This is a genomic window from Flagellimonas sp. ABD4_174 (assembly GCF_056160185.1).
The window spans coordinates 2,707,501-2,764,739 of record NZ_JBSWWP010000001.1 but is presented as its reverse complement, the minus strand read 5'-3'; the positions used below and the strand labels follow the sequence as shown (position 1 = coordinate 2,764,739).

Here is a 57,239-nt window from a genome sequence, read left to right as displayed (position 1 = left end):
GATTTACCGGTTTCGGCAAAGGCTTTAAAGTCTTGCATATATTTGAACGATTGTTTTTTGAACGCTCCGGGCATTAGAAAACCCATTAACTTCATTCCAAATCCAGAAAACTGAAACTCGGTTTCGGAAACCCAACGGGTTTTGTCTCCTTCATCCTTAAAGTAGTTTTTTTGGATGTTGTGCACTCCCTTGGTGTCGTAGGTCATGTGCATTTCTTCGGGCAGTTTTCTTTTGATGATGGTCTCTACCATGTCCATTTCCCTTTTCCCCATTTTATAGCTGAGGCTCATTTGAGCACCTTCTTGTCCTGGGGTCTTGGACAGTTGTTCATACTTGATCAATCCTCGTTGCCAATGTTTCATATTTTCGGGGTCGTCCATTTTTTTAATGAACTCGTCCCGTGGAATATCCACAACAATTTCGGTAGTGTACTTCATTTTTAGTTTGGTTTTGCACTAAAGTAGCAATTTCTGTACATCTATCCCGATTAAAAAATCTGTTAATGATATGAGAACCTTCTTGTAAGGGATTTAGTAATTGTTATTTTTGCGAAATGCTTAAGCACCAAAAAAATACGCTTTTCCTTTTTTGTGCATTGTTGGTCATACTTTTTTCTTCGTGCGAAGGTATGTTCAATAAAGATGAAGAAAAGGAACCTTTGGCACGTGTGGGGGATGCCTATCTGTACAAAGAGGATGTTGCAGCGTTGGTAGATGATGACATGACAGCCGAGGATAGTACAATTTTCGTTACCAACTATATTAATACTTGGGCATCCAAACAATTATTGTTGACCAAGTCAAAAATCAACTTGCCTGGAGAAAAGTTGGCAGAATTCGATCGTTTGGTGTCCGATTATCGTGCTGATCTCTACACAAGGGCCTATATAGAAGCCTTGGTGAACCAGTCCCAGGACACTGCTGTTACCCAAGGCCAATTGTTGGAATTTTACGAACAGGAAAAAGAAAACTTTAAACTTAACGAAAAGTTGGTGCAGTTAAGGTTTGTGGGCATGTCCAGTCAGTTTTTGGATAGGAAAGGTGTGGAGGACAAATTAAAAAAATGGGACAAGGCCGATAAGCGATATCTGGATTCTATCGCGGTACAGTTTAAAAAAATACATTTTAACGACTCCATTTGGGTAAGCGCTTCGAGGGTAATTGCAGAAATCCCGCCGTTGAACCGTGCCAATGAAGAGACGCACTTAAAAAAATCACAATTTTTTGAGTTACAAGATTCGTTAGAAGTATATTTGGGCTTGGTGACCAATGTATTGGAAGTCAATGAAACAGCTCCTTTTGATTATGTTGAGCCCGATATTAAACAACTGATCTTGAACAGAAGACGATTGAGCTACGTAAAAAAACTTGAAACCGATATTATTGATGAAGCCATTAAGAAGAAAGAATTTGAGGTTTATGACAATGAGAATTAAAGGACTTTCCATCGCATTTTTTGCCATGGTAGGATTGGTGCAAGCACAGGAAATGGACCAAGCACTTGGAACAGACTCCACGGCTAGTGGAAACAAAATAAAACTGGATGGAATTGCCGCAGTGGTAGGAGATTACGTAATCTTGGAATCCGACATAGACAAAACACTTATCGATTTAAAGAACCAAGGCGCCTCCACCGAAGATATTACACGCTGTAGCCTCTTGGGAAAATTAATGGAGGATAGACTTTATGCGCACCAAGCCGTACAGGATAGCTTGTTGGTATCGGACGATATGGTAAATGCACAAAGTGACCGGCAGATACAACAGCTTACCCAACAGATCGGTAGTGTGGAAAAAATGCTCAGCTATTATAAAAAGCCGGATATGGAAAGTTTTCGTGAAGAGCTTTTTGAAATAAACAAACTTCGAATGCTTTCCGAAAAAATGCAAAGCAAGATCGTAGAGGAAATCGAAGTTACTCCCGAGGAAGTACGTCAGTTTTTTTACAAGATACCCGAAGATGAACGCCCGGTATTTGGTGCGGAACTGGAAATAGGACAAATTGTAAAACAGCCCGAAGCACCAGAAGAAGAAAAACAAAAGGTGATCAATGAGCTGAACAAGATCAGGCAAGATGTTCTGGAAAACGACGGAAATTTTAGGGTAAAAGCCATTCTACATTCAGAGGATCCCGGTTCTAGACCAAATGGCGGTTTTTACAGCATTACCAAAGAAACGCAATTTGTTAGGGAATTTAAGGATGTGGCCTTTAGTCTAAATGAAGGCGAAGTTTCCGAACCATTTGAGACTATTTTTGGCTACCATATCATTTTCGTGGAGAAAGTAAGAGGGCAAGAGCGGGATATTCGTCACATTCTCATGATTCCGGATATACCACAAAGCGCAATAGATAAAGCAGTAAGCGAATTGGACACGATTCGTCGGCATATATTGGATGGCAAATACACTTTTGCAGAAGCAGCATTGAACTTTTCCGATGAAAAAGAAACCAAGTTCGATGGCGGATTGTTGCGTAACCCTATCAATTTTGATTCTCGTTTTGAGCTTACCAAAATGGATCCAACACTTTACAATCAAGTTAGGGACCTAAAGGATGGGGAAATATCAAGGCCCATCCGTGAAGATGATCCAAGAGGAGGACCTCCAAAATTCAAGATCATGAAAATCTCTAACCGTTACGATGAACATGAAGCGGATTTTGCCAAGGATTATCTAAAAATCCAAGAGCTCGCCCTAAGGGAAAAACAGTTTAAGGCCATAAAAGAATGGATGGACGAGCATATCGAAGACACTTATATCCATGTGGACGATGAGAGTAAAAGCTGCAATTTTGCGAACAACTGGGTAAAGCAATAATTGTATGTCGGATGTAACAGCGGTTGAAAACCTGGTAAAAAAGCACCAAGATTTAAAAAAAGAGATCGCCAAGGTCATTGTTGGCCAAGAAGAGGTTATCGAGCAAATACTGCTATCCATATACACAGGGGGGCATTCACTGTTGATCGGTGTTCCCGGTCTGGCAAAAACCTTGATGGTCAACACCATTGCCCAGACATTGGGGCTGGACTTTAAAAGAATACAATTTACACCAGATCTAATGCCGAGCGATATCTTAGGTAGCGAGGTGCTTGATCAAAACCGCAATTTTAAATTTATAATGGGGCCGGTTTTCGGTAACATTATTTTGGCGGACGAAATTAACCGTACCCCGCCCAAGACCCAGGCAGCTCTGCTGGAAGCAATGCAAGAAAGAGCCGTTACCATTGCGGGCAAACAATACAAATTAAATCGGCCTTATTTTGTTTTGGCCACACAAAACCCGATAGAACAGGAGGGAACCTATCCGTTGCCCGAAGCCCAATTGGACCGTTTTATGTTTGCCATAGAACTAAAATACCCCTCCATTGAAGAAGAAATACAAGTGGTGAAATCTACCACTTCGGATAATGAAATCCAGATAAATACCCTGTTTAATGCCGACGAAATCATTGAGGTTCAGCACTTGATCAGGCGAATACCCGTTCCGGACAATGTGGTGGATTATGCCGTAAGACTGGTTAACAGAACCCGGCCAAATCAAAACGATGCATCGGACTATGTAAATAATTATATCGATTGGGGGGCAGGCCCACGGGCATCACAAAATCTGGTACTCGCAGCTAAGGCACATGCGGCAATCCATGGAAAATTCTCTCCGGACATTGAAGATGTAAAAGCAGTGGCCCTGGGAATATTGCGCCACAGGATACTTAAAAACTACAAAGCGGAAGCAGAAGGTATCACAGAAGATAAAATTATTGGGGAATTATTATAAAATGATTTTCCTCGTACTTATTTAGTACGATTCTAATTCCAAATTACTTTACGATTTAGTAAATTTACCGAATTACGAAAATCTAAAAACTCAATTGTATAATGGCATTTGATATAGACATGATTAAGGGCGTTTACGCTTCCATGGGGGAACGCGTGGAAAAAGCCCGAGAACTGGTTGGTAAGCCCCTAACGCTTTCGGAAAAGATTTTATACTCCCACTTGTGGGACGGCGATCCAGAAAAGGCATATGTAAGAGGAAAGGATTACGTTGATTTCGCTCCCGATAGAATAGCTTGTCAGGATGCAACAGCCCAAATGGCCTTGCTACAGTTTATGCAGGCAGGAAAAGATAAAGTAGCGGTGCCGACCACAGTTCACTGTGATCACTTGATTCAAGCCAAAGATGGTGCTGCGGCAGATTTAAAGCATGCCAACGAGACCAGTAGCGAGGTATTTGATTTCTTGGGTTCTGTATCAAATAAGTATGGAATAGGATTTTGGAAACCGGGAGCAGGTATCATCCACCAAGTAGTATTGGAAAATTATGCATTCCCGGGCGGAATGATGATCGGAACAGATTCCCACACCGTAAATGCAGGTGGTCTGGGTATGGTAGCTATCGGAGTTGGTGGAGCCGACGCGGTAGATGTAATGGCCGGTATGGCATGGGAACTTAAATTCCCAAAGTTGATCGGTGTAAAACTTACCGGTAAACTTTCTGGTTGGACAGCACCCAAGGACGTAATTCTAAAAGTGGCCGAAATCTTGACCGTAAAAGGGGGAACGGGAGCCATTGTTGAATATTTTGGCCCTGGCGCAACCGCAATGTCCTGCACAGGAAAAGGAACTATTTGTAATATGGGGGCCGAGATAGGTGCAACCACTTCTACCTTTGGATACGACGAATCCATGGAGCGTTACCTAAGGGCGACCGATAGATCTGATGTAGCCGACGAGGCCAATAAGGTAAAAGAGCACTTAACAGCAGATCCAGAAGTATATGCCGACCCAGAGCAATATTTTGATCAAGTGATCGAAATTAACCTATCCGAGTTGAAGCCCTTGTTGAACGGTCCTTTTACCCCGGACTTGGCAACGGAAGTTGGAACTATGAAAGAAAAAGCCGAAGCCAATGATTGGCCGTTGGCAGTGGAATGGGGATTAATAGGCTCTTGTACCAATTCTTCTTATGAAGACCTTTCAAGAGCATCGTCCATTGCGCAACAAGCATTGGACAAAAAACTAAAAACAAAAGCGGAATTTGGAATTAACCCAGGTTCTGAGCAAGTTAGATATACCACGGAACGTGACGGTATCTTGGAGATATTCGAAAAATTGGATGCCAAGATATTTACCAATGCCTGTGGACCTTGTATTGGTCAATGGGCACGTTACAAGGACCCAAAAAATGCACCAAAGAACAGTATTGTACACTCCTTTAACCGAAACTTTGCAAAACGTGCGGATGGTAACCCAAATACCCACGCCTTCGTAGCTTCACCGGAAATGACCGCTGCAATAGCCATTGCAGGCCGTTTGGATTTTAACCCGTTAACGGACAAGTTGATCAACGAAGATGGAGAAGAAGTAATGTTGGACGAACCAACAGGATGGGAGTTGCCACCAAAAGGATTCGAAGTAAAGGAAAACGGATACGAAGAGCCCCAAAAAGATGGAAGTGGTGTGGTTGTAAAAGTTTCTCCGGATTCTGAGCGTCTACAACTTTTGGAACCATTTACACCTATTACCGTGGATAACCTACAGGGTATGAAGCTATTGATCAAAGCCTTCGGAAAATGTACCACGGACCACATTTCCATGGCAGGACCTTGGTTGCGTTTTAGAGGTCATTTGGACAATATTGCCAACAATACGCTAATTGGTGCAGTAAATGCATTTAACCAAAAAACCAATTTTGTCAAGAATCAATTGACTGGAGAGTACGGCGGTGTGCCAGATACGCAACGTGAGTACAAAAAGAATGGAATTATGACGATAGTTGTGGGTGATCATAACTATGGAGAGGGATCTTCCAGAGAGCATGCTGCCATGCAGCCACGTCATTTGGGCGTTGCGGTCGTTTTGGTAAAATCCTTTGCAAGGATCCATGAAACAAACCTTAAAAAACAAGGGATGTTGGCCTTGACCTTTGCCAATGAGAGTGATTACGATTTGATTCAAGAAGACGATACATTCAATATTGTGGATGCTGCAGAATTTGCGCCGGACAAACCATTGACCATTGAGGTTGTCCATGCGGATGGAAGCAAGGATACCATCATTGCCAACCATTCGTATAACGACGCCCAGATAAAGTGGTTCAACGAAGGTTCGGCCTTGAACTTGATCAAAAAACAGAATGCTTAATTGTATCTAAATAATTTGTCAAAACTCCTGACGTTATACTGATGTCAGGAGTTTTTATTTTTTGAGAAACACATTTTAATGAAGATCAGTAGAAAGACCATCCTCAATGTTATATTGATTCTTTTCATCCTATCTTTTTTTGTTACTCCGATTGGGTATTATGGGAAAATTTGGTTGAACCGTGCTTTTTCATTTTCACCATCGGTAATAGAAAAGTCGGAACGTCAACAGATAACCGATTACGATTGGCAGCTAAAAGATGAAGATTGGAACTTTTTTAACTTTAAAAGATCTAAAGGAAACGTAATCCTTATCAATCTATGGGCATCCTGGCGATTGCCCTGCGAGGCTGAACTTGCTAGTATTCAAGAGTTATACGACAAATATAAAGGGAAAGTGGATTTTTACATCATTACCAACGAAGAGCAAGAGCCTGTTAAGGCTTTCATGGAAGAAAACAATTTTACATTCCCTGTTACCTATTTGATCATTGGGGAAAAAACCGCAGTGGATACTAGTAAAGTGCCATCCTCTTATGTAATCGATAAAGCGGGAAATATTGTAATCCATAACGAAGGAATCGCTGACTGGAGCACTACAAAGGTGTACAATTTACTGGATGAATTAATTGCGGAATGAAAATTACCAAAGAACAGATCAGTAATGGTATATGGATATTGGCCATCTTGCTCATACTTTTTACACCAATTGGTTTTCATGTAAGGGTTTGGGTCAATAAAGTGGTTGCTGTTGTAGTTAGTCCGGGCACGGTAAACAAAAACGAGCAGGCGGTACTGGAAGATTACCATTGGGAACTTGTGGATAGGGAGGGGAATAAAATGAACCTTATTTCTCACAAAGGCAAAGTTGTATTGATCAATGTTTGGGCTACATGGTGCCCGCCTTGTGTGGCAGAATTACCAGGTTTCGCCGCTTTGTACAAGGATTATGGCGATAAAGTTGTTTTTGCTTTTGTCGCAAATGATGAGGAGGACAAAGTTTCGGCCTTTTTAGAGAAAAAGGAGTATGATCTTCCCGTTTATTTTCAAGCTTCCTATACGCCCAAAGTTTTGGCAAGCAACTCAATTCCTGTTACTTATATTTTAGATAAAGAAGGCAACATTGTGGTCAATAAAACAGGTGCTGCCAATTGGAACTCGGACAAGACCAGAGCACTTTTGGATAATCTACTTGCCGAATAAATCAGTTTTTCTTAAAATATTTAAAGGGAACCAGCAACATGCCAAAACACTCGCCATCTTCTTTTCCCAGATGCTTGTGGTGAATTTTGTGCGCTCGGCGAACACCTCGCGCATACCAATTATTGGCGTTTCTAAATATTTTGAAGCGTTGGTGTATAAAAATATCGTGGACCATAAAATAAGCGATCCCATAGGCAAGTATTCCAAAACCCAATGGCCAGCCGTACCAGAAAGACGTATAGCTGCCCAGATAAAATAGTACCATGCTCACCACGGCATAAAAAATAAAGAAGGCATCGTTCCGCTCAAACCACGAGTCGTGGTCCTTTTTATGATGGTCTTTATGAAGGCTCCACAAAAAGCCGTGCATGACATATTTATGGGTGAACCACGCCATAAATTCCATAAAGCAGAAGGTCGATAAAAATATTAGTATCCAAAGTGCTACTTTCATTGTACCAGTTGCAATTTATAGTTTACATAGGATTGGGCCAAGAGCCCAAATTTTTGATAATTGGGTACTCGAATCCGGGTATTTTTGATTTCCAACGGGGGGGTGCTCTGTAATTTTTGAAGCAATTTTTTGTAGTAGCGATACGCAGTGTAGACTCCAAATTTAGCTTGTTCCGGTAATTGAACAATACCCGAATACCCTAATGCAAAATCAGCTTTAATTTCGTCCACGATACGTTTTTTGGAAGCTTCGTCGAGTTCCATTAAATCTGTATTTGGGAAATAAGTTCTGTTAAGTTCTTCATAATCGGCTTTTAGGTCCCGGAGAAAATTTACTTTTTGGAAGGCAGAACCCAGTGCCATCGCAGATTCTTTTAATTTTTCGTATTTCTCTTTATCTCCTTGAACAAAAACGCATAGGCACATCAATCCCACAACATCGGCAGAACCATAAATGTATTCGCGATATTCATCAAATGTTTCGTACCTCTTTTTGGTAAGGTCCATTCGCATACTTTTCATAAAAGAGGCAACCAAATGGTAAGGTATATCGTACTTGTGATAGGTGTGCTGAAAAGAGTTCAATATTGGGTTGAGGCTAATTTTTTGCTCGATAGCACGATCCATCTCATTCTCAAAAGCATCAAAAAGCTGCTTTTTGTCGTACTCATGAAAGGTGTCCACAATTTCATCCGCAAATCGAACAAAACCATAAATGTTGTAAATGTCCGCTCGGATGGAGGGAGCCAACATTTTGGTCGCCATGGAAAATGAAGTACTGTAGGACTGGGTTACAATCTTACTGCAACTATACGAAACGTCGTCAAAAATAGTTTTCATCTCTTTTCTTCTTTAATGATTAAATCGGCCACCAGTTTACCGGATATCAGGGAAGGTGGGACCCCTGGTCCGGGAACGGTCAACTGACCGGTAAAGAACAAGTTTTGGACCTTGCTACTTTTAAGGTTAGGTCGCAAAAAAGCGGTCTGGCGCAGAGTGTTGGCCAAACCATAGGCGTTTCCTTTGTATGAATTGTATTGTTCCACAAAATCGTTTACACAAAAACTATCTCTAAAAATTACGGAATTTTTTACAGATTCTTGGGTCAGATTTTCGAATCTGTCCATAATTATATCAAAATATTGGTCTCGCAGTTCGGGCGTATCCTCAAGGTCTGGAGCAATCGGTATCAAGAAAAATCCGTTTTCTTTGCCATTGGGAGCCATGGAGGCATCCGTTACGGACGGAAAATTAGCATAGAACAAAGGTTTGCTCGGCCATTGTGGGCGATCATAAATTTCCTCGGCATGCTGTTCAAAATCAGTGTCAAAAAAAAGATTGTGATGCTCAATGTTGTCCAACTTTTTATCGAATCCTACATAAAAAAGAAGAGATGAAGGGGCGTATGTTTTTTTATCCCAATACTCCTCGGAGTACTGTCTATATTTTTTGTCCAACAGGGTTTCGGAATGGTGGTAATCCGCTCCACTTACCACAAAATCGGCTATCTGGTTTGTGCCCTTGCTTCGGATACCGAGCACTTTGCCCTCGGATACCAAAATATGGCTGGCTGGACTGTTGGTGTGTATGGTTACGCCCAAGGATTCAGCCAAGCTCTTCATAGCCTTTATAATTTCGTACATTCCTCCCTTTGGATGCCAAGTGCCCAGTCCAAAATCGGCAAAATTCATAAAATTGTAGAAAGAAGGCGTATTACTGGGTTTTGCGCCCAAAAACAAAACGGGAAACTCTAGCGTGGATACCAATTTGGGGTTTTTGAATCGCTTTCTAACCTGCTGGCTTATGGTTTTAAAAAATTGGTCGACTTTTAGAACGGTTTCTTTGGTTACCAATTCCAACGGTGAAAGACCAGGTCTGAGAACAACTTTGTTAATGGCAATGTTATAGTTTTCCTGGGCTTGGCCTATAAACTGTTTTAGGTGCTGACTGCTACCGGACTCAATACGTTCAAATTCATCACAAATGGCATCCATACAGTCCCCAATGGTCATGGTATCGTCTTGGAAGAAGATCTTGTAGGCGGGGTTGAGTTTGTCCAATTGATAGTAATCGGAAGTTTTTTTACCGAAATCGGCAAAGAATTTATCAAAAATATCGGGCATCCAATACCAACTTGGACCTATGTCAAAAGTAAATCCTTCCTTGGTCAGCTGCCTTGCCCTTCCGCCCACAGTGTCGTTTTTTTCAAAAATTTCAACGGAATAACCGGCCTTTGCCAAATAACACGAGGCAGAGAGCGAGGAAAAACCAGAACCGATTACTATTACCTTTTTCATTCGTCTTTAAAGTGATTCAATAAGTTGGTTTATGGACTTGAAAATTTTTATGGGCTCCTTAGGTTTTAATTCTCCTATTTCTTGGATTTGATGTCCGAGGACAAACAATTGCGAGGTTGGGGATTTTTTCAGGACCTTGAGGAATTTATTAAAATAATCCCCCATATCATCTTTTGTAGGAGCAACGGTAAAATAAGAAACAAAGCGTATGTTGGTATAATATTTTAACAGATCTTCCAAGCTTTCGATGGGCATGGTCTGTCCCAAGTATATGGTTTTGTACCCTTTTAAAGCCAATTGATAGTTAATGTACAAAAGACCTAATTCATGAATTTCGTTTTCTGGCAAAAACAAGACATACACTTCGTCTTTTCTGGAAGGTGTCTCAAACTGAAGCATCTCGGTGTGGATGTATATTTTCTGTTTAATCAAGTTCGAGATAAAATGTTCGTGGGCCGGACTGATCGTATTGGTCTGCCATAACAACCCGAGCTCGTTGAGCAGTGGTATAAAAACCTCGTTGAAAATTTGGGTAAAAGACTTTTCTTCCATTAGACCGTTGTAGGTTTTTAGGAAGAGTGACTGATCAAAATTGAGCATAGCCAACTTAAAAGAATTTATGGAGTGGCTTTTCTCGCTATTTTTAGCTATGATTTCGTTGACCAAAGATGGTATGTTTTGGTCCCCTAACTTGGCGATTTTGGAAATTTTGTACCCATTATTGTACAGTAAGGTTACGTTCAAGAGCTTTTGTAAGCTTTCCAAGTTGTAGGTGCGAATATTTGTATCTGTTCTTTCCGGACTGAACAAATTGTATCTTTTTTCCCAAATCCTTATAGTGTGGGCCTTGATTCCGGATAGGTTTTCCATATCCCGAATGCTGAAAGATGTTTTTACATTGTTCATTGTTTGAGTTTAAACGTTAAACAAATTTACAATTAAAAAAATGTTGTCCTAGTTTTTTATCATAAATTTTAGAATCCACTTCGGTAATATCAGGCTTTTGGGAAAAAGTTTGAGGATTTTTCAGGAAAGGTTGATGAACAAAAAAACCGCAATTACTTGCGGTTTTTTTCTGTGCCCACGACTGGAGTCGAACCAGCACGTCCTTTCGAACACTACCCCCTCAAGGTAGCGTGTCTACCAATTCCACCACGTGGGCCTTTGGAATTTTAAGTGTGCAAATATAATTTTTTTGTGCAAAAGGAAGGGGGTTTAATGTTTTTTTATAAGGGTGGTGCCAAGGGGTCACCATACATGGACTTTGCACAAAATTTACAAAATCGTAATAGTTGTCCTTGGGTGTGTCCCCTATTTTTGTCCGTACTTGCCAAGTGTCCCATGTAAGGGAGACCACAGCAACATTTATTGAACAATACCAAAACAGTAATGAGACCGGCTTCGCAATGCTTCAGTATTATATGGTTGTTTATCGCATCGGGCACCATCCTTTATGGCCAAACAACTTATCACGTGCACTCCCACAACGATTATCTCCAAGAATTGCCCTTTTGGTTTGCATACAGTAACGGCGCATCATCCATTGAAGCAGATGTGTTCTTGAAAAATGATTCGCTCTACGTTGCCCACGCTGAGGATGAAATAGTTGCTGGCCACACTTTGGGGAAATTGTATTTGGATAGGCTCGCCGATGTTGAAAAATCGGGGGAACTGAGACAGCTACAATTGCTCATTGACTTAAAATCGGAGGCTTATTCCACGCTGGAGAAGCTGGTGCCGGTTTTGAAAGGTTATCCCGGACTCATCGATGGGGGCAAGGTCAAATTCGTGGTGTCCGGCAATCGGCCCAAACCGGAAGATTATACAAACTATCCTGATTTTGTTTGGTTCGACCATCAAAACCTGGAAGGGCTCGACCAAATCGATCTGGATAAGGTGGCACTGGTAAGTGTCAGTTTTAAAAACTATGCCGCTTGGAACGGTTACGGTAGGATGACGTCCACAGACCTAAAAAACGTAAAGATGGCCATTGCCAGGGCCAAGGTCTCGGGAAAACCTTTCCGGTTTTGGGCGACGCCCGATACCAAGACTGCTTGGGCCCGAATGGCCAAACTGGGTGTGGATTATATCCATACGGACAAGCCGGCATTGGCAAAGCAGTATTTGGGGAAACTGGATATGAAGACTTTTAGGTTGGAAGCTCCCATAGGGGTGTACAAGCCCGAATATGGATACGATCCCGACCTACGCCCCCGGAATATTGTTTTGATGATAGGGGACGGAAATGGACTGGCCCAAATTACTTCGGCCATGATCGCAAACAGGGGGGACCTGACCTTGACCGGAGTCAAAAACATTGGCTTGGTGAAAACGGACTCCCGCGATGACCTGATCACGGATTCCGCCGCGGGTGCCACTGCCATGGCAACAGGTACAAAAACAAATAACAGGGCCATTGGCACTGGGCCGGAAGGCAAACATTTGCCCAATTTGGTGGAGGTGGTCAGCCGTATGGGCTTTCATACGGCCATAGTTTCCACGGACGCAATCTATGGGGCCACGCCATCTGCGTTCTATGCCCACAGAAGGGAACGTGACGATACCAAGGGATTGGTCCAGGACCTGAAAAACAGTCCGTTGGATTTCTTCATTGCGGGTGGCGAAAAGGAGAGGGCTTCCATCGAAGCGGTGTTTGCTACACAGCAATTGGATTCGTTTGGGCGTTTTAAAGAGCCGACCGGAGTATATCTAGGCGGGGGCAAAGCTCCCTCAATGGCGAATGGCAGGGAAGGGGCCTTGCCCAAAAGCGTGGCAAGGGCCCTTGGTGTTTTGGAATCAAGGAACGCCCCTTTTTTCCTTATGGTCGAAGCTGCACAAATCGATAATGGCGGTCATTCCAACAGTATGGGTGATATCGTAAGGGAGATGCTGGACTTTGACCAGGCCATTGCGGAGGTCTTGAAATTTGCCGATGCCGACAAGAACACCCTGGTGATCATTACGGCCGATCACGAGACGTCCGGTTTTGGCATTGTCGGGGGCCACATGGAAAAAGGGGAGGTACAGGGTGATTTTCTGACCGTGGACCATACGGGCATTATGGTGCCCTTGTTCGCTTATGGGCCCAAGGCCGAAGTCTTTAATGGGGTCTATGGGAACACAGAGGTCTTTCACAAGATTTTGGGCATCTTAAAAAGTAATTAGGGGTGTGCTGTCCCGGTGTTCGAGTGGTCTTGGTAACCGGCGGGCATTGTACTATCCCATGTTCCTTGCCTTCATGAAGGTGCTCTTCAAGCTTTTCCGATCGATTTTTCCCGTATCCCCTTTGGGAATTGAATCTATAAAATGTATTTCTGTGGGCACTTTGAATTTGGCAAGGTTTTTCATGCAATAGTCACGAATTTCTTCTGAACTGATTTCTTTTTCCTTTATGATCAATGCGGCACCACATTCTCCCCATTTTTCATGGGGAATCCCGAAAACAACGGCTTCATTTATGGCTTCATGTTGCAGCAATACTCGTTCAACTTCGACTGGGTATACATTTTCACCCCCACTGATATACATGTGTTTTTTTCGGTCCACTATAAATAGGAACCCTTCTCGGTCCATCAGGGCGACATCCCCCGTTTTAAACCATCCCTCGAACCTACTGTTTGCCGTGGCTTTGTCATTTTTCCAATATCCAGGGGTTACCATGGGGCCGGATATCCATAGTTCTCCCGGTTCGTTCGGGGGTTGATCGTTTCCATGGTCGTCCACGATCCGAACTTGGACATAAAAGTTGGGTTTGCCAATGGAGCCCTGTTTTCTTTCGGCTTCCTTTTGATGGAGCGATGTCAGGTTTGGACCTACTTCGGTCAAACCGTAACCTTGGCGAATAGGGACATTTTTGTCGTGATATTTTCTGATCAAAGGTGTTGGCATACTTTCTCCCCCAACAATGATATAGTTGAGAAAGCTGATATCCGTTGATTCAAACTCCGGAAGCTCGGCGATCATCTTTAACATGGTAGGGACACCCATAAAAAGGTCGAGCCTTTCGGAGTCAATGGACTTTAATATTTTTTCCGCATCAAACTTTTTGAACATGATTATGGTCCCGCCATGGTGCAAAACCGGTGTCAGGAGTACGTTCCAGCCCCCGGTGTGAAAAAGCGGCATGCAGTTGAGGGTTTTGGTGGCGCTACTTATAACTAGGCTAAGTGCGGTATTGATACTGTTCCAAAAGAGCATTTTATGCGTGTACAACGTTCCTTTGGGAAAACCGGTGGTGCCACTTGTGTACAGGATAAAAATGGGGTCTTCTTCATTTACCTGTTCCTCGTATTCGGGACTTTCATCATCGATAAAATGGATAAAAGGGGCAATGGGCTCATAGGTAGCCTCATATTTTAACCCATGGATATCGTAGGATCCTTCACTGTACAATACCAGGGAACATTCGGAATCCCCGAGCAAATATTCCACTTCTGCATGGGCAAGCCTGAAATTGATGGGGACGAGAATTATCCCCATTTTTTGTGCGGCACCAAAAAGTAGTACCTGGGTAAGGTCGTTTTCAGCAATGATGGCAATTCTGTCCCCTTTTTTTAACTGGTACTTATCCTTTAGATAGTATGAAATACTATTGGATGCATTGTTTATTTGGCGGTACGTAAGTGTCGTGCCCGATTCAGCATCTTTTAAGGCAATTTTGTCAGGGGTATAACCCGCCCATTTTTTGAACCAATCAAAAGTGTTGATCATCATACGTTAAAGTTACAGTATAAAAGCATTTGCGGCAAAGGCCAATCCGCCTCCGGAACCGATGAAAAACAATGTGTCCCCTTCTTTTATGCGTTCGTTTTCCCAAGCTTTGTGCAAGGCCATGGGAATACATGCCGACCCGGTATAGCCATAGTGGTGCATTACGGTATAGGCTTTGTCTTCTTGGGCCCCCAATATTTTTAGTGTTTCCCTAATGGCATTAATATTGATCTGTGTGATCAGGAATTGGTCCACCTCCTTTATGTCGATCTTCATTTGTTCGGCCAATTGTTTGGCCAACATGCTCCACATTTGGGGATTTAGCTCGGGCGGAAATTTCTTTACAAACTTTAAGCGATGGTCCTTATGTTCGATAACCTCGTGGTCTATCGGGGTTTTGGTCCCTCCGGCATAAATACCCATCCAATCGGCATATTCTCCTTTGGAGATCAATTTGCCCGCTTGGTGCCCTTTGTTTTTCTCCTCGGTAGCGGTCAAGATGACCGCTCCTGCACCATCAGCAAAGAGCGTAACGGTCTTTTTGTCTTTTTTGTCCAAATATTTGCTCATTCCGTAGGCACCAATGACCATGATTTTGTCCAGCCCGCCACTTTTGATGTAGTGTGCCGCAGTTTCCGTAGCGGTCACGAACCCTGCGCAGGCTGCGTTCAGATCGAACGTCCCTGCGTTTACGGCTCCGATCCGATGCTGCACCACTGCTGCTGTTGAGGGGGAGATATATTCCGGTGTATCGGTCGCGATGATGAGCAGATCCAGGTCGGAGGCCTTTAGGCCTGCATTTTGCAATGCTGCATTCGCCGCTTTTTCACAAAGGTCGGCGGTGGATTCATTGTCCTTGCACCATCTTCGTTCAAAGATCTCCACATTTTCCCTTAACCAGGTATCCACATCCTCGCCCAATAACCCATTGAAATAAGCATTGGTGTAAATGTCCTCGGGAACGTACATTCCCGAGGATACAATTTTGGCATTTTTCATTTATGCTTTGGTTGTTTTGTTAATCCAAATTAAATTTTGCTTCCAGTACGTACAGGCCACCGGTCGGGGGAGCTGCGGTAAATTCCCTCATTTCCGTATTGAACAGATTGGTGGCCGCAAACGAAAGCGTAAAGTTTTTATTAAAGTGATAGCCGAAGTTGAGGTCGAAGGTCACGAAGCCCCCCAAAGGCCCATAGTTGTAGGAATCCGTGCTTTTTGAGTCCTCGACAATCGGGGTTCCCCTGTACGTATAGCCAGGCAAAGTCTCTGATGCTATCTGGTAGCTGGAGAAATAGTTGTACTCCTCCACCCATCGACCAAATGCCGAAGCAAAGAATTTTTCTCCGTTGTAGTTTAGTCCAGCGCCAATCTTATTGGTCGGGGAGTTGATCAAAAAGTCCAAAAAGTTGACTTCACCATCATTGTTGAAGTCATTGTCCATGTCATCTTCATCAAATGAGTAATCAAAATAGGAATAGTTGGCCGTTAGGTTCCATTTGGGTGATATACTGTAGGTCAAAGCCAGGTCGGCACCGTAGGTGTTCACTTGTCCAAAGTTGATATAGGTGGCCACCAATCCATTGTAAATGGCATACCCGGACTGTACTTCCTCAATGGGGGTGTCCCCTCGATGTGTGGCCACTCCTATTACGGTGACCGGACTTAAAAAGTCTTTGTTGACATTGTAATAGGCATTGAAATCCCCGTAGAGTTTTGGGGAAAGGGATCCGCGATACCCTATTTCGTAGGTATCGACTTTTTCCACGCCCTGGGCCGGGATTACGGTTCCATCGGTCAAGGTGAAGCCGTCGGAGTTGCCCAGAATCAATCCGGAGAATAAATCTCCATACATGTTGAGAATGGTGGGGGCGGCGATTCCCTGACCATAGGTTAAACGCAAGGTTCCCTTGTCAAACGCTTTGAGGACCCCAAACTTGGGAACCACATTGGTCCCGTAGATTTCGTGATTGTCTATACGTGTGGCGGCAATACCCCGGAACCCGCCCCCGAAATCATAGTCCAAATGGAGATATCCACCCAGTTGGGCAACGTCTATATAATCGTCCTCATCCTCATCAAGGAGATAAGAGCCATGACTGTTGGCCTTGTCCAATTGCCATTGAAGCCCTGTCACCAGGTCCAAACGATCGTCGAAAAGCGAGTTTGAGTACTGAATTTCGGCGTTCCACCTTTTGGAATCGTCGATAAAACGGGCCCCACTTTCGTATGAAAATTCGCCAGAGGCCTCTTCTTCGGACAGGCCGGCGTCGATACCGCGATAGTACTGTTTGGTCCTGTCATCGATCGAGTAGGTGTCGTCGGTTTTACTGGTGGTGTAGTATACCTGGGCAAAGAAATTCCTGGTGTTGAAACGAAGTTGTCCAAAACTTATCCTCCAGTCAATGATTTGATTCCTGCCCACATTGGTAGGGGAAAGGTAGGTGCTGTTGCTATGCCCATAGGTGGCAATCAGGTCCGTACCTTTGGATGGTGAATAGTAGGCGCTGGCCTCGGTCTTTAAGAACTTGACATCGTTGTCCAGGTCATATTCGGGGTATCCTTCGGTGACACCGTCCAAGTCCCGGTCTATGTACACGGAGTCCGCATATATGAATTCCGTGGCCTTGGTGTATTCCCCAGTGGCCTTGAACGCCCATTTGTCACTAAGTTTTTTGGCTATCCGCAATCTTCCGGAATAGTATCCGTTCCCGTCACTGTTCACGCCCAGGTTCGTGGCGACGGTAATGCCTTCTGATCTTCTGGGGTCCTTTGTAATGGTATTGAGCAGGCCATTATGGGCATTTGGCCCATAGAGGGTGGCGTTGGGTCCCAAGACCACCTCGATCTGCTCAATGTCCTCCTTTATCGTTGTGGTCAGTGGCCCCATGGGAAGTCCGGTGGCGATCAAACTCGATATACGGCCATCGGCCACTTGTAAATTTTTGGAGTTGAAATTGGAATTGAACCCTCTGATGTTGAAAGCGGGGGTGGCAATGCCCGCCCTGAAATAGTCTATCCCTTTTTTTCTTGCCAGCAGTTCCGCTGGGTTCCCCGCATATTCATTGATCTGCCTTGGGGAGATGGTCACTACCGTGGCAGGTGAGCTTGTGATTTTTTCAGCTTTTTTGGACCCGGATACAATGACCACTTCATCCAGGCTCATACTTGCTTGGAGGGTTACATCGAGGGTCGCCCCCGAAGCGTCCAAGGTAATGGGCCTGGCCACTGGGGAATACCCGATATAGGAAAACTGGATGATGTGTTTCCCTTCCTTTAATAGGAGCTCATAGTTTCCGTTGGCGTCGGTGGTCGTCCCCACGCTGATCTCGGCCACATAAACGCTCGCGCCCTCAAGGGGGTTGCCCTCTTCATCGGTAACGGTACCGCTTACGGCAACTTCTTGGGCCAACAATGCTGTCATGCCCATGAACAATACCAATAGTGTCTGTAATAGTTTCATTGTTTGTTTAAGTTTAGTTAATTAATTATTTGTGTGCTTCTTTGAATTCGTTCGTTAGCTCAATGACATGCTGTGCTTGGTCCCAAATGATAAAATGTCCCGCTTTGTCGATGATCGTATTGCGGATGTTCGGATAATCCTTGTTGAGCTTTTCCATAAGTTGTTCTATGGTCAGGTCAGGATGCAAGATCCTATTTGGGATCAATAGGTCGTTCCTTCCAAATAGCACCAAGGTCGGTACTTCAATGGCCCCAAGGTGGTCATACACCGGACTTGAAAGCATTGCATTGATGCACGCCACTATGGTTTTGCAATATTGTTCATAGGCTTCAGGGTCACCTTTTATTTTGAGGCGATCTCGGTACATGAACGCTGCCTCTTGGGGAAGCTGTTCACCATAAAAGTTGATATTGAAGTTTTGACGAATTTGTTGATCCGTCAAGTTGAGGTACAGGGATTCGGTGGCGACCGTGTCAAACCACTTGCGGTCTTCCGTGGAAAACCGTTCTATGCCGGCAGGGGACAACAGGATCAGGGTTTTTAACCATTTTGGTTTTTTTAGGGCCGTCGTAATTGCGATTTGCCCACCCATGGAATGTCCCATCAAAACAACCTTGTCCAATCCGAGTGCTTCCACGAACCCGTTGACAATGGTTGCGTAGTTTTCCATGGAAATAGGCTGGTCGCCCATGGGTGTTTTGCCATATCCGGGAAGGTCCAATGCATAGGCATCAACATCCTCCGGCAAGTTGGATAGGATTTTGGTATAGGCTTTGGAATAACTGCCCAATCCATGGACCATGACCCATTTTGTTGTTCCATGGCCCGCATGTAGGTAATGCACTTCCATATCCTGTTCCTGCAATTTTACTTTCTTGGATGTTATTTCCTGTCCCATACCCGATTGAGTGAATAAAACGGCAATGATGGCCGGAACCATTTGCCGGAATTGTTTTGTGATTGTTTTAAGCGCTGGCATACTCTAGTGTTTTTTGGTTCATGGGTTTGATGGCGTATATCACAAGTCCTGTAAGGGTCGATAGTATCAAAGCAATTGCGGATGCAATTGCAGGGTTTTTGACCGCCATTCCCTCCATATAGGGGGTCAGTTCCAGATAGTACACACTAAAGTGTGTGGTGATGGCCACGAGCGAAGCTACAATTGGGATCCATTTGTTTTGTGTTTTGGTGAAGATGCCAAAGAAAACGGGCACAAATGCAGCCGAGAAAAAGGCATACACCCCGTTCTGGGCGAAGATGCCCACACTTAGGCTTGGGTTCACCAATTGATCGTAGGACAATAGGATGGCAACAATGCCCACAATGACCGTCAATATCTTGTTTATTTTCATTGGGGCGGCATCCAGGTTCGCCATCTTGGTCAACGGCATGATAAAATCGTTGGTTATTGTGGTGGGGATCGATTGGATGAGTCCTTCCAGTGTGGAAAGTCCTGCCGCCAAAAGGCCAAGGATGACCACAATGCCGACATAGACCGGGAACCGATGGAGTACGTATGCGGAAACAATACCGTCCATATTAAGGGCGGTTCCGTTGAACACGAGGTCGGGAAAGCTCAATCTGGCGTATATCCCGACAAATACTACCGAAAAAAACAGGATCAATATCAAAACGGTATAGAGCAGGAACTTGTTTACCTGTGCGTCTTTTTTGATCAACAGGGACTTGGTCAGGATATGGGGTTGGCAGACAATGGCTATCCCAACTATGGCATTACAGATGACCACCTCGAAGAAATCCCTGAACAAGGGGCTTTTTTCGTTGAATGTCCGTGTGAGCGCTGGGTCTATTTCGTTCAATCGGTTTATGAAGCTTTCATCCCCTGTTTTGAACAGTAAGAACGCCCCGGAACCCAAAAGTAGGACCGCAACCACGATCATTAGGCCGGCCTGTACCGAGTTGGTATAGACCATGGTGTTGGCGCCCCCGATCATCATATAGGTGAATACCACGGCAACAATGATGATCAAGATGGTGAGTTCGTCGACATCCAAAGCTTTGGAAACCACTTTGGTCATCCCTACGCAGATCAGCACGATAAATGTGACCAATAGCATGCTCAAAAGCCCAAAAAGGATTTTTAAAAACTGGGAGTTATAACGTTTGCCCACCCAATCTGCAATGGATATGGACTTGACATTCATGCCGTATTTTCGGAATCGCTTAATGAATATGATCAACGCGGCATAAATGGCAAAGGGCATTACAACACCAAAAGCTATAAAGGCACTAAGGCCATAAAGGGCTATAAAACCTGGATTTATGATAAATGTGGCCGCACTCGTAATGGAGGCTGCCAGGGACAATGCGACCGATAACGATGAAAACGACTTGTTCCCTACGGCATAGACCTCTAAACTATCTGAAGATACCCTTGACTTGTAAACCAAATAAAACAAAATGGACATAAATCCAAGAAGAACAATAAGAGTAGTTATTTGATAGTTGTTGGTCATAATTTAGATATGCTAAATATGGTTGTTATAATATGAGCAATCAATAAAAATGATGATTCAATAATGCGAAATCCGCATTTAAATATTATTTTTTTTCTTGAGAAAGAATCTATTATTTATTAAAATAATGGTGTGGACTTTTTTGATTAAAATGGGATAATAATGATATTTTTAAGGGTATATGAACATTTTTAAATGATTAATGAGGTATTTAAATATATTTTTATATTAAAGTCAATATTATTATATAAATTATAAATAAATGAAATACAGTTATATATAGATTAATAGTGTAAAAAGTCAATATATAAAAAGATTAAATTATTATATTGTGGGCAACCATTTAGCACTAGCTTTATCCAAAATTCAAATCAAATGGAGCGATTAAAAAATAAGGTGGCCATTATAACGGGTGGTGCAAAAGGAATTGGAAAAGCTACGGTTAAAAAATTTTTGGAAGAAGGTGCAACAGTGGTTTACTGGGACATTGATTCTAAGGCCGGAAACGATCTACTCGGTCATTATAAAGACAAACCATTGTATTTTCAAGAGGTGAACACAGTTGACAGGGATTCGGTGAATGCTGCTGTATCCGAAGTGATGCAAAAACATGGCCATATTGATGTACTTATCAATAATGCCGGTATCACCAGGGATGCTACACTGAAAAAAATGACGGCTGAACAATGGAAATCCGTGATCGATGTTAATCTAACGGGTGTTTTTAATTGTACCCAGGCTATTTCTGAGCATATGTTGGCACAAGGAAGCGGTAAAATTATAAGTGCTGCATCCATTGTGGGGCTATATGGAAATTTTGGACAAACGAACTATGTGGCAACCAAATCCGGGGTTATTGGAATGACCAAGGTTTGGGCCCGTGAACTTGGTAGAAAAGGAATTTGTGTAAATGCGGTGGCCCCTGGGTTCATTGCAACCGAAATGGTCGGAACCATACCCGAAAAAGTGATTCAAAATCTTGAAGAAAAAACACCACTGGGAAGAATGGGGACCCCGGAGGACATTGCAAACGCATATTTGTTTTTGGCCTCGAACGAAGCCAACTTTATCAATGGTACGGTACTAAGCGTGGACGGCGGATTGGTGATGTGACCATGGCTTTATCGTTGGGGGCGTATTCCAAGTGCAATGGTTTTTTAAACAGAATAACACATGAAGCTTAAAAAATTTAAAGCTTATACGGACTCCCTATTGCCCCATGAGGTAATATTGCTCAATCGCGTAAAACAATTCCAGGATCAAGGACGGGAGGATATTTTCAATACCATATACCACAATGTGTGCAGTGGTGAACCACCCAAGGAATACAATTCTAAAATTGATAAGCGAAAGTATTCCCATTTGATGAACTGGATGGAATCCAAACTGGACGGGTTCTGCACCGATCGGTATTATGAGCGTCTCAATTATTTTGATATTCGTATCAAAACGGACACGATTTCCTCGGAAGAGGAGAAAGAGCTGCTCCAATTGATCAAGCACTACCGTCCCCACCACTTTCATTTTATCAGGTTTTATGAGGTGGTCAAGAATTACCTTATGTTCCTTTTGGTAAGGGTGCGCCTCAACGACTACGAACTCATACACACCTTTGTACACGATTACCACGATGATTACGCCAGGTGCAAAGAGGTCAGCAACAGAATGACCCAGGCTACGGTGGATATAGTTACGGATTACCATAACCTTAAGATCTCCCAAAATTCCCTCAAGTGGGTGTCTTGGCTTACCCGTTTATGGTCGGATCAAGGACTGGACGGTTACAATAGGTACCAGACCCTTATTCTAATGAGTTACGTGGCCCTGCTAAAGGAAGATACCCTGGAAGAGGTGCTGGGCCATTATGAAGAATTGGAACCCAAATTGGAAGATGGATCCTACTATTCCAAGAAACTGCTCCTCAATTATTACGGCAACAAACAGCTCATATTAATGAAGATGAACCATTATGATCTAGCCCTGTATTACGGCAAACTGTCGATAACCGAGCAGAGCAACGACTATATTATGTACCTCAATAATTACTCCTTCAACCTTTCCAAATTGGGAAGGGCAAAAGAGGCGCTCAACCTTTTGATAGAAGCCCGTCCGTTTGCCAGGCAGATGTCCAATAAATACAATCGGACCCTGTTTATTTCATCCTTGATGAAAAGTTACAATGACAATGGGCAGTACCAAAATGCGAAAAGGTATGCTGAAAATCGTTTGGACATGTACGAAAAGGACATTTTGGAGCACAATTGGAACAAATTCTTCCGGACCTATATGGAGACCTTGGTTCATTTGGGGGAGTTCAAAAAAATACAAAAGACCATCAGGAAATATGGCCTTATTGATCGGGAATCGCAATTTGTGAAGAATTATGTTGCCTTTAGCTATTTCAAATGGTATCTGGCGCTCGCCCATCACAAGGAGGGAAATATCACGGAGGCAAAGTTCTTGAGTGGTATTCGCAAGGATATCGATCGGTTAAAGAACACCTATCAAATAGATCCTTCGGAAAGAGTGATCGGTTTATTGGAGTTTTCCATAAAAAGACCCATCTATTGACCTTTAAAAGCTGAATTAGATCCCGTAGTTTTGCACCATATTGCTTTCAATTGGAAACTATGGACAAGGAATATGGTCGCTTATTGTACAACTATCTTCTAAAAACTGGCATGGCAGAAGGTTTGGCCACTTATCTCAATTTGATATTGCTTCTGTTGGGTGTTCTGGTCGTAGTGTTAATATTGGATCTGCTTATTTGGAAGACACTTCGCGCCATATCCGTTCGGGTAGCCCGTAAGTCGAAGAACAATTTCGATAATTTTCTGGTGACACACCGAGTTCCCAGGTATGTAGCGCACATAGTTCCCTTTGTAATATTTCTAGAGTTTATTCCTGTTGCATTCGTGGATTTTCCTTATGCACAGGGTATAGCCCTGAAAACCACAAAGATTTTCTTTGTTCTGCTAATTCTTTTGATTTTCAGAAAGTTTTTCAAAAGTGTGAACGGTTATCTAAAAACACGGCCCAGATTTAAGGACAAGCCTATTGATAGCTACGTACAGGTATTTATGATCTTTGCCTGGATAATCGGAATACTTACCATTTTTGCCATAGTTACGGAAACAACGGTGTGGAAGTTTTTTACAGCGTTGGGGGCGGCCTCTGCGGTAATTCTACTCATATTTAAAGATTCCATTCTTGGTCTTGTGGCCAGTATTCAGGTTACCATAAACGATATGGTCCGCATTGGGGATTGGATCACATTCGAAAAATATGGTGCCGATGGTGATGTAATCGAGATAAGCTTGGCCACGGTAAAGGTCCAGAATTTTGATATGACCATTACCACCATTCCAACATATGCATTGATCTCCGATTCATTTAAAAATTGGCGGGGCATGCAGGTCTCGGGCGGAAGAAGAATAAAAAGATCTTTGTTGATCCGACAGAAAAGTATCCGTTTTTTAACACCCGCGGAAATAGAATCACTGAAGAAAATACACTTGGTCGAGGCATATATCACCTCAAGGAACGATCAGATCAATTCTTATAACGAAGCCAATCAGATCAATAAAGATCTTTTGGTGAACGGCAGGAACATGACCAATTTTGGTCTTTTCAGAAAATATGTTTCCAATTATTTGGAAAATCATTCCGCCATCAACAAGAAAATGACATTGATGGTAAGACAATTGCAACCGACCCCGCAAGGAATCCCTCTGGAAATCTATGCATTTAGCTCTGATAAAAGATGGGAAAACTATGAATACGTGCTGGCCGATATTTTTGACCATTTATTGGCGGCGTTGCCCTATTTTTCTTTGGAACTTTTTGAATATCCCGTTTCCAAAAATGTGGTCGATTTTAGCGATGACACTTTGAATGCCTAGCTTTACGTTATTGCGGCTGCAAGGGCAATTTGGACCATGTCCCCGAATGTGGTTTCGCGATCCTTGGCCGGAAGACGTTCACCTGTTACCAAGGAGTCGGAAATGGTAAGGACTGTTAGCGCCTTAATATTGTATTTGGCGGCGATGGTGTACAAACCTGCCGTTTCCATTTCCACGCAAAGTACACCATATTGGGCCCATAACTTGTATTCCTCAGGATCATCGCCGTAGAACTCGTCCGACGATAGCACATTTCCTGCTTTTATGTTGATATTGTTTTCCCTGGCGTAGTTCACGGCCTTTATAAAAAGGTCAAAATCGGCTGTGGGCGAATAATCCGAATTTATAAACCTAGAGTTGTTCATGCCAGAAGTGGTGGATGCGGCCATCGCGAGGACCACGTCGTTTAGTTTTACATCTTTTTGATACGATCCTGCCGAACCTACACGGATTATATTTTTTACGCCATAATCATTTATGAGTTCGTGAAAATAGATCATGGCCGAGGGCATTCCCATTCCACTGCCTTGTACCGAAACCCGATTTCCTTTATAAGTTCCGGTGTAACCCAACATGCCCCGAATCTTGTTATAGCAAATGGGATTTTCCAGAAAGGTTTCCGCAATCCATTTGGCCCGTAAAGGATCACCGGGCATTAAAACGGTTTCGGCAATTTCACCAGGTTTGGCTTCTATGTGAGTGCTCATGGAATACTTATTTTATTAAATCGGGCCCAGAGGATGTACCAATTCTGGAAACCCCTAGCTCAATATATTTTTTTGCGGTTGCTTGATCTTTTACTCCGCCAGATGCTTTTATTTTTAGTTCGTCACCGACTATCCTCTTCATCAGTACAACATCATCATAGGTAGCTCCTCCCGTTCCAAAACCAGTGGAAGTCTTTACAAAATCGGCTCTGGCATCCTTGGCTAAAGAGCACGCTTCCTCCTTTTCGGCATTGGTAAGGTAGCAAGTTTCTATAATCACTTTCAATACGGTTTCCCCTATGGCTTCTTTTATGGCCTTGATTTCTTCACGAACTGCATGGAACATGCCCGATTTTAACCAACCAATATTGATCACCATATCAATTTCGTTCGCACCATGGTCTATACAGTCCATTGCTTCAAATATTTTGGCTTTGGTGGACATGGCGCCAAGTGGAAATCCGATTACCGCAGCAAGTTTTACTGGTGATTCCTTTATTGCTTTCTTGGCAACCGCAACATTACAGCCATTTACACAAACGGCATAAAAATGATGTTTTATGGCCTCATCACATAATTTTTGGATATCCGAAACGGTGGCCGTGGGTTTTAAATTGGTATGGTCTATAAAATCAGCTAATTCCATATTAATGGTTAAAGAGTTGCTTAAGTTTAAAAATCGTCAGCATTTCCGACCTGTTTTTTCCTGCAAACGAATTTGCAATGGAATCGGCAGTTTCCACAATCAGTTTTTTAAGACTTTCGGAAAACTTTTCGGGGTGATCTTTATAAAAATCCTTAAACTCGTTAAAATATTCATCTCCCTCCTTTTCTTCACCTTCCAGCCAATCGAACACAATCTCGATCTGATAGGCCGCATCGGTATGGAATTCGTCCTCAACATCGTCCACATCCAACCAGAACTGCCTAACATATTTTCGCAAGCGTTCGACTTCTTTGGGCCTAACATTGTTGTCTGCCATGGCCACGGCGTAAAATAATTTTCCAAGGTTTTGGTAAAATTCGTTTCCTATTTTCTCAGAATTCAACATACCTTCATTTTTTAGTTTTCATAAATGTAGAACCAATACTACTTATTTTTTATGACATTGCTCAATAAATGTAGGACGTTGAAATGATTTAGGGGCTTGTTCCATTCAACATTTTACTAGTCTAGATATTTTTATTATTGGAACTTTTTGTTCAATCTTTTAAATCGTTTTTATGATCAATTGAATAAATGGGTGAGATTACATCCTTTCATTCTTGCTGATCTTGGTCATTTTAAAGTATTGGGAACCAGCTTATTTTTAAGGAGATTAAATATCGGTCATGTTAAGGGCCTCTTTTTAAATGATAAATAAAGCCAAGGACTTTTTTATGGAGATTGGGGATTTGTCCTATTTTGCCGTGCGCTTTTTTAAACAAGCGGTAACGCCCCCTTTCGAGTTTAAGGAATTGTTGAAACAAAGCTACCAGGTCGGGAATAGGTCACTTATATTGGTCGCTACCACTGGATTCATTATTGGATTGGTGTTAACGCTGCAAACACGCCCGACCTTGATCGAGTTTGGTGCGGTCTCTTGGATGCCGAATATGGTGGGCATTTCCATTGTCAGGGAAATAGGTCCAGTGATCACGGCCTTGATCTGTTCAGGAAAGATCGCCTCTGGTTTTGGGGCCGAACTGGGTTCCATGCGCGTGACCGAACAGATAGATGCCATGGAGGTATCCGGTACCAATCCGTTCAAGTATTTGGTGGTTACCCGAATCCTGGCCGCTACGTTGATGCTTCCTCTATTGGTGATATTTGGGGATTTGATAGCCCTTTTCGGTTCCTCTTTGGTTGAATTTATGAAGGGGAACGTGTCTTTTAGATTGTACTTTAATTCGGTTTTCAATGCACTGTCCTATGGCGATTTGATCCCGGCCACCATAAAGTCCTTTTTCTTTGGCTTTGTAATCGGGTTGACAGGATGTTATAAGGGCTATAAGACCGGTAGGGGAACTGCAGGTGTGGGCATTGCGGCGAATACTGCCGTTGTAATGGCGTCCATGCTTTTGTTTGTTGTGGATTTTATAGCCGTGTTCGTATCGGATATATTTTATGAACTATAATGGATGTTAAAGAAAAAATAGGGCCCGTGCTCGGTGACCATACCGCAAAAGAGGTTGTGGTGCGGATCGAGGGCCTGTACAAGAGCTTTGGGGACAACCACGTTTTGAACGGTTTTGACATGGTTTTGCACAAGGGGGAACATATGGTGGTCATGGGGAAGTCGGGATCCGGAAAATCGGTCATGATCAAATGCCTTGTCGGACTGATCGCCCCTGATAGCGGAACGGTCGAGGTTTTGGGAAAAAACATAACCGGGTTGAATCAAACGGATTTGGACGAGCTCCGCTCGGATATCGGGTTTCTTTTTCAGGGAAGCGCCCTGTACGATTCCATGACAGTAAGGGAAAACCTGGAGTTTCCGATGCGACGACATAGAAAAAAGTTTGAAAGGATGACCGATACCCTCCCCTTGGTCAAGGAAGCTTTGGAAAACGTTGGTTTGGGCCATACCATGGACCTGATGCCGGAAGAACTGTCCGGTGGGATGAAAAGGCGCATTGCACTGGCACGGGCCATCATATTGAAACCCAAATTGATCCTATATGACGAACCCACCAGCGGTTTGGACCCCATTACCGCCAAGGAAATTATAGGATTGATGCGGAACATTCAAAAAAAATACGGGACGTCCGCACTTATCATCACCCACGATGTTGATTGTGCCCGGGTAATTTCCGAAAGGATGATCTTATTGGTGGATGGCATCAATTATGCAGAAGGCACCTATGCGGATTTGGTGAGATCTGCAGACCCCAAAATAAACGCTTTTTTTAAAAAATAATATGGCATCAAAAACTCCAATGCAGCATTTAAAACTGGGCATATTTGTCGTGCTCGGTACCCTTTTATTGATCATTGCGGCCTACCTTGTCGGAAACGGACAGGGTCTGTTCGTAAAAAAATTCACGATCAATGCCGTGTTCAGCAATGTGAACGGATTGCAGGTTGGCAACAATGTGCGCTTTTCGGGCATAGACATTGGAACTGTGGATGATGTTGAAATGAAGAACGATAGTACCATAATCGTGCACATGGCCATTGATAAAAAAATGAAGGTGCATATCCGGGACAATGCCGTGGCCACGATCGGTTCCGATGGACTGGTGGGCAGTATGTTGGTCAATATTGTACCAAGTAGGGGACAGGCCCCTTTGATAGAAGATGGTGCCACCTTGCGGTCCTACCAAAGGGTCGCGTCCCAAGATATGCTCAATACGCTGAACGTCACCAATGAAAATGCAGCACTATTGACCTCTGACTTATTGAAGATCACCCAATCCTTGATTCAAGGCGAGGGAACTTTGGGGCGTTTGCTTACCGATTCGCTTATGGCCAAGGATTTGAGGCAGACCATCGTGAATTTGAAGTTGGGCAGCCAACAGGTAAATATGACCTTGAACGAACTTCAAAAAACGATGGAAGCGGTGAGTTCCGGGGAAGGTGTTGCAGGGGTATTGCTCGCCGATAGTCTGTACGCAACCAAAATTAGGCAGGTCATTCAAAACTTGGAGATGTCCAGTACCACCATCAATAAAATGACTGCTGATTTGAACACCGTTGTCGGTGAAGTTAAAAATGGGGAAGGTGTCTTCAACAAGATTGCGACCGATACGATCTTGGCGAAAAAATTGATGAATGCAATGAAAAGTATTGAGGAAGGTACCCAAAAGTTCAATGAGAACATGGAAGCCCTAAAACACAATTTTTTGACCCGTGGGTATTTCAGAATATTGGAACGTGAACAAAAAAAGCAGGTGGAAAAAGAACAATGAATTTATTCTTGATTGCCAATGATCATACCATCTTCCATCTCGATGATTCGGTCCGTCCGTTTGGCAAAATCCACATCGTGGGTAACCACCAAAAGTGACAAACCCTGTTCTTCCTTTAAATTTTTAAAGATATTGAATACGTTTTCCGAATTATGGCTGTCCAAGTTCCCCGTGGGCTCGTCACCCATCAAAATGGCAGGGTCATTGATCAATGCCCTTGCAATGGCGACCCGTTGCTTTTCCCCACCCGAAATTCGTGAGGCTTTTTGATGTGCCAAATGCCCGATATGCAGCATTTCCAGTTTTTGATTGGCTTTGCGCTCTATTTCCTTAAGGGGCTTTTCGGCAAGTTTTTTGGCAGGCAGCATCACATTTTCCAATACACTGAATTCGGACAAGAGGTAATGAAATTGAAAAACAAACCCAATGTTTTTATTTCTTATCCGTGATAGTTCTTTTTGTGATTTGCCTGTCACTAGTTGATTATTGAGGTATAGTTCACCCGTATAATCGGTATCCATGGTGGAGAGGATATATAGCAAGGTGGATTTTCCCGAACCGGATTTGCCCATAATGGAAGCAAACTCCCCGGGTTTTACCCCAAAGGAAATATCCTTTAGCACATGGAAATCCTTGGGTTTATGGAAATGCTTGTTGATATTTTTGGCTTGTAAAACGAAGTTCATAACAATGTCAGGTTCCCCTTATGATTTTAACGGGATCTATCTTTTTTGCTTTGTTCGATGGCAGGTATCCGGCTATGAATGTGGATATCAGCGCAAAACAGATTCCGATGAAATAATAGCTTAGGTCGTAGTTTACCGGGTAGGTATCGATTGTGGGAAGGGCATCGGTTTCAAAAGGCGTGCTATCGATAAGATATGAAAGCCCCAATCCTATCAGCAATCCTAGTAGTCCGCCCGCCAATCCTATGATCATGGCCTGGGCCATAAAAATGTACTGCACATCCTTTCCCGAAAACCCGGTCGCCTTTAAAATGGCGATATCCTTCATTTTTTCATAAATGAGCATGTTCAATATGTTGTAAATGCCAAAACCGGCAACGATGAGCAGTGTAATGGAAACCGCATAGGTAATCAAGTTTCTCACGCTTGTACCAGTCTCGAACTGGGCATTGGCCTCATTGATGTCAACCGCCTTTATGTTGAACTGTCTCTCAAGGCTACGTGCCATGGTTTCAGATTCCCCGATATCCAATAACTTGATATTGATGTCGGTGACGTAATTTTCGGATTCCCCAAGGATGCGCTGAACGGTGTTCAAATTGGCAAAACTCTGCGCATTGTCTATTTCCGCGATACCACTTTGATAGATCCCCACTATCTTCAAAGGGAAAATATCCCCAGCCACGGTGCTTACCTGAACCCTGTCCCCAACGGATAGGGACATTTTTTTTGCCAAACCTGACCCTAATAAAATTCCGTTATTGTTGTTTTTTAGATCCCTTGCCGACCCTTGGACAATATTATCTTGAATATTGGAAAGACGGACCTCTTCCATGATATCCACACCTACGAGGTTGCCCCCCAGTTCTATGGAGCCGGAAAGGTAAAAAATCTGGGCCCTCAGCTGAGGGGTGGCACCCTTTACATTGGGATGTTTTTTCAAGTAATTTAGAATAGGCAGGGCATTGTGGATTTTTTCTTGGTTTTGTTTTGGTTTGATGGAGTGTACAAAATTCATGGCATTTTTAAAGTCCCGGTAACGCGAAATAGGCTGGGTTTCCGAAGGTTGGATTTCGTTGTACAAATGGATATGGGGCGTTTGGTTCAATACCAGATCATCCAACATGGTATTGAGCCCTGTCATAAAACTTACCATGGTAATATAGGCGCCAATCCCAAAAGTAACCCCGAGTGTTGCGGTAATGGTGGATTTCATCTTGGTGATAAGATGTGTTTTGGCGATGCCCAATATGACGTTCCAATTGGTCATTGCCCAGGTTTATAGATCGCTGTGTTTTCATCCAAACCCTCCAAGATCTCCACCCTGTCCAAGTTTTGAAGACCGACCGAAACGTCAATCTCACCCTCGTCCGTAATTACTTTTGATGTTCCGATGAGGAAATCTTTAGGAATGGTCAGGGCTTCTTGCTTTTGGGAAATAACGATATTGCCTTCACCGGAAAGCCCCGGATATAGCGTGCTTGGGGGATCTTTGAACAGTGCCTCGACCTTGAAGGTCTGTGATCGTTCGTCTTTTCTTGGGTAAATCTTGTCCAAAGTGGCCTCGAATACCTCGGAATTGTAGGAGTCGAGGGTCAGGAACACCTGTTGCCCCCTTTTTATCTTTACAATATCCACTTCATCCACCAATAATTCTATTATAAATTCATTGGTTTTGCCTATGGCCGCTACGGGTTCTTGGGTATTGACGATTTCCCCGGGGTTTTTGTAGATCGCATAGACGGTTCCATGTATTTTACTGGTTATGGTGAAGTCTTTGGAAGTGGTCAATGAAGTCTTGTAATTGTTTTCTGCTTGCTTTAACTGGGTTTCCAGCTCATTTTTGGTTTGTTTGTATTTTCTGTTGAGCAGGTTCAAGTTGTTTTGTGACAACTCATAGGCCAATTTTCGATTGTCGTATTCAACCTCTGAGCCTATATTTTGGTCCCAAAGATTTTTTTGACGGAAATAATTGATGGAATCGCTGGTCAACTTAAGTTTCGCAGCTTGTATCTCATCTTGGATACTGGCGAGCACCGCGGCCCGTCCGTTATAGTTTTCTTTGGCGAGCTGCAGTGCCAATTTTGCATTTTCCACGTTCAACTCCGGTGAGGTGTTTGTAATTTGAAGAATGGGATCTCCTCTGTTTACAGTATCTCCCTCTTCGACCCATGTTTTGTCCAATATGCCCATTACTATGGAATAGGCTTGGTACAAACTGTCCGGTTGCACCGTTGCCGAAGCATAGACAGATTCCGTTAACGGCATTTTGGCCGGGTAGGTTTTCTCGGTATCGTCCCTACATGAACAAAGTGCGAAAAAAAGGATATAAAGGAACAGGAATTTTTTCATTGCTTCTAGCATCATACCAGTATCAAATTACCGATAAAAAGTTGATCTGAAATATGAGTTAGGTCAGTGTTTTAATTTCTTTTTGGTCTAAACTAAAAGGTTATTTTGGTTCCATTTGGTCTAAATTGAAACAACGCAGCTATGATAAATAATTGTGATGATTATTTAACAAACAGATAAAGTAGAATAATATCGATAAATTTAAAGAAGTGCGTAATATTCAATTTTATAAATTAAACTAGAAGTTATGGTATCCAAACAAAGATTTTCGGCACGTAGATTTTCGTTGATGGTCATGTTGTCCATTTTTGCGATTTCGTGCAAACAGACCAATACCAAATCAAACGATCATCATAACCAAGGACATGGAAATGATGGCCACCACCACACACACTACGTGGAGTTGGATACGGTGCTTTCCCATAAACTGATATTTCCGAGCAAAGTCCCGGATAGGATAATTGCCAATTTGCCAGAGAATGCCGCCACAACACTAGCGGTGAACTGGCGTACCAATCAACAGATAGATACCGCTTATCTAGAGGTTGCGGTGGCTACCGATGGCCCCGAATTTAAATTGGGAGATGTTCAACGTATATATGCATCTACCCAAAAATTTGAAAATAAGCATGAAAGGCACAATGAACCTTTGGTGAAGGCCAATTTTCACTCGGCCAGTATAACGGGTTTACAGCCCAATACCACTTATGTATACCGGGTGGGAACCGATATGTTCGGAACAGATGGTGATAAACTTTGGAGTGAATGGTTCCAGTATACAACAGCTTCCGATAAAGAAGGGGAGGAATTTAGTTTCATATATTTTGGTGATGCACAGAACGATGTTAAATCCATGTGGAGTCGTGTAATCCGAAATTCGTATAAGAAATTCCCGTCTGTGGATTTTATGTTACATGCAGGGGACTTGATCAATAGTCAAGATTCCAATTTGGAGTGGGGCGAGTGGTTCCATGCCGGAAGTTTTATCCATGCCACTGTACCAAGCATGATGACTCCGGGCAACCATGAATATAGGGGCGAAGAGCTCACAACTTTATGGAAGCCCCAATTTAATCTGCCCAAAAATGGTCCTAAAGGTTTGGAATCGGTTTCTGAGACCACATATGTTTTGGATTATCAAGATTTGAAAATAGTTTCCATAGACGCAGTACTTTTTGATAGGAATGAAGAATCCAGGGAGCCACAAGTTCAATGGCTGGATTCTGTTTTGGCCAGCAACACCAAGAAATGGACAGCTCTGACCATGCACTTTCCCCTGTACACCCCTGCCCAGAGAAGAGAAGATAATGCCGCCTTGATAGAAAACCTTAAACCATTGATAGATAAATATAAGGTAGACCTTGTTTTGCAGGGGCACGATCATACTTATGCAAGAGGACAGATCAGTAACGAAAACTCTGGGGTAACCACCATGTCCGACGCAGGAACAATCTACGCAGTATCCGTTAGTGGCCCCAAAATGTACGAATCCACCAATAAGGACTGGATAGAAAGAAGAGGGGAATTTACCCAATTGTTCCAGATCATAACCATAAAAGGGGATAAGTTGAGCTATGAGGCCTACACACCGATCGGAACTTTGTACGATGCCTTCGATTTGATCAAAAAGGGAGAGAAGAAACAATTGATCAATCGCATTCCAGATACGCCTATTCGACTAAAAAAGGATTTTGTTGAGTAAATAAACATTAGGGAATACTTCTTCTCCACGAAATTTAATATGCTAGGGGTAGGTATTCTGAATTAAAGGCTGGTCGTTTTGGTTGTGCAAAGCGACCAGCTTTTTTTATGGGTCGATCTTAAAACAAAAACCAATGAACGGTGTTCGTCCAGAAGGTATAAATGCTGGGCAGTGTCCGATAAAAAGGAAATATGCTTAAGAATTGACTGTGGTTTCGAATTTGGTGACCTTGGACTGGATCTCTTTCTTGGAACTTATACAGTTCAACGTACCGTTAATAAAATTATCATAAAAAGAAGGCAACGAAAAAGTATCCGTAACCTTTGCACCCATAAACGGAAAGTAGCCCCTTGCGGATTCTAATACGGTCGCTCCACCTCGAGCGCCAGGTGAGGTGGCCATCAAGAGCATGGGTTTTTCTCTCCATACCTTCATATTTGACCTGGATAGCCAGTCTATGGTATTTTTAAACACTGCTGCATATGAGCCATTATGTTCGGCGAGTGATATCAGAAAGCCATCCGCAGTATCAAATATTCTGTTCAGTTTCTTGACCGCAGGAGGTATACCGTTCTCAGTTTCAAAATCAACCCCATAAATGGGCAAAACATAATTGTTGAGGTCGATTGGGATAATTTCTACATTTTCAAGTAAGCTGACCGTGTAGGTCAACAGGGTTTTGTTAATGGAGTTTTGACTGTTGCTTCCCGCAATTGTGATGATTTTTTTCATGATTTTTGTTTTTGGATTAATAGGATTTATAAAGTTTTTCGGTAATACAGGCCGAAAGATGTTTTTTCAATGGGGTCGGGACCATATTGGTCATAGTCAACACCAATACCAATTTGGTGCCCTGTAAACGATACTCCTGCGCGTAACTGCTGAAAACTTCTTGAGTGCGTTTTAAATTTGTCCCAGATAGTTAAAAATTGTCCGTTTAACCAAAGGGAAGCTTTGTCGTTTATAGGTGAGTTGAACTGAAACTGCGCAAACACCTCGGCATAACCAACCCTTTTTTGTTCGGAGTGGGCAACCGTTGGAATAAGTACAAACAGTGTCTGTGAATTTTTTAGAATGAGCCTTGCGGAAAGGCGTTCCGCATAACCGGCAAAACTGTTGTAATAAATTGAAGGGCCAACTCCTATATGCTTATTGATGTTCCAAAATAACGTGGGCTGCACGCCTACTTCATCAAAAACTGAGTTCTCGTTTTTTCTGAATTTTTGAAAGAAAGCAAGGGTAGCGATACTGAGCGTATTTTTGTTATTGATGGGATAACTTGAATAGATCGTGAAGTCTGTCTTGTCCAAACCTGAAAACAGTTCTACTTGGGTAAATTGTGCATTCAAGACTCCTGCAAATACAATGAATATCAACGAAGTAAGTGTGACTATTTTTTTCATGCTTCAAAATTCCGAGAGGATCGCACGAAAAAAAATAAACTAGTTTAAGACTTTTACATCCGGTTGACCTTGGAGATGATCTTGCTCATAAACTCTGGAGTAATGCCAATGTAGCCCGCGAGGTCCTTTTGGGTAATTCGATGTACAATATTAGGATATTTTCGTTTAAATTCGATATAACGCTCCTCTGCGGTCAAGGATATACCCTGGTTGGAACGTTTTATATAGCTTATGAGTGATTTTTGATAGAGTATTCGGTAGAAGCGTTCGAATTTTGGTATCTCTTTAAACAGAAGGTCGTAATTGGTCCTTGAAATGCCCAATAACTCAGAATCCTCGGTAGCTTTTATAAAATAATGAGATGGGGCCTTGGTCATAAAACTGGCCATGTCGCCCGTCCAATGATCCTCAACGGCGAACATTGAAATATGTGGAGTACCTTCTTTATCCAAAGTATAGACCTTTAGGCAACCTTTGGTTATAAAATATTCGTACCGGGCAACTTCCCCTGCTTGCAATAAAAAGGCTTTTTTTCTGACCCTTATTTTTGTAAGCAAAGAAGTATATTTCTGTTTTTCGAGCTCGGTCAAATCAATGAATCTACATACGTTATCAATAATTAGTTGATGTGGGTGCTCCAAGGTGAAGATAGTTTTGTGTACGTTGTTTAAAAATAAGGATTTGATCGAGGATGTAGCGAAGTTGTCCTCTTTTTTTCCAATGAATGGTTTGTGGTCGGTTGTCTGATTGTTTAATCTATTGAAAGTTTTGGTACAGAAAATCCAAATTTCAGTTGAAAACCATTCTAAATAAAAAAGTCTGCTGATCATCAGCAGACTTTTATAAAGTGACCTGACTGGGGCTCGAACCCAGGACCCTCTCCTTAAAAGGGAGATGCTCTACCAACTGAGCTATCAGGTCTTCAATAAGTGCCCAGCTGTTTGGCTAAGCGGGTGCAAATATAACATCAATAATCTATTTTCCAAGGTGAATTAATGATAAATTTGTGTTTTTTTAAAATCAGATAAAATTCTTAAACATGAAATTGGTTTTACTAGGATATATGGCAAGTGGAAAGTCGACCGTTGGAAGATTGTTGGCCAGGCATTTAGATGTTAAGTTTATCGACTTGGACGAGTATATTGAGGCACATCAAAAAAAATCGATAAAAAATATTTTTTCTGAACATGGCGAGATATTTTTTAGAAAACTGGAACATCAACTACTCTCCGAAGTATTGGATAAAGATGAATCCATCATACTTTCTACCGGAGGAGGAACACCTTGCTATGGAAATAATATGGAAACGATCCTAAATAAATCCGATCATTCCATCTACCTAAACCTGGGCATTTCCAATTTAGTGGAAAGAATTGTAAAGGGCAAGGACAAGCGTCCGCTGGTCAATAATATAGAAGATGCCGAACTTCCGGAGTTTGTGGGAAAACATTTGTTCGAGCGCCGACCCTATTACGCCAAGGCCAAACATATTTTGGACTGCAATGGGGACGACCCGGATACTACGGTAAACAAAATACTCTCGCTACTCTAAATATACCGCGTTGTTTTTGGGTTCAAAATCCACCTTAATGTGCTCGTTCAAAGAGGTAGATAGGGAAATGCCCTTAAAATCGGCCTTAATAGGGTATTTTTTATGATTTCTGTTCACCAATACAGCTGTTTTAAGCTGTTTTATGGGCGTTTTAAGAAAATGATGGGTTCCATATATCAACGTTGTTCCGGAATTAAGTACATCGTCCACCAATACAATGGATTTGTTAAGATAATCCGCTTCGGGAAGTGAAGTGTTCACACCACTTTCCAACGGATTTTTTTTGTTCATATCCACTTTGCACAACACAATTTCCGAATCTGTAATCTTTTTGAGTACGGCGATTATTTTTTTCGCAAAACTTAAACCACTTCCATTTATGCCCGCGATAACAATTTCCTTTTCGTTCACATTGGTCTCATAGATCTGATAGGCGATTCGTTTGGCAATATGCTGAATTTGGTCGTGGGTAAGAATGCGGTTTATCATGGTAAATTATGCTTGGTTCAAAGATATAAAAACGGTTTATTCCGGTTCGTCCATAAAGTCGTCCAAATCGCGACGGTCCTTTTTTGTAGGTCTTCCCAATCCCTTTTTACGGTAATGTTTTTTTGCATATTGAAGTAGTTCGCTGTGTTCAAAAGCATCTTTGGGAGTGGTGTCCTTTCGGTAAATATCCACCAGTTTTGCACCAACGCGGCTATCCGGAAGGTCCAAAACGGTAAGTTGGTAATCTATCTGGTTTTTTCGGAGCAATATTTTATCCATGGGATAAACCTCTCGGGAAGGCTTCACAGCATTTCCGTTTACCTTTACATGACCTTTTTTTACCGCATTGGATGCAATGCTCCGGGTTTTAAAGTATCTAACGCACCAAAGGAACTTGTCTATCCGCATGTCTTCGCAAATCTTTGTTAATGGACAAAGCAAAAATAACGGAAAATTGTATCTTGCGCGCCTAAATAATTGACTTGATGAGGTACGGAATTACAATTTTCTTATGTTTTGCGATCGCTCTCGTATCCTGTAACAATGATGACGATGACGGTGTAGTTGAGGTGCCACCGAGGTTATTGGCCGAAGTAGCGACCGAAGATCACGAAACCATCAAAGAGTTTTTGAACACCCACTTTTACAACTACGAGGATTTTGATACCCCTCCTTCAGGTTTCGATTATAAAATTGTTATCGATACCATTGCTGGTGAGAATGCGGGCAAGAGACCATTAATGGAAGATGCGGTTCCGTTGACCATAAAGGTGTCGTCCAACCAATTTGGTTTGAGCGAAGAAGAAACGGATGTAGAGCACACCTATTACTATATTGAGGTTCGTGAAGGCGAGGGGGGGAGCCCCACCTATGCAGATTCAACATTGGTGAGATATCAAGGTTCTGCCTTGGATGGTGAGCTGTTCGATGAAAATCAAGATTTTACGTGGCAGGAGTTGCCTTCGACATACAGGGGCTACGCTAATGGCATTTCCAACATGAAAGCAGGGACTACCGACCAAGTGGTGGATAATCCCGATGGTACCTATCAAATCAACAATAGTGGTTTGGGCATTATTGTTATGCCATCTGGTTTGGCCGCGTTCAATGGTACAGTAGGAACTGCTGGAACCTATGCGCCGGTGCTTTTTAAAATAGAACTAGGCCTTTACGTGGAAGATACCGACAGCGATAATGATGGCATTCCGTCTATTTTGGAAGATGTGAACGGAAATGGTTATTTACTGGATGATAATACCAATGCCGATGAAGAAAGTTTTAGTCCGGTTGCCAACTTCCGTGACCCGGACGATGATGGCGACGGAGTTTCGACCAGAAAGGAAATTTCTGATGAGAACGGCAATATTATACTGCCCTATCCCGATTCGAATGGTGATGGTACACCGGATTATTTAGATCCCGATATCAATTGATCGGAAGTAGATGTAAATAGAATATAAAAAAGCCCTGTTGATACCAACAGGGCTTTTTTATATGGTCAAAACAATTCCTATAATTTGAGCGATAGTGCAAAGATAACTTGGGAAGGCCTGGAGTCTACCCTTCCTTCGACATTGGCAACATTTGCATCAATAAATTCAGCTTCGTTTTCGGAGAAGCCTCTTTCATATCTAACATCGAGTCCCAATTTTCCCAAATTAACGCCGACACCGGCATTTAAACCTACGGTAAAATCATTTTTTACATCTTCAATTTCAAGATCGCCCAAATCGTTGTTCAACGTATATTGGAAAGCAGGACCGGCAAAAATATGTAGTGGTCCTATCAATTTATATCCCAAAAGAACGGGCATATCCAATTTGGAGACATCATAATCCTGGGAATCACCTGCGACCTCGTACGAACTCTTGGTTTTGGAATACACCAATTCAGGTCTCAAATAGATTTTAGGAAAATCCAATTTGCCCCAAAATCCAAAATGATAACCGGCCTTACCTTCGGCTCCTTCCACAATATCGGAACCACCTTCTCCGACCGAACTGATCAAATCACCGTTCTTGTTGTAGGATAAACCGGCCTTGATACCAAAACCAGAGCCACTTTGGGCCATTACCGTTGTTCCGATTAGAGCAAAAACTGCTACTAAAAAAGTTTTTTTCATAAGTGTTGTTTTTTAAAAGGTTGAAAAAATATTCCAAAGGAATATAGTATCGAAACTATTTTCGCTTCAACACTTTTAAAACGGCTGCTTCAATGGCTTTATTGTTCAATCCGTATTTCTCCATAAGCTGATCTGGAGTGCCACTTTCCCCAAAAGTATCTTGAGTTGCCACAAACTCTTGTGGGGCAGGATTATGCGATGCCAGAACTCTGGAAACACTTTCTCCAAGCCCTCCCAAATAATTGTGTTCCTCGGCCGTTACCACACATCCGGTTTTTTTAACGGAATCCAAAATTGCCTTTTCATCTAAAGGTTTTATGGTATGGATATTAATCACTTCTGCCGATATACCTTGGTTTTCCAATGCTTCGGCAGCTATTAGGGCCTCCCAAACCAAATGTCCCGTTGCGATTATGGTGACATCGGACCCTTGGTTGAGCATTAGAGCTTTTCCAATTTCAAATTTTTGGTCCACTGGAGTAAAGTTGGCCACTTTGGGCCTTCCAAAACGGAGATAAACCGGACCATGGTGCTCCGCAATGGCAATGGTGGCAGCTTTTGTTTGGTTAAAATCGCATGGGTTGATGACCGTCATTCCCGGTAGCATCTTCATAAGGCCTATGTCTTCCAAAATTTGGTGTGTTGCACCATCTTCACCTAGGGTTAGTCCGGCGTGAGAGGCACATATTTTTACATTTTTGTCTGAATATGCGATGGATTGTCGAATTTGATCGTAGACCCGTCCTGTTGCAAAATTTGCGAACGTGGATGCAAAAGGAATCTTACCGCCGATGGTCAGACCTGCAGCAATTCCCATCATATTGGCTTCGGCAATACCTACTTGAAAGAAACGCTCAGGGTTTTCCTTAATAAAAGTTTCTATTTTAAGGGAGCCTACAAGGTCGGCACAGAGGGCTACTACATTTGGATTGGTTCTCCCCAATTCCGTCATACCAGCGCCATATCCGCTTCTCGTATCTTGTTTTCCTTGATCTGTATATTTAGTCATTGTTTCTGTTTCTAAGATTAGTAATCGCCTAAAGTTTCTGGGTTTTGTTCCAATGCATTTGCCAATTGCTCATCGTTCGGAGCTTTCCCGTGCCATGCATGGGTGTGCATCATAAAGTCTACACCGTTGCCCATTTCGGTTGTCATCACAATACAAACAGGCTTTCCTTTTCCAGTTCTGCTCTTAGCTTGGTTCAAGGTGGCAATTACGGCATCAAGGTCGTTGCCGTTTTCCAGTTCGAGAACGTCCCATCCAAATACCCTGAATTTTTCTGCGACATCGCCCAACGGAAGTACGTCTTCCGTTTCACCATCTATTTGTTTGCCATTGCGGTCAACGGTAGCGATCAAATTGTCGACCTTATTTCCGGCCGCATACATGATCGCTTCCCAGTTCTGTCCTTCCTGTAGTTCTCCATCGCCATGAAGGCTGAATACCAAATGATTATCACCATTTAATTTTTTTGCAAGTGCGGCACCGATGGCTACCGACATGCCTTGGCCCAAAGATCCGGACGCCACACGGACCCCGGGCAATCCTTCGTGCGTGGTGGGGTGGCCCTGTAATCTTGAATCGATTAATCTAAATGTGTTCAATTCTTCAACAGGGAAGTATCCTCTCCGAGCTAAAACACTATAAAAGACCGGTGAAATATGGCCATTGGACAAGAAGAAAAGGTCTTCTCCGATTCCATCCATATCAAAACCATCATTTAAATCCATAATGTCGTTGTAGAGGGCAACAAGAAATTCGGTACAGCCCAAAGATCCCCCGGGGTGTCCGGAATTTACCTTGTGCACCATTCTTAAAATATCCCTTCTTACCTGTACTACCAGGTCCTGTAATTCTTGCGTATTCGGCATGGTGTCTCTAATTTAAGCATCAAATGTACTGGCATTATTTGTGGAAAACAAGTGCCTAAAACACAATGGTCGACATATAAGCGGTTAGAAACTTTATTTTTTTGTTAAGGATTGGCGAAACTGAGTTGGTTATATTTGCGGTTTTAAAACAAACAATTGGATTTTACCCTATTACAAACGGATAGCAAGACCAAGGCCAGGGCAGGTAAACTGGAAACTGACCATGGAACTATACAGACCCCTATTTTTATGCCCGTAGGAACGGTTGCCACCGTAAAGGGCGTGCACCAGCGAGAATTAAGGGACGAGATAAATCCCGATATTATCCTGGGGAATACGTATCACCTTTATTTAAGACCCAAAACCACAATATTGAAAGAGGCAGGGGGACTCCATAAATTTATGGGATGGGACAGGCCTATATTGACAGATAGTGGTGGCTACCAAGTATACTCACTATCGGGCAACAGAAAAATAAAGGAGGAAGGCGTAAAATTTAAATCCCATATTGATGGATCCAATCACTTTTTTACGCCCGAAAACGTAATGGAAATACAGCGGACCATTGGCGCCGACATTATCATGGCTTTTGATGAGTGCACGCCCTATCCTTGCGACTACCAATACGCGAAGCGATCTATGCACATGACGCACCGATGGTTGGACAGATGCATCAATCATCTGGAAAAGTTGCCGTACAGCTATGATTATACCCAAAGTTTTTTTCCCATTGTGCAGGGTTCCACGTATAAAGACCTAAGAAAACAATCGGCAGAATACATTGCTTCCGTAGGAGCAGAGGGAAATGCGATCGGTGGTTTATCCGTGGGAGAGCCTGCAGAGGAAATGTACGAAATGGCAGAATTGGTCTGTGATATTTTGCCAGAAGATAAACCAAGGTATTTGATGGGTGTTGGTACGCCGATCAATATATTGGAGAATATTGCATTGGGAGTGGACATGTTCGACTGTGTTATGCCCACCCGAAATGCAAGGAACGGAATGTTGTTCACGGCGCATGGTACCATCAACATCAAGAACAAAAAATGGGAAAACGATTTTTCGCCTATTGATGAAATGGGAATTACCTATGTGGACACCGAATATTCCAAGGCGTATTTGCGCCATTTATTTGCTGCCAACGAATATTTGGGCAAGCAAATTGCCACAGTTCACAACCTTGGATTTTATTTATGGTTGGTGCGTACCGCTAGAGAACGTATTTTAGCCGGAGATTTTTTGGAGTGGAAAACCAAAATGGTCCGTCAAATGGATAAAAGATTGTAATGTTTACCATACTCGATAGATACATCTTAAAGCGCTACTTGATCACCTTTATGGGGATGCTCTTGTTGTTTGTGCCTATCGGGATCATGGCCAACTTGGCCGAAAAGATTGGTAAGATCATAGATAATGAGGCACCATTGGCCGAGGTCATCGTATTCTACGGTAATTTCACTTTAGTGATCGGCAACCTTCTGTTGCCCATATTCCTTTTCCTGTCCATAATATTTTTTACATCCAAACTGGCAAGCAACACCGAAATTGTGGCCATTTTAAGTTCAGGCGTATCTTTTTGGAGGTTTTTGCGCCCTTATTTTGTGGGCGCTACCTTGGTGGCCATTCTTATTTTTATGATGGGTATGTTCATTGTGCCCCATGCCAGTATCGGGTTCAACGAATTTGAATATAAATATTTTAAAAAGGGAAAACGAGATCGGGTAACGGAGAACATCTTTAACCAGTTGAACGAGAACGATTATATCTACGTTAGCAGTTTTGATCCCAACCGTCAGATTGGTTATAATTTTACCTACGAGCATTTTGATTCTATTGGAAAGTTAGACTACAAAATTTTCGCAAGTAACATTAGATGGGTCGAGGACGATAGTATCTACAGACTTACCAATTACGAAAAACGAACCATATTGAACGAAAGGGAGTTTATAGATGCCAAAAGGCGACTCGATACGGTTTTCTCCTTCAAAATAGACGATTTAACGCCAGTTTCTTACGTGGCCGAGACCAAAAACCTTTTTGAGCTGAACGAATTTATTGAAGATCAGCGCAGAAAGGGAGCGTCCAATATTAATGCTTATGTCCTGGTAAAATACAAACGATGGGCTTTGCCCATTGCTGCTTTTATTCTTACCGTAATAGCCGTTGCCGTTTCCTCGGTAAAGCGAAGAGGGGGCATGGGGCTTAATCTGGCCTTTGGTATAGGAGTGGCTTTTGTATATATTTTCTTTGATAAAGTATTTGGGACCCTGGCGGAACAATCTGGTTTTTCACCATTGCTCGCTGTGGTAATTCCCAACTTACTTTTTGGTGTTTTTGCCGTTTATATGCTCATGAAAGCTAAGCGATAAACCATCAAATTTGATCTATAGGACTGAAGTTAAAACATTTGCATATTTCATGCGAGTAAGCCATAATGTTATATATTTGTCCCCATTGTTTTTTGTGAAAATAAATGACTTCCCATGGAATATCTAGATTTTGAACTCCCCATCAAAGAACTTGAAGAGCAACTTCAAAAGTGTATGATCATAGGGGAGGAAAGTGATGTGGACGTGTCCGAAACGTGCACACAGATCGAACAGAAACTTGATCAGACCCGAAAGGATATCTATAAAAACCTAACTGCTTGGCAAAAAGTACAATTGTCAAGACACCCCAGTAGACCTTATACAATGGATTACATTAAAGCCATTTGTGGAGATACCTTTTTGGAGCTCCATGGAGACAGAAATGTAAAGGACGATAAGGCGATGGTGGGCGGACTTGGAAAAATAGGGGACCAGAGTTACATGTTCATTGGTCAGCAAAAAGGGTACAATACAAAAACGCGCCAGTACCGAAACTTTGGTATGGCCAATCCGGAAGGGTACCGAAAGGCGCTCAGATTGATGAAATCCGCAGAAAAGTTCAAAATCCCAGTAGTATGTTTTGTAGATACTCCGGGAGCCTATCCAGGTATCGAGGCAGAGGAGAGGGGGCAAGGTGAGGCCATAGCCCGCAACATTCTCGAGATGACCCGACTTAAAGTACCGATTATCGTTATTATTATTGGTGAAGGAGCATCGGGAGGTGCACTGGGCATTGGAGTAGGAGACAAAGTACTTATGTTGGAGAACACATGGTACTCCGTTATATCCCCAGAATCCTGTTCATCCATACTTTGGAGGAGTTGGGAATTTAAAGAGCAGGCCGCCGATGCATTGAAGTTGACCGCAACCGATATGAAAAAACAAAAGCTGGTCGATGAGATAGTGAAAGAACCATTGGGCGGAGCACATGCCAATAGAGAAAAAACATTTGAAACCGTCGCGAACAAAATTTCGTCACATTTCGAAGAGCTCAAAAAGTTATCACCAAAAGAATTGGTGAAAGCTCGCATGGATAAATATGCGAATATGGGTGTCTTTAGTGAATAAATCTTGTTTTTCGGGGGTTCACCTTTTTCTTTAGGTTTTATCCTCAATTTTTTTTATGTTATTAACAGGTATTTTTAAGTTATCAACGATCCAATTGTTGAGTACCTGTGGAAATCGTATTCATCTAATTTAAAGTTAACTTAAGGTTAATTAGCTACTTTCGCATTCATGGAAAAACCTAGCCCTATCGTAGGACATCGAGTGGACAAATCTGCCCTGATCAATCTTGAAAGAGGTAAAATACCGCCTCAAGCAGTTGATTTAGAGGAGGTTGTGTTAGGGGCTATGATGATAGATAAAAAAGGAGTTGATGAAGTAATCGATATTCTGCACCCAGACGTATTCTACAAGGATTCCCATAAATATGTTTATGAAGCCATCTTCAAGTTGTTCGAATCTTCTGAACCAGTGGATTTATTAACGGTCTCCGGACAGTTAAAGAAAGATGGGAAACTAGAAGCGGTAGGCGGAGACTTTTATTTGATAAAACTGACCCAAAAGGTCGCTTCATCCGCACATATCGAGTTTCACGCGCGGATCATCCTTCAAAAATATATCCAACGAAGCCTGATTAAAATATCCAACGACATTATTGAAGAGGCATATAGCGATGCAACCGATGTTTTTGATCTGTTGGACAGTGCCGAAGCAAAATTGTACGAGGTAACGCAGGGCAACTTAAAGCGTTCTGCGGAAACTGCACAGAATTTGGTAATACAGGCCAAAAAGCGAATAGAGGAAATTTCCAATAAGGAAGGGCTTAGCGGTATCCCATCAGGATTCGATAAATTGGACAAACTTACATCCGGGTGGCAACCCAGTGATTTGATCATTGTTGCGGCAAGACCTGGTATGGGTAAAACGGCATTAACGCTTTCCATGGCACGTAATATTGCCGTGAATTCCGAAATTCCAGTGGCGTTCTTCTCCTTGGAGATGTCCTCCGTACAGTTGATTACCCGTTTAATATCTTCCGAAACAGGATTGTCCTCCGAAAAATTGAGGACCGGTAAATTGGAAAAACATGAGTGGGAACAATTGAACGTTAAGGTAAAGACCCTGGAAAAGGCGCCTTTGTTTATAGACGACACCCCTTCGTTGTCCATATTTGACCTTCGTGCCAAGGCCAGGCGATTGGCATCCCAACACGGAATTAGACTTATAATAATAGATTATTTGCAGTTGATGACCGCAGGGGGTAGCCAAAAAGGAGGAAACCGTGAACAGGAGATTTCTACCATATCCCGTAACCTAAAGGCATTGGCCAAGGAACTTAATGTTCCTGTAATAGCACTGTCCCAGTTATCGCGAGCGGTGGAGACCCGTGGAGGTAGTAAAAGACCTATTCTTTCCGATTTGAGGGAATCCGGGGCCATTGAACAGGATGCGGATATTGTATCCTTTATCTATAGACCGGAATATTATAAAATTGACGAGTGGGACGATGAGGAACGCACCCCGACCCAAGGTCAAGCAGAATTTATTGTGGCCAAACACCGTAATGGTGGTTTAGAAAATATTAGGTTAAAATTTGTGGGTGCTCTGGGTAAATTTGATAACTTGGATGACTTTGATTCCCCATTCGAATTCCAATCGAAGATGAATGCGGACGAAGAAAATCCCTTTGCGACACCAAATCTTCCGAGTGCGGACGATGCTTTCGGTAGCGCAATGAACAGTAATGACCCAGATGATAACGACGTGCCGTTTTAAAAAATTACTTTCCAAAGTGTCATTTCGAGCGTATGCGAGAAATCTCACCTACATGTTTGTTTTGTTTTTTTTCTTTAAAGCTTCAGCCTCCGTTATTCTGATTCCAATGGATGCCGAAGGGCAGAAAAATCATTTAAAAGCTTACGGAATAACCTATTGGGTACTCTCCAAACAACAAAAAGTGCAATGGTTGCTCAATTATCGGGGCGGTTCCTTTATTTTGCCCGATGGAGATGCCATTAGAAAGGAATGCCAAATTCGAGGTGTTTCCTTTGAGGTCTTGTCCGACGCACAGGCCGAGCAAATCTTGGATGACATTTCCAGTCCTTCCCAAAATCAAGATGCGGTAATCCTAGAAAAAGCACCAAAAATTGCCGTGTATTCCCCAAAGGGAAACCAACCTTGGGACGATGCCGTTACCATGGTGCTTACCTATGCCGAGATTCCCTATACAACCATTTATGATACCGAGGTTTTAGGAGATAAACTGGCCTTGTACGATTGGCTGCACCTCCACCATGAAGATTTTACAGGTCAATACGGCCGATTTTACGGACATTACCGTGCAGCACCATGGTACATCAGAGATAAGGAGAAGGCAGAAGAGTTGGCCAAAAGTCTCGGCTATGCCAAGGTCTCCGATCAGAAATTGGCAGTGGCCCTAAAAATAAGAAATTATGTTATCGGAGGTGGGTTTATGTTTGCCATGTGTTCCGCGACCGATAGTTTTGATATTGCCCTGGCGGCAGAAGATGTGGATATTTGCGAACCTATGTTCGATGGGGATCCCTCGGATGCGAATTATCAGGCCAAACTTAATTTCAACAATACATTCGCCTTCACCAATTTTACTTTAGAACGAAACCCCATCCGTTACGAGTTTTCATCCATCGATATGACAAATAAGCGAGCCAATGTCCCCAAGGAATCAGATTATTTTTCGTTGATGGAATTTTCCGCTAAATGGGATCCGGTGCCCACTATGTTAACACAAAACCATACAAGTTTGGTAAAAGGGTTTATGGGGCAAACAACAGCCTACACCAGAGCGCAGATCAAACCGACCGTTATGGTTTTGGGTGAGAACAAAATCAATGGAGAGGCCAGGTATATCCATGGTATTAAAGGAAAGGGTTTCTTTACTTTTTATGGTGGTCACGATCCGGAAGATTATCAGCATAGGGTAGGAGACCCAAAAACGGAGCTGGAACTGCATCCTACTTCGCCCGGTTATCGTTTGATTTTGAACAACGTTTTGTTCCCTGCTGCCCGCAAAAAGAAGCAAAAGACCTAGCTCAAGTACTTTTTGAAGAAATCTATGGTCCTTTCCCACGCTAAATTGGCTGATGCCTCATCAAAGCGCGGTGTTGTATTGTTATGGAAACCGTGGTTGACATCGGGGTAAAAATGCGCTTCGTATGCTTTGTCGAATTTTTTTAATTTGGCCTCGTAGTCTTCCCAACCAGCATTTACCCGTTCATCCAATCCTGCAAAATGAATTAATAGGGGGGCTTTTATTTGGGCCACTTCCTTCTCCTCCTTGGGCTGACTGCCATAAAAAGGAACAGCGGCGGCCAATTGCGGCACTTTTACGGCCATCATGTTCGAAATCCATCCGCCAAAACAAAAGCCGACTACCCCCACTTTACCGTTGCAGTCTTCATGGTTTTTGAGATATTCGTAAGCGGAGATAAAATCCTCCAACATCTCGTTACGGTCCCGTTCTCGTTGCATCGCCCTTCCCTCGTCATCATTTCCGGGATAGCCTCCAAGTGGGGTGAGGGCATCCGGAGCCAACGAAATAAAACCTGCCTTGGCAGCTCTTCTTCCCACATCTTCAATATAAGGATTAAGGCCTCGGTTTTCGTGCACCACAACTACACCGCCCATTTTACCGGAGCTGTTTTTTGGCTTGGACAACAACCCCTTGATTTCTCCACCGCCCTTTGGGGAATTATAAGTAATGAACTTGGAATCCAATTCCGGGTCATTGGGAGATACGGTCAAGGTGTCCTTATAATTGGGCATCACAAAACTGAGCAGGGATGCCAGAGTGATGCCACCTACGGCATAAACGGAAAGCTTCTCCATAAACTCTCTACGATCTAACTGATTGTGGGCATATTTGTCGTATAGGTCAAAAACCTCTTGTTTAATGTCTTCTTTTTTTAGTGATGCCATAGTGTTGGTGTTTGGTTAACAATGACCTTAAGGTACAAATTATCCTATTGCTGAATCATAAAATTAATTGGAAAGTGCTTCTGCAGTGCCAAGCCGGAAATAGTTTTGATTACTTTTTTATGGTGAGACTATCCACCGGTTTATTTTTTGGCCATGCCTGACTGATCATGTGATCGGTGATCAACCATTTTCCCTTTATGTTTTGATATACCCTCAAGTGGTTGATTATCCTGTCGTCCATGTGTGTTCCATTGGGCCATTTTTGATTTGTACGGATGTTTTGTGTTCGTACCGTGGCAATGGAATCATTTGGAAAACGGATATCGTTCGCTCCATAATTGTTTTCTCCGGACATAACAAAATTCAATCCAAAAATCGATTCCAAGAGTTTTTGTAAATCTTCCTTGGATCGTGCCCTATCACCAAAGGCATTGGTCCAGTCTATTTCATCGGCATAATATTTTATTGCAAGTTGAAGATCTTTCGATTCCCAGGCTTTATCCCAAGCATCAATACTTTCAATAATTTGGGCAGCGTCTTTGGCATGATCGATTTGGGATTCGACGATTTTGTTGTCACAACCGGCAAGAAGAAATACAAGGACCACTGCGTATGCTATATTTTTCATACGATTGATTTTTTAAAAAAACGGGGGAAGTTGCAGTCGACGTAATCAACTGCTAATCATAAAGATATATAAAAAAATACAATCCGGTCAGAAAATCTTAGAGGAGTTTTTCCAAAATGCGCTCCACACCATAATCGTCGTTGCTACTGGTTGTGTATTTCGCTGTTTTTAGCACATTGGGGTGTGCATTGGCCATGGCAAAACTATAATCCGACAATTGAAGCATTTCTAAGTCGTTGTTGTAGTCCCCAAATACCATTATTTCGTTGGAAGAGATATTGTATTGATCCATTACCTTTTGCAGGGCATAGCCCTTATGTGCGTTTAAGTCGGAAATATCGACCCAGTTGGCACCTGAGACCTTGACTTTTAAGTCGCGTTCCAGATGTTTTACATGAGGAAAAATGTGCTTTTCGGAGCTCTCAAAATGGTAGATGGCAATTTTTAAGACCTCTTCATCCACTTGTTTTTGGTGATCTACTATTTCAAACTCCGAATAGTATTCACGAAGCATGTCTATAAACTCATTGGAAGTACCACCTACAAAGGCATTGTTTTGACAGCATAGCACAGGATGTACATGCTCCAAAGGAAGCACGGTGTCCAGGATGCGGTGTACTTCGGATGTGCTAATTGGGGTCGAGAGCAAGGTTTGTTCCTGTTTTTTGATCAGGGCCCCGTTTTCGGCAATTATCAAAATTTCGTTCTTGATGGAATCCAATTTATCGACCATGCTATGGTACTGTCTGCCACTCGCTGCTACAAAAGCAATATTTTTCTTTTTGAGTTCTTGATATATTTCAAAAAAACGGGGGCTTACCTCATGATTGGAATTTAATAAAGTCCCATCCATATCGGTGACCACCATCTTAATTTGTGATAAATCCATGTAAAATAGTTAAGCCACAAAGGTATTTTATATTCACAGATAGCACCGGTAGTTTTGGTAAACTTTATATTAATTTCGGGCTAGAGAATTTTTTGGCATGAATTTTTATCAGAAAGAAATACAACTACGGTCTTATTCTAGAGGATTCCATTTGATTACGGATATAATTCTTGATGCCTTGCCTGAACTCCGAAAGATAAACACTGGGTTTTTGCAGGTCTTCATCAAGCATACTTCTGCCAGTTTAACGATCAACGAGAATGCGGATCCCACGGTTCGAACAGATTTTGAAAGCCACATGAATACCATGGTACCTGAAAATGCACCGTATTACGTGCATACTTACGAAGGACCGGACGATATGCCTGCTCACATCAAGGCCTCCCTAATGGGGACTTCGGTACAGATTCCTATAACCCAGGGTAGATTGAATATGGGTATATGGCAAGGTATTTACCTGTGCGAACATCGTAACCAAGCTTCGGGCCGGAAATTGGTGGTTACCGCTTATGGTCAATAAATGAAGTCGTATCGGTTTTTGCCCAGTGGAGAACATATATAAAATAAAAGATCCCGCACAAGGCGGGATCTTAAAATAAGCGGGGTAAGTTTATATTAACTTTTTACTTTACTTTCTCAACGATTGCCTTGAAGGCATCTGGGTGGTTCATGGCCAAATCGGCAAGAACTTTTCTATTAAGCTCTATTCCATTGGCTTTTACTTTACCCATAAATTGAGAGTAAGACATTCCGTGCATTCTAGCACCAGCATTGATACGGGTGATCCATAGCGAACGGAAAGTACGCTTTTTGTTTCTTCTATCACGGTAAGCGTAAAGCATTGCTTTTTCTACCGCATTTTTGGCTACCGTCCAAACGTTTTTACGTCTTCCAAAGTAACCTTTGGCTTGCTTCATCACTTTTTTTCTTCTAGCTCGTGAAGCAACTGAATTTACTGATCTTGGCATAATGTGTCATTTTTTTGTAGCAGGCGCCTCAATTTTTGAGGACTTGGTTGGCCCGACTCCATGGTTAATAAATAATGTACCGGTGAACAATTATTTTAAACGTAACTGTTCTTTGATGTTGTCCTCATCCGCTTTGTGAACCAAAGTGGAATGGGTCAACTTCAGCTTTCGCTTTTTAGATTTTTTGGTCAAAATGTGACTCTTAAAAGCGTGCTTTCTTTTGATTTTACCAGAACCGGTAAGCTTAAAACGCTTTTTGGCACTGGATTTTGTTTTCATCTTAGGCATTTTCCTAGTATTTAACTCCGCTTATTAGACCGAACTATGTTCGGTTTTATTTTTTACTTGTTTTGGGTGCGATGAACATGGTCATTCGCTTGCCTTCCAATTTTGGCATTTGTTCAACCTTACCTAGATCTTCCAATTCCTGTGCCAACCTTAGAAGCAATATTTCGCCTTGATCTTTATAAACGATGGAACGTCCTTTAAAGAATACATAGGCTTTTAACTTGGCTCCGTCTTTCAAGAATTTCTCTGCGTGTCTTTTCTTGAAATCGTAATCATGATCATCCGTCTGTGGGCCAAATCTAATTTCCTTTACGACCACTTTACTCGCTTTGGCCTTCATGGCTTTGTCGCGTTTCTTTTGCTCGTAAAGGAACTTTTTATAGTCCATTACCTTACAAACAGGGGGTTCGGCATTTGGTGATATTTCTACCAGGTCCAATTCCTGTTCGGTTGCTATTTCCCTAGCTTTTGATATGGGGTAAACACCCATTTCAACATTATCGCCGACAAGACGTACTTCCCGGGCTTTTATTTTTTCATTGATGTTGTGAGGGTTTTTGTTTTCCCTCCTGGGTTGGGGTCTAAATCTTCTTCTAATTGCTATGACGTAAACTTTTTAATTAAACTTAATTTTTTAGAACGACTTTAAGGTACTATTTATTTCAGTAGTTACCAAGTCTGAAAAAGCATTAACGCTTAGACTTCCTAAATCTTCGCCGCCATGACGCCTAACAGAAATGGTAGCAGACTCTTCTTCCTGTTCACCGACAATGATCATGAATGGAATTTTTTTGAGTTCTGCTTCACGGATTTTTTTCCCTACCGTCTCGTTCCTATTATCAATGAGCGCGCGAATTTCGTGATTTTCTAACGAATTCAAAACTTTTTCCGCATATTTTTCGTGTTTCTCGCTGACGGGCAGTACAATAGCCTGTGTCGGAATCAACCAAAGCGGGAAGTTTCCTCCGGTATGCTCCAGCAATAGGGCAACAAATCGTTCCATGCTGCCAAAGGGCGCACGGTGGATCATTACCGGTCTGTGCAGTTCATTATCACTGCCTTTGTAAGTCAGGTCAAATCGCTTCGGTAAATTATAGTCGACCTGAATGGTGCCCAATTGCCAGTTTCTGCCGAGGGCATCTTTTATCATAAAATCCAGTTTTGGACCATAAAACGCAGCTTCACCACTTTCGATTATGTAGTTTAGACCTTTCTCTTCGGCAGCGTTGATAATTGCGCTCTCTGCTCTGTCCCAATCTTCGGCATTACCAATATATTTGTCGGGATTTTCCATATCCCTTATGGATACTTGGGCCGTAAAATCGTCAAAACCCAATGAGTTGAGTACATATAAGGTAAGATCGATAACATTTTTGAACTCATCGTTCAATTGCTCGATGGTGCAAAAAATGTGCGCATCGTCTTGAGTAAAACCCCTTACCCTGGTAAGGCCGTGCAGTTCACCACTCTGTTCGTATCTGTATACAGTGCCAAACTCCGCATAGCGTTTTGGCAGATCCTTGTAACTGTATGGTTTGCTGTTGAAAATCTCACAATGGTGAGGGCAGTTCATGGGTTTTAACAAAAACTCTTCGTCCTCTTTTGGTGTATGTATGGGTTGAAAGCTATCTTCACCGTATTTGGCATAGTGACCGGATGTAACATAAAGTTCCTTTTGGCCAATATGTGGGGTAACCACCATTTCATAACCGGCTTTCTTCTGTGCTTTTTTAAGGAATTGCTCCAAGCGCTCACGTAATGCTGCTCCATTGGGCAACCATAAAGGGAGGCCTTGGCCAACCTTTTGTGAAAATGTGAAAAGCTCAAGTTCTTTCCCTAATTTTCTGTGGTCCCTTTTTTTGGCCTCTTCCAAGAGCTGAAGATATTCCGTTAATTCTTTCTGTTTTGGAAAAGAAATACCGTAAACGCGGGTTAACTGTGTATTGTTTTCATCGCCGCGCCAATAAGCACCGGCAACGCTCAAAAGCTTAATTGCTTTTATAATGCCTGTGTTCGGAATATGCCCTCCTCGACACAGGTCGGTAAATGTGCTATGGTCGCAAAATGTTATGGAACCATCTTCAAGGTTTTCAATGAGCTCAACCTTATACTCGTTCCCTTGTTCTTTATAATAAGAAAGAGCCTCCGCTTTGGATACGCTTCTCATTTTATAGTCGTGTTTGCCTCGGGCTATTTCCAAAGCTTTCTTCTCTATCTTCGGAAAATCTTTTTCGGAAATGGTATGATCGCCAAAATCCACATCATAATAAAATCCGTTTTCAATGGCCGGACCAATGGTTAGCTTAATTCCAGGATAAAGCTCTTCCAAAGCTTGGGCGACTACGTGGGATGTAGAGTGCCAAAATGCTTTTTTGCCCTCAGCATCTTTCCAAGTGTAAAGAGTCAATGCACCGTCTGTGGTCAATGGGGTGGAAGTCTCGACCGTTGTATCATTGAACTTTGCAGAAATAACGTTTCGGGCAAGCCCTTCGCTAATACTTTGGGCGACAGTAAAGGGAGAAGTTCCCTTTTCGACTTCTTTTACAGCACCATCAGGCAATGTGATCTTTATCATGTTGTTTAAACTTCTAAGTTTTATTTTCAAGACGACAAAGATAATACCTTGTATAGATGCTGCAATACCTATTTACTATATAAACATTAATTTTCCTGGTATCGAAAGGTGATTGTGATCGATTTGTAAAAGGAAACGGTTGAAAACGAATGCAGCTTTTGAAATTTTCAAAAAAATTGTATTTTTATCTGCTTTGTTTTCAGTTGATTGACGACATGTTGTTGGGAGAATTAAAAAAACATCTTGTTTATTCTTGAAATGGTGTTACATTTGCAGCCCCAAAAACAACAAAGGGTTTGTTTTTTGGAGACGTTCACAGGCATTTTGAAAGACTGTTTTTGGCAATAGAAAAAAACAGAAAAAAATAGAGCAAAGCATTGTGTAATCAAAAAAAGCATTTTACATTTGCAGCCCGAAAAACACCAAGGTGTGTAAGGGGAAAGTTCATGTAAAAACACTGTTTTTGAGGTCGAAAAAATGTTTTGAATTTTTTTTCAAAAAAACCTTGCCAAATAAAAAAACAGTTGTAAATTTGCACCCGCTTTACCGAATAGGTGAAGAGGTGGAATCGATAAGAAATTGATTTTGATTGTCGGTTCGAGTGAAACAAACAAGTTCATATACATATTGTAACGACAGCGTAAGAATTATAAAGAACCATTTTGATGCGGGGACTCGTGTTTTCGGGTGTCGGACAGACATTCAAGGAAATACAATGAAGAGTTTGATCCTGGCTCAGGATGAACGCTAGCGGCAGGCCTAACACATGCAAGTCGAGGGGCAGCGGGAAAAAGCTTGCTTTTTTGCCGGCGACCGGCGCACGGGTGCGGAACGCGTATGGAACCTGCCCCTGTCAGGGGAATAGCCCAGGGAAACTTGGATTAATGCCCCATGGTACCGTTACATCGCATGATGTTTCGGTTAAAGATTTATCGGACAGGGATGGCCATGCGTACCATTAGTTAGTTGGCGGGGTAACGGCCCACCAAGGCAGCGATGGTTAGGGGCCCTGAGAGGGGGATCCCCCACACTGGTACTGAGACACGGACCAGACTCCTACGGGAGGCAGCAGTGAGGAATATTGGACAATGGGCGGGAGCCTGATCCAGCCATGCCGCGTGCAGGATGACTGCCCTATGGGTTGTAAACTGCTTTTATACGGGAAGAAACGCACCTACGTGTAGGTGTCTGACGGTACCGTAAGAATAAGGACCGGCTAACTCCGTGCCAGCAGCCGCGGTAATACGGAGGGTCCGAGCGTTATCCGGAATCATTGGGTTTAAAGGGTCCGTAGGCGGGCCTGTAAGTCAGGGGTGAAAGTTTGTGGCTCAACCATAAAATTGCCTTTGATACTGCAGGTCTTGAGTCATGGTGGGGTTGCCGGAACATGTGGTGTAGCGGTGAAATGCATAGATATCACATAGAACACCGATCGCGAAGGCAGGTGACCAACCATGTACTGACGCTGATGGACGAAAGCGTGGGTAGCGAACGGGATTAGATACCCCGGTAGTCCACGCCGTAAACGATGGATACTAGCTGTGGGGACTTCGGTCTCCGTGGCCAAGCGAAAGTGATAAGTATCCCACCTGGGGAGTACGTTCGCAAGAATGAAACTCAAAGGAATTGACGGGGGCCCGCACAAGCGGTGGAGCATGTGGTTTAATTCGATGATACGCGAGGAACCTTACCAGGGCTTAAATGCAGGCTGCATGGGGTAGAGATACCCCTTTCTTCGGACCGCCTGCAAGGTGCTGCATGGTTGTCGTCAGCTCGTGCCGTGAGGTGTCAGGTTAAGTCCTATAACGAGCGCAACCCCTACCGTTAGTTGCCAGCATGTCAAGATGGGGACTCTAACGGGACTGCCGGTGCAAACCGTGAGGAAGGTGGGGACGACGTCAAATCATCACGGCCCTTACGTCCTGGGCTACACACGTGCTACAATGGCCGGTACAGAGGGAAGCCACCCCGCAAGGGGGCGCGGATCTACAAAACCGGTCACAGTTCGGATCGGGGTCTGCAACTCGACCCCGTGAAGCTGGAATCGCTAGTAATCGGATATCAGCCATGATCCGGTGAATACGTTCCCGGGCCTTGTACACACCGCCCGTCAAGCCATGGAAGCCGGGAGTGCCTGAAGTCCGTCACCGCGAGGAGCGGCCTAGGGCAAAATCGGTAACTAGGGCTAAGTCGTAACAAGGTAGCCGTACCGGAAGGTGCGGCTGGAACACCTCCTTTCTAGAGAAAGAGACGCCCGGAATACCGGGTCCTGCACGAGGTGGTTGTTATAGTATTGCGCTGTCGTTCATAATATGTTACAAATACTGGCAATAGGCCAAGACAGTCTCATAGCTCAGCTGGTTAGAGCGCTACACTGATAATGTAGAGGTCGGCAGTTCGAGTCTGCCTGAGACTACAAGTCGAAAGAAAGACGAGAAGCCTGTGCTGAGCGCAGTCGAAGTAAGTCTGCCTGAGACTACGATGATAAGTTCATTGAGTACTGAGATTAGGAAATTCTAGATGTTGGGTTACCGTTATATAGTACTGTTAACTGATAACTGTTAACTGACAACTGATAATGGGGGATTAGCTCAGCTGGCTAGAGCGCCTGCCTTGCACGCAGGAGGTCATCGGTTCGACTCCGATATTCTCCACCACGGCAAAGGTCGTCCGCTGATTTTTAGACATCGGTGGCGATCGGCCACAAGTTCATTGACATATTGGGACGGAGCAGCAACGATTTAGTTCGTTGACATGCGAAGTCAAAGAAGAAACACGAAGTAGAATAGAACATTAAGGATTACGAGAGGGCATTTGTATCTTAGGGTACAGGTGCGACAAGCAAAAGAAGGGCGTATGGGGGATGCCTAGGCTCTCAGAGGCGAAGAAGGACGTGATAAGCTGCGAAAATCCACGGGGAGCTGCACATGAGCATTGATCCGTGGGTGTCCGAATGGGGCAACCCGGCTGGTTGAAGGCCAGTCACACCGTAAGGTGGGCGAACCCGCTGAACTGAAACATCTAAGTAGGCGGAGGAAGAGAAAACAAGAGTGATTCCGAGAGTAGTGGCGAGCGAAATCGGATCGGCCCAAACCGTTGTTGTTCCGGCAATGACGGGGTTGTAGGACCACAATGTTCTT

At 42.9% G+C, this 57,239-nt stretch carries 53 protein-coding genes, 4 tRNA genes and 2 rRNA genes (2 of these 59 only partly in view); 26 read left to right on the top strand and 33 right to left on the bottom strand.

What is annotated here, in order from left to right:
• Positions 1–437, bottom strand: the 5' portion of a protein-coding gene (locus ACXAFK_RS12310; protein ID WP_224837740.1) for an SRPBCC family protein. 16 nt of this gene lie to the left of the window's left edge; 437 of the gene's 453 nt are visible here — the first part of the coding sequence; it begins with the start codon at positions 435–437; its stop codon lies off the left edge, out of view.
• A gap of 116 nt (positions 438–553) precedes the next feature.
• Here ACXAFK_RS12310 and ACXAFK_RS12305 point away from each other — a divergent pair, with 116 nt between their 5' ends.
• The 6 genes from ACXAFK_RS12305 to ACXAFK_RS12280 all read left to right on the top strand — a co-directional run bounded on the left by ACXAFK_RS12305 (position 554) and on the right by ACXAFK_RS12280 (position 7,345).
• On the top strand, positions 554–1,435 hold the full coding sequence (locus ACXAFK_RS12305) for a peptidyl-prolyl cis-trans isomerase (RefSeq protein WP_474957954.1): 882 nt from the start codon (positions 554–556) through the stop codon (positions 1,433–1,435).
• Positions 1,419–2,816: a peptidylprolyl isomerase gene (locus ACXAFK_RS12300; RefSeq protein WP_474957953.1), complete on the top strand. Its 1,398-nt coding sequence runs from the start codon at positions 1,419–1,421 to the stop codon at positions 2,814–2,816. The genes ACXAFK_RS12305 and ACXAFK_RS12300 overlap by 17 nt, the downstream gene beginning before the upstream one ends.
• Positions 2,817–2,820: 4 nt before the next feature.
• Complete coding sequence (locus ACXAFK_RS12295) at positions 2,821–3,774, top strand: AAA family ATPase (RefSeq protein ID WP_474957952.1); 954 nt, start codon at positions 2,821–2,823, stop codon at positions 3,772–3,774.
• 101 nt (positions 3,775–3,875) lie between these two features.
• Entirely contained in the window at positions 3,876–6,143 is a 2,268-nt protein-coding gene (locus ACXAFK_RS12290; protein ID WP_293296163.1) for an aconitate hydratase, read from the top strand.
• Positions 6,144–6,221: 78 nt separating this feature from the next.
• Positions 6,222–6,782, top strand: coding sequence for a TlpA family protein disulfide reductase (locus ACXAFK_RS12285; protein WP_474957951.1), 561 nt, complete (start codon positions 6,222–6,224; stop codon positions 6,780–6,782).
• Positions 6,779–7,345, top strand: a complete 567-nt coding sequence (locus ACXAFK_RS12280; RefSeq protein WP_474957950.1) for a TlpA family protein disulfide reductase — start codon at positions 6,779–6,781, stop codon at positions 7,343–7,345. The genes ACXAFK_RS12285 and ACXAFK_RS12280 overlap by 4 nt, the downstream gene beginning before the upstream one ends.
• Before the next feature lies 1 nt (position 7,346).
• Here the strand turns inward: ACXAFK_RS12280 and ACXAFK_RS12275 are convergent, their stop codons facing one another.
• From ACXAFK_RS12275 to ACXAFK_RS12255, 5 genes are all read right to left on the bottom strand, one after another.
• Positions 7,347–7,799 (bottom strand): sterol desaturase family protein, encoded by a 453-nt coding sequence (locus tag ACXAFK_RS12275; RefSeq protein WP_252080172.1) that lies wholly within the window; start codon positions 7,797–7,799, stop codon positions 7,347–7,349.
• Complete coding sequence (locus ACXAFK_RS12270; protein WP_224837732.1) at positions 7,796–8,638, bottom strand: phytoene/squalene synthase family protein; 843 nt, start codon at positions 8,636–8,638, stop codon at positions 7,796–7,798. The genes ACXAFK_RS12275 and ACXAFK_RS12270 overlap by 4 nt, the downstream gene beginning before the upstream one ends.
• Complete coding sequence (locus ACXAFK_RS12265) at positions 8,635–10,095, bottom strand: phytoene desaturase family protein (protein ID WP_474957949.1); 1,461 nt, start codon at positions 10,093–10,095, stop codon at positions 8,635–8,637. The genes ACXAFK_RS12270 and ACXAFK_RS12265 overlap by 4 nt, the downstream gene beginning before the upstream one ends.
• 6 nt (positions 10,096–10,101) lie before the next feature.
• Positions 10,102–11,001 carry a MerR family transcriptional regulator gene (locus ACXAFK_RS12260; protein ID WP_224837730.1) on the bottom strand — a complete coding sequence of 300 codons (900 nt, stop codon included), beginning with the start codon at positions 10,999–11,001 and terminating at the stop codon, positions 10,102–10,104.
• A gap of 172 nt (positions 11,002–11,173) precedes the next feature.
• A tRNA-Leu gene (locus tag ACXAFK_RS12255) sits at positions 11,174–11,257 on the bottom strand.
• A 227-nt stretch (positions 11,258–11,484) separates the two neighbouring features.
• Here ACXAFK_RS12255 and ACXAFK_RS12250 point away from each other — a divergent pair.
• Positions 11,485–13,260, top strand: a complete 1,776-nt coding sequence (locus tag ACXAFK_RS12250) for an alkaline phosphatase (protein WP_474957948.1) — start codon at positions 11,485–11,487, stop codon at positions 13,258–13,260.
• Between the two features lie 51 nt (positions 13,261–13,311).
• Here ACXAFK_RS12250 and ACXAFK_RS12245 read toward each other — a convergent pair whose 3' ends face one another.
• Genes ACXAFK_RS12245 through ACXAFK_RS12225 form a run of 5 tightly spaced genes read right to left on the bottom strand, consistent with a single transcriptional unit; the run spans position 13,312 to position 20,742 of the window.
• Positions 13,312–14,808, bottom strand: a complete 1,497-nt coding sequence (locus ACXAFK_RS12245; RefSeq protein WP_474957947.1) for an AMP-binding protein — start codon at positions 14,806–14,808, stop codon at positions 13,312–13,314.
• A 9-nt stretch (positions 14,809–14,817) separates the two neighbouring features.
• On the bottom strand, positions 14,818–15,804 hold the full coding sequence (locus ACXAFK_RS12240) for a 3-oxoacyl-ACP synthase III family protein (protein ID WP_474957946.1): 987 nt from the start codon (positions 15,802–15,804) through the stop codon (positions 14,818–14,820).
• Between the two features lie 19 nt (positions 15,805–15,823).
• Positions 15,824–18,265, bottom strand: a complete 2,442-nt coding sequence (locus tag ACXAFK_RS12235; RefSeq protein ID WP_474957945.1) for a TonB-dependent receptor — start codon at positions 18,263–18,265, stop codon at positions 15,824–15,826.
• A 25-nt stretch (positions 18,266–18,290) separates the two neighbouring features.
• A complete protein-coding gene (locus tag ACXAFK_RS12230) occupies positions 18,291–19,205 on the bottom strand; it encodes an alpha/beta fold hydrolase (RefSeq protein ID WP_474957944.1) in 915 nt (304 codons plus the stop codon).
• A 25-nt stretch (positions 19,206–19,230) separates the two neighbouring features.
• Positions 19,231–20,742 carry a sodium:solute symporter family transporter gene (locus ACXAFK_RS12225; protein WP_474957943.1) on the bottom strand — a complete coding sequence of 504 codons (1,512 nt, stop codon included), beginning with the start codon at positions 20,740–20,742 and terminating at the stop codon, positions 19,231–19,233.
• 375 nt (positions 20,743–21,117) lie between these two features.
• Here ACXAFK_RS12225 and ACXAFK_RS12220 point away from each other — a divergent pair, with 375 nt between their 5' ends.
• From ACXAFK_RS12220 to ACXAFK_RS12210, 3 genes are read left to right on the top strand one after another with little or no spacing between them, the layout of a single operon-like run.
• Entirely contained in the window at positions 21,118–21,855 is a 738-nt protein-coding gene (locus ACXAFK_RS12220) for a beta-ketoacyl-ACP reductase (RefSeq protein ID WP_474957942.1), read from the top strand.
• Positions 21,856–21,915: 60 nt separating this feature from the next.
• Entirely contained in the window at positions 21,916–23,313 is a 1,398-nt protein-coding gene (locus ACXAFK_RS12215) for a hypothetical protein (RefSeq protein ID WP_474957941.1), read from the top strand.
• Between the two features lie 59 nt (positions 23,314–23,372).
• Complete coding sequence (locus ACXAFK_RS12210; protein ID WP_252080166.1) at positions 23,373–24,644, top strand: mechanosensitive ion channel family protein; 1,272 nt, start codon at positions 23,373–23,375, stop codon at positions 24,642–24,644.
• Between the two features lie 2 nt (positions 24,645–24,646).
• Here the strand turns inward: ACXAFK_RS12210 and deoD are convergent, their stop codons facing one another.
• From deoD to ACXAFK_RS12195, 3 genes are read right to left on the bottom strand one after another with little or no spacing between them, the layout of a single operon-like run.
• Complete coding sequence (gene deoD, locus ACXAFK_RS12205; RefSeq protein ID WP_252080165.1) at positions 24,647–25,351, bottom strand: purine-nucleoside phosphorylase; 705 nt, start codon at positions 25,349–25,351, stop codon at positions 24,647–24,649.
• A 7-nt stretch (positions 25,352–25,358) separates the two neighbouring features.
• Positions 25,359–25,997 (bottom strand): deoxyribose-phosphate aldolase, encoded by a 639-nt coding sequence (deoC, locus tag ACXAFK_RS12200; protein ID WP_474957940.1) that lies wholly within the window; start codon positions 25,995–25,997, stop codon positions 25,359–25,361.
• Position 25,998: 1 nt separating this feature from the next.
• The gene (locus ACXAFK_RS12195) at positions 25,999–26,403 is read right to left on the bottom strand and encodes a hypothetical protein (protein WP_252080162.1); all 405 of its coding nucleotides are present in this window, start codon (positions 26,401–26,403) and stop codon (positions 25,999–26,001) included.
• A 301-nt stretch (positions 26,404–26,704) separates the two neighbouring features.
• Here ACXAFK_RS12195 and ACXAFK_RS12190 point away from each other — a divergent pair, with 301 nt between their 5' ends.
• Genes ACXAFK_RS12190 through ACXAFK_RS12180 form a run of 3 tightly spaced genes read left to right on the top strand, consistent with a single transcriptional unit; the run spans position 26,705 to position 29,242 of the window.
• Positions 26,705–27,469 (top strand): MlaE family ABC transporter permease, encoded by a 765-nt coding sequence (locus ACXAFK_RS12190; RefSeq protein ID WP_474957939.1) that lies wholly within the window; start codon positions 26,705–26,707, stop codon positions 27,467–27,469.
• Positions 27,469–28,251 carry an ABC transporter ATP-binding protein gene (locus ACXAFK_RS12185; RefSeq protein ID WP_474957938.1) on the top strand — a complete coding sequence of 261 codons (783 nt, stop codon included), beginning with the start codon at positions 27,469–27,471 and terminating at the stop codon, positions 28,249–28,251. The genes ACXAFK_RS12190 and ACXAFK_RS12185 overlap by 1 nt, the downstream gene beginning before the upstream one ends.
• 1 nt (position 28,252) lies before the next feature.
• Positions 28,253–29,242 (top strand): MlaD family protein, encoded by a 990-nt coding sequence (locus ACXAFK_RS12180; protein WP_474957937.1) that lies wholly within the window; start codon positions 28,253–28,255, stop codon positions 29,240–29,242.
• 2 nt (positions 29,243–29,244) lie between these two features.
• On the opposite strand, the gene ACXAFK_RS12175 is transcribed toward ACXAFK_RS12180, so the two are convergent.
• The 3 genes from ACXAFK_RS12175 to ACXAFK_RS12165 are packed head-to-tail and all read right to left on the bottom strand — an operon-like array spanning position 29,245 to position 32,295.
• Positions 29,245–29,928 (bottom strand): ABC transporter ATP-binding protein, encoded by a 684-nt coding sequence (locus ACXAFK_RS12175; protein ID WP_474957936.1) that lies wholly within the window; start codon positions 29,926–29,928, stop codon positions 29,245–29,247.
• 7 nt (positions 29,929–29,935) lie between these two features.
• Entirely contained in the window at positions 29,936–31,198 is a 1,263-nt protein-coding gene (locus ACXAFK_RS12170) for an ABC transporter permease (RefSeq protein WP_474957935.1), read from the bottom strand.
• Positions 31,195–32,295, bottom strand: coding sequence for an efflux RND transporter periplasmic adaptor subunit (locus ACXAFK_RS12165; protein WP_474957934.1), 1,101 nt, complete (start codon positions 32,293–32,295; stop codon positions 31,195–31,197). The genes ACXAFK_RS12170 and ACXAFK_RS12165 overlap by 4 nt, the downstream gene beginning before the upstream one ends.
• A 232-nt stretch (positions 32,296–32,527) precedes the next feature.
• On the opposite strand from ACXAFK_RS12165, the gene ACXAFK_RS12160 reads away from it, so the two are divergent.
• Entirely contained in the window at positions 32,528–33,982 is a 1,455-nt protein-coding gene (locus tag ACXAFK_RS12160; RefSeq protein ID WP_474957933.1) for a purple acid phosphatase family protein, read from the top strand.
• A 195-nt stretch (positions 33,983–34,177) separates the two neighbouring features.
• On the opposite strand, the gene ACXAFK_RS12155 is transcribed toward ACXAFK_RS12160, so the two are convergent.
• The 4 genes from ACXAFK_RS12155 to ACXAFK_RS12140 form a co-directional block, all read right to left on the bottom strand.
• Positions 34,178–34,714, bottom strand: coding sequence for an NADPH-dependent FMN reductase (locus tag ACXAFK_RS12155; protein ID WP_474957932.1), 537 nt, complete (start codon positions 34,712–34,714; stop codon positions 34,178–34,180).
• 26 nt (positions 34,715–34,740) lie between these two features.
• Positions 34,741–35,385 (bottom strand): hypothetical protein, encoded by a 645-nt coding sequence (locus ACXAFK_RS12150; protein ID WP_474957931.1) that lies wholly within the window; start codon positions 35,383–35,385, stop codon positions 34,741–34,743.
• 53 nt (positions 35,386–35,438) lie between these two features.
• A complete protein-coding gene (locus tag ACXAFK_RS12145) occupies positions 35,439–35,942 on the bottom strand; it encodes a Crp/Fnr family transcriptional regulator (RefSeq protein ID WP_474957930.1) in 504 nt (167 codons plus the stop codon).
• A 291-nt stretch (positions 35,943–36,233) separates the two neighbouring features.
• Positions 36,234–36,306: transfer RNA gene (locus ACXAFK_RS12140), tRNA-Lys, on the bottom strand.
• 118 nt (positions 36,307–36,424) lie between these two features.
• On the opposite strand from ACXAFK_RS12140, the gene ACXAFK_RS12135 reads away from it, so the two are divergent.
• Entirely contained in the window at positions 36,425–36,937 is a 513-nt protein-coding gene (locus ACXAFK_RS12135) for a shikimate kinase (RefSeq protein ID WP_474957929.1), read from the top strand.
• On the opposite strand, the gene ACXAFK_RS12130 is transcribed toward ACXAFK_RS12135, so the two are convergent.
• Positions 36,929–37,426: a phosphoribosyltransferase family protein gene (locus ACXAFK_RS12130; protein WP_474957928.1), complete on the bottom strand. Its 498-nt coding sequence runs from the start codon at positions 37,424–37,426 to the stop codon at positions 36,929–36,931. The two genes, ACXAFK_RS12135 and ACXAFK_RS12130, sit on opposite strands and share 9 nt — an antisense overlap.
• A gap of 36 nt (positions 37,427–37,462) precedes the next feature.
• A complete protein-coding gene (locus ACXAFK_RS12125) occupies positions 37,463–37,834 on the bottom strand; it encodes an RNA-binding S4 domain-containing protein (protein ID WP_224837719.1) in 372 nt (123 codons plus the stop codon).
• A 77-nt stretch (positions 37,835–37,911) separates the two neighbouring features.
• On the opposite strand from ACXAFK_RS12125, the gene ACXAFK_RS12120 reads away from it, so the two are divergent.
• Positions 37,912–38,859: an FKBP-type peptidyl-prolyl cis-trans isomerase gene (locus ACXAFK_RS12120; protein ID WP_474957927.1), complete on the top strand. Its 948-nt coding sequence runs from the start codon at positions 37,912–37,914 to the stop codon at positions 38,857–38,859.
• A gap of 77 nt (positions 38,860–38,936) precedes the next feature.
• Here the strand turns inward: ACXAFK_RS12120 and ACXAFK_RS12115 are convergent, their stop codons facing one another.
• From ACXAFK_RS12115 to ACXAFK_RS12105, 3 genes are read right to left on the bottom strand one after another with little or no spacing between them, the layout of a single operon-like run.
• Positions 38,937–39,548, bottom strand: coding sequence for an outer membrane beta-barrel protein (locus ACXAFK_RS12115; protein WP_224837717.1), 612 nt, complete (start codon positions 39,546–39,548; stop codon positions 38,937–38,939).
• Positions 39,549–39,603: 55 nt separating this feature from the next.
• Positions 39,604–40,557 (bottom strand): transketolase family protein, encoded by a 954-nt coding sequence (locus tag ACXAFK_RS12110; protein ID WP_224837716.1) that lies wholly within the window; start codon positions 40,555–40,557, stop codon positions 39,604–39,606.
• A 17-nt stretch (positions 40,558–40,574) separates the two neighbouring features.
• Positions 40,575–41,420, bottom strand: a complete 846-nt coding sequence (locus tag ACXAFK_RS12105; protein WP_474957926.1) for a transketolase — start codon at positions 41,418–41,420, stop codon at positions 40,575–40,577.
• A gap of 156 nt (positions 41,421–41,576) precedes the next feature.
• On the opposite strand from ACXAFK_RS12105, the gene tgt reads away from it, so the two are divergent.
• The 5 genes from tgt to ACXAFK_RS12080 all read left to right on the top strand — a co-directional run bounded on the left by tgt (position 41,577) and on the right by ACXAFK_RS12080 (position 47,864).
• Positions 41,577–42,707, top strand: coding sequence for a tRNA guanosine(34) transglycosylase Tgt (tgt, locus tag ACXAFK_RS12100; protein ID WP_474957925.1), 1,131 nt, complete (start codon positions 41,577–41,579; stop codon positions 42,705–42,707).
• Positions 42,707–43,789, top strand: coding sequence for an LptF/LptG family permease (locus ACXAFK_RS12095; RefSeq protein WP_338195942.1), 1,083 nt, complete (start codon positions 42,707–42,709; stop codon positions 43,787–43,789). The genes tgt and ACXAFK_RS12095 overlap by 1 nt, the downstream gene beginning before the upstream one ends.
• Positions 43,790–43,903: 114 nt before the next feature.
• Positions 43,904–44,857, top strand: a complete 954-nt coding sequence (locus ACXAFK_RS12090; RefSeq protein ID WP_224837712.1) for an acetyl-CoA carboxylase carboxyltransferase subunit alpha — start codon at positions 43,904–43,906, stop codon at positions 44,855–44,857.
• A gap of 168 nt (positions 44,858–45,025) precedes the next feature.
• The gene (gene dnaB / locus ACXAFK_RS12085; protein ID WP_224837711.1) at positions 45,026–46,570 is read left to right on the top strand and encodes a replicative DNA helicase; all 1,545 of its coding nucleotides are present in this window, start codon (positions 45,026–45,028) and stop codon (positions 46,568–46,570) included.
• Positions 46,571–46,622: 52 nt separating this feature from the next.
• A complete protein-coding gene (locus tag ACXAFK_RS12080) occupies positions 46,623–47,864 on the top strand; it encodes an asparagine synthetase B (RefSeq protein WP_224837710.1) in 1,242 nt (413 codons plus the stop codon).
• Here the strand turns inward: ACXAFK_RS12080 and ACXAFK_RS12075 are convergent.
• The 3 genes from ACXAFK_RS12075 to ACXAFK_RS12065 form a co-directional block, all read right to left on the bottom strand.
• Positions 47,861–48,751: a dienelactone hydrolase family protein gene (locus ACXAFK_RS12075; RefSeq protein ID WP_474957924.1), complete on the bottom strand. Its 891-nt coding sequence runs from the start codon at positions 48,749–48,751 to the stop codon at positions 47,861–47,863. The two genes, ACXAFK_RS12080 and ACXAFK_RS12075, sit on opposite strands and share 4 nt — an antisense overlap.
• Positions 48,752–48,860: 109 nt before the next feature.
• Entirely contained in the window at positions 48,861–49,379 is a 519-nt protein-coding gene (locus tag ACXAFK_RS12070; protein WP_474957923.1) for a YybH family protein, read from the bottom strand.
• A 97-nt stretch (positions 49,380–49,476) separates the two neighbouring features.
• Entirely contained in the window at positions 49,477–50,268 is a 792-nt protein-coding gene (locus ACXAFK_RS12065; protein ID WP_252080131.1) for an HAD family hydrolase, read from the bottom strand.
• Positions 50,269–50,365: 97 nt separating this feature from the next.
• Between ACXAFK_RS12065 and ACXAFK_RS12060 the strand changes: the two genes are divergently transcribed.
• Positions 50,366–50,788, top strand: a complete 423-nt coding sequence (locus tag ACXAFK_RS12060) for a secondary thiamine-phosphate synthase enzyme YjbQ (RefSeq protein WP_474957922.1) — start codon at positions 50,366–50,368, stop codon at positions 50,786–50,788.
• A gap of 103 nt (positions 50,789–50,891) precedes the next feature.
• Here the strand turns inward: ACXAFK_RS12060 and rplT are convergent, their stop codons facing one another.
• The 4 genes from rplT to thrS all read right to left on the bottom strand — a co-directional run bounded on the left by rplT (position 50,892) and on the right by thrS (position 54,099).
• Positions 50,892–51,236: a 50S ribosomal protein L20 gene (rplT, locus tag ACXAFK_RS12055; protein ID WP_014033571.1), complete on the bottom strand. Its 345-nt coding sequence runs from the start codon at positions 51,234–51,236 to the stop codon at positions 50,892–50,894.
• Between the two features lie 90 nt (positions 51,237–51,326).
• A complete protein-coding gene (gene rpmI, locus ACXAFK_RS12050; RefSeq protein WP_224837705.1) occupies positions 51,327–51,524 on the bottom strand; it encodes a 50S ribosomal protein L35 in 198 nt (65 codons plus the stop codon).
• A gap of 46 nt (positions 51,525–51,570) precedes the next feature.
• Positions 51,571–52,122: a translation initiation factor IF-3 gene (gene infC, locus ACXAFK_RS12045; protein ID WP_286037781.1), complete on the bottom strand. Its 552-nt coding sequence runs from the start codon at positions 52,120–52,122 to the stop codon at positions 51,571–51,573.
• Positions 52,123–52,158: 36 nt separating this feature from the next.
• Positions 52,159–54,099 carry a threonine--tRNA ligase gene (gene thrS, locus ACXAFK_RS12040; RefSeq protein ID WP_474957921.1) on the bottom strand — a complete coding sequence of 647 codons (1,941 nt, stop codon included), beginning with the start codon at positions 54,097–54,099 and terminating at the stop codon, positions 52,159–52,161.
• A gap of 712 nt (positions 54,100–54,811) precedes the next feature.
• Here thrS and ACXAFK_RS12035 point away from each other — a divergent pair.
• The 4 genes from ACXAFK_RS12035 to ACXAFK_RS12020 all read left to right on the top strand — a co-directional run.
• A 16S ribosomal RNA gene (locus tag ACXAFK_RS12035) occupies positions 54,812–56,337 on the top strand.
• 104 nt (positions 56,338–56,441) lie between these two features.
• A tRNA-Ile gene (locus ACXAFK_RS12030) sits at positions 56,442–56,515 on the top strand.
• A gap of 164 nt (positions 56,516–56,679) precedes the next feature.
• Positions 56,680–56,756, top strand: a tRNA-Ala gene (locus ACXAFK_RS12025).
• A 177-nt stretch (positions 56,757–56,933) separates the two neighbouring features.
• Positions 56,934–57,239 (top strand): 23S ribosomal RNA (locus ACXAFK_RS12020); it runs 2,513 nt beyond the window's last position.
• The 16S and 23S rRNA genes sit together here with 2 tRNA genes alongside, the layout of an rRNA operon.

Excerpts from the sequence above, each read along its gene's own strand:
- ACXAFK_RS12260 (WP_224837730.1), bottom strand. The coding sequence starts at position 11,001 with ATGAACAATGTAAAAACATCTTTCAGCATTCGGGATATGGAAAACCTA.
- thrS (WP_474957921.1), bottom strand. The coding sequence starts at position 54,099 with ATGATAAAGATCACATTGCCTGATGGTGCTGTAAAAGAAGTCGAAAAG.
- ACXAFK_RS12185 (WP_474957938.1), top strand. The coding sequence starts at position 27,469 with ATGGATGTTAAAGAAAAAATAGGGCCCGTGCTCGGTGACCATACCGCA.
- ACXAFK_RS12195 (WP_252080162.1), bottom strand. The coding sequence starts at position 26,403 with ATGTTGAATTCTGAGAAAATAGGAAACGAATTTTACCAAAACCTTGGA.
- ACXAFK_RS12065 (WP_252080131.1), bottom strand. The coding sequence starts at position 50,268 with ATGGATTTATCACAAATTAAGATGGTGGTCACCGATATGGATGGGACT.
- ACXAFK_RS12130 (WP_474957928.1), bottom strand. The coding sequence starts at position 37,426 with ATGATAAACCGCATTCTTACCCACGACCAAATTCAGCATATTGCCAAA.
- ACXAFK_RS12235 (WP_474957945.1), bottom strand. The coding sequence starts at position 18,265 with ATGAAACTATTACAGACACTATTGGTATTGTTCATGGGCATGACAGCA.
- ACXAFK_RS12115 (WP_224837717.1), bottom strand. The coding sequence starts at position 39,548 with ATGAAAAAAACTTTTTTAGTAGCAGTTTTTGCTCTAATCGGAACAACG.
- ACXAFK_RS12150 (WP_474957931.1), bottom strand. The coding sequence starts at position 35,385 with ATGAAAAAAATAGTCACACTTACTTCGTTGATATTCATTGTATTTGCA.
- ACXAFK_RS12285 (WP_474957951.1), top strand. The coding sequence starts at position 6,222 with ATGAAGATCAGTAGAAAGACCATCCTCAATGTTATATTGATTCTTTTC.
- ACXAFK_RS12110 (WP_224837716.1), bottom strand. The coding sequence starts at position 40,557 with ATGACTAAATATACAGATCAAGGAAAACAAGATACGAGAAGCGGATAT.
- ACXAFK_RS12170 (WP_474957935.1), bottom strand. The coding sequence starts at position 31,198 with ATGACCAATTGGAACGTCATATTGGGCATCGCCAAAACACATCTTATC.
- ACXAFK_RS12155 (WP_474957932.1), bottom strand. The coding sequence starts at position 34,714 with ATGAAAAAAATCATCACAATTGCGGGAAGCAACAGTCAAAACTCCATT.
- ACXAFK_RS12095 (WP_338195942.1), top strand. The coding sequence starts at position 42,707 with ATGTTTACCATACTCGATAGATACATCTTAAAGCGCTACTTGATCACC.
- ACXAFK_RS12265 (WP_474957949.1), bottom strand. The coding sequence starts at position 10,095 with ATGAAAAAGGTAATAGTAATCGGTTCTGGTTTTTCCTCGCTCTCTGCC.
- ACXAFK_RS12135 (WP_474957929.1), top strand. The coding sequence starts at position 36,425 with ATGAAATTGGTTTTACTAGGATATATGGCAAGTGGAAAGTCGACCGTT.
- ACXAFK_RS12305 (WP_474957954.1), top strand. The coding sequence starts at position 554 with ATGCTTAAGCACCAAAAAAATACGCTTTTCCTTTTTTGTGCATTGTTG.
- ACXAFK_RS12280 (WP_474957950.1), top strand. The coding sequence starts at position 6,779 with ATGAAAATTACCAAAGAACAGATCAGTAATGGTATATGGATATTGGCC.
- ACXAFK_RS12230 (WP_474957944.1), bottom strand. The coding sequence starts at position 19,205 with ATGGTTCCGGCCATCATTGCCGTTTTATTCACTCAATCGGGTATGGGA.
- ACXAFK_RS12190 (WP_474957939.1), top strand. The coding sequence starts at position 26,705 with ATGATAAATAAAGCCAAGGACTTTTTTATGGAGATTGGGGATTTGTCC.
- deoC (WP_474957940.1), bottom strand. The coding sequence starts at position 25,997 with ATGGAATTAGCTGATTTTATAGACCATACCAATTTAAAACCCACGGCC.
- ACXAFK_RS12225 (WP_474957943.1), bottom strand. The coding sequence starts at position 20,742 with ATGACCAACAACTATCAAATAACTACTCTTATTGTTCTTCTTGGATTT.
- ACXAFK_RS12120 (WP_474957927.1), top strand. The coding sequence starts at position 37,912 with ATGAGGTACGGAATTACAATTTTCTTATGTTTTGCGATCGCTCTCGTA.
- ACXAFK_RS12295 (WP_474957952.1), top strand. The coding sequence starts at position 2,821 with ATGTCGGATGTAACAGCGGTTGAAAACCTGGTAAAAAAGCACCAAGAT.
- ACXAFK_RS12060 (WP_474957922.1), top strand. The coding sequence starts at position 50,366 with ATGAATTTTTATCAGAAAGAAATACAACTACGGTCTTATTCTAGAGGA.
- ACXAFK_RS12180 (WP_474957937.1), top strand. The coding sequence starts at position 28,253 with ATGGCATCAAAAACTCCAATGCAGCATTTAAAACTGGGCATATTTGTC.
- ACXAFK_RS12215 (WP_474957941.1), top strand. The coding sequence starts at position 21,916 with ATGAAGCTTAAAAAATTTAAAGCTTATACGGACTCCCTATTGCCCCAT.
- ACXAFK_RS12270 (WP_224837732.1), bottom strand. The coding sequence starts at position 8,638 with ATGAAAACTATTTTTGACGACGTTTCGTATAGTTGCAGTAAGATTGTA.
- ACXAFK_RS12075 (WP_474957924.1), bottom strand. The coding sequence starts at position 48,751 with ATGGCATCACTAAAAAAAGAAGACATTAAACAAGAGGTTTTTGACCTA.
- ACXAFK_RS12290 (WP_293296163.1), top strand. The coding sequence starts at position 3,876 with ATGGCATTTGATATAGACATGATTAAGGGCGTTTACGCTTCCATGGGG.
- dnaB (WP_224837711.1), top strand. The coding sequence starts at position 45,026 with ATGGAAAAACCTAGCCCTATCGTAGGACATCGAGTGGACAAATCTGCC.
- rpmI (WP_224837705.1), bottom strand. The coding sequence starts at position 51,524 with ATGCCTAAGATGAAAACAAAATCCAGTGCCAAAAAGCGTTTTAAGCTT.
- ACXAFK_RS12070 (WP_474957923.1), bottom strand. The coding sequence starts at position 49,379 with ATGAAAAATATAGCATACGCAGTGGTCCTTGTATTTCTTCTTGCCGGT.
- ACXAFK_RS12300 (WP_474957953.1), top strand. The coding sequence starts at position 1,419 with ATGACAATGAGAATTAAAGGACTTTCCATCGCATTTTTTGCCATGGTA.
- ACXAFK_RS12165 (WP_474957934.1), bottom strand. The coding sequence starts at position 32,295 with ATGATGCTAGAAGCAATGAAAAAATTCCTGTTCCTTTATATCCTTTTT.
- ACXAFK_RS12220 (WP_474957942.1), top strand. The coding sequence starts at position 21,118 with ATGGAGCGATTAAAAAATAAGGTGGCCATTATAACGGGTGGTGCAAAA.
- ACXAFK_RS12250 (WP_474957948.1), top strand. The coding sequence starts at position 11,485 with ATGAGACCGGCTTCGCAATGCTTCAGTATTATATGGTTGTTTATCGCA.
- ACXAFK_RS12080 (WP_224837710.1), top strand. The coding sequence starts at position 46,623 with ATGTTTGTTTTGTTTTTTTTCTTTAAAGCTTCAGCCTCCGTTATTCTG.
- ACXAFK_RS12240 (WP_474957946.1), bottom strand. The coding sequence starts at position 15,804 with ATGAAAAATGCCAAAATTGTATCCTCGGGAATGTACGTTCCCGAGGAC.
- ACXAFK_RS12245 (WP_474957947.1), bottom strand. The coding sequence starts at position 14,808 with ATGATGATCAACACTTTTGATTGGTTCAAAAAATGGGCGGGTTATACC.
- ACXAFK_RS12105 (WP_474957926.1), bottom strand. The coding sequence starts at position 41,420 with ATGCCGAATACGCAAGAATTACAGGACCTGGTAGTACAGGTAAGAAGG.
- ACXAFK_RS12275 (WP_252080172.1), bottom strand. The coding sequence starts at position 7,799 with ATGAAAGTAGCACTTTGGATACTAATATTTTTATCGACCTTCTGCTTT.
- ACXAFK_RS12090 (WP_224837712.1), top strand. The coding sequence starts at position 43,904 with ATGGAATATCTAGATTTTGAACTCCCCATCAAAGAACTTGAAGAGCAA.
- ACXAFK_RS12210 (WP_252080166.1), top strand. The coding sequence starts at position 23,373 with ATGGACAAGGAATATGGTCGCTTATTGTACAACTATCTTCTAAAAACT.
- deoD (WP_252080165.1), bottom strand. The coding sequence starts at position 25,351 with ATGAGCACTCACATAGAAGCCAAACCTGGTGAAATTGCCGAAACCGTT.
- rplT (WP_014033571.1), bottom strand. The coding sequence starts at position 51,236 with ATGCCAAGATCAGTAAATTCAGTTGCTTCACGAGCTAGAAGAAAAAAA.
- ACXAFK_RS12175 (WP_474957936.1), bottom strand. The coding sequence starts at position 29,928 with ATGAACTTCGTTTTACAAGCCAAAAATATCAACAAGCATTTCCATAAA.
- ACXAFK_RS12125 (WP_224837719.1), bottom strand. The coding sequence starts at position 37,834 with ATGCGGATAGACAAGTTCCTTTGGTGCGTTAGATACTTTAAAACCCGG.
- ACXAFK_RS12160 (WP_474957933.1), top strand. The coding sequence starts at position 32,528 with ATGGTATCCAAACAAAGATTTTCGGCACGTAGATTTTCGTTGATGGTC.